Below are 56,009 nucleotides of genomic sequence, written 5' to 3'. Positions count from 1 at the left end.
TCCCGACCAGCGCCGCAGCAATGACAATCGCAACTGCAGTAAAGCGCCGGTTCAGCAATCCCATCGCGAAAAGAATGGTGCATCCGACATAGAACAGGAGCTCGATCGCCAACGTCCAGTAGAAGATCCAGAGGTTCGGGATGTTCACGAAAGTCTGCAGCATCGTCACGTTCGCGATGACCTGCGACAACGGGTAGGCATTGGCCTCCAGCACCTGCATCGTGACGAGCCCGATCACCATCGACGTCCAGTACGCCGGGTAGAGCCGAAAGAAGCGGCTGATCGTGAAATCGCGCACAGGAGTAGCACTGTCCGGAAAACTGAACGGGATGACGAATCCGCTGACGAAGAAGAACAGCACGACTCCGAACCGGCCGAAGTTCATGTAGTAGCCGATCGCATCGTGGAAGACCCAGTAATACGCGCCGGTGGGGTGCTTCTGGACGATCACCTCGAACACGTGCTGGAACAGCACCGCCAACACGGCAATGCCGCGCAGCGTATCGATGAATGCAAGCCGTCTATGCATCGTTTGTCTCATCTGCTCCCACGCGCTGCCGTCCCTGGCATATCTACGCCGAGACCCTCCAATGAGCGGATCGGCCGCGGCAATTCTATCGGAACGGTATCGGCTGCCCGTGCGGAGGTCGCCCGCCGGGAGAATACTTCGCTGAAGCTCAATGCGATGATCAGGAGCCCTGATGCTGGACCGTAGTTCAGGACGGTGATGGTAAACAGGTTGACCACGAAGAGCAGCGTCAGCTTGTAGACGTCGGTCGCTCCGAAGTTGGCGCGGAACACCATCACCATGAATGCGACGAACGGAAGCCCGAACATCAGGTATGTTCCGATGTAGAAGTTGTCGACCGGTACCCAGTACGCCGCGAGCGGCGAGAAAAGCTTCTGCGGATAGTTGAAGCAACCCGCGCCGCAGCCGGTTACCAGACCGATCGGCATCAGCTGGCTCATGTAGACGAACGGCAGCTGCCAGCTGTTATTGATGCGGTCGAGAATGCTGAACAAGGTCGAGTGCGGCACTGCTGCGGTGCCCGATGCGACCACGATCATGAAGAACGGAACGAGGATCGCAGCGAACGACCACAACGCGATCGCGCGGATCGCGGGGAAACGCGACTTCTCCGGCAGCATTCGCACGATCACCAGCAGCACCAGGTACAGCACGAGAACGATCATGGTCGTCTTGCTGGTGGTCAGACGAATGACGTAAACCGCCAGGGAGCCGTACAGAAGGCACCAGAGCGTGCTCTTGCGGATCGACGTGATCGCAAACGACACGAGGATGAAGAATGCGGCCATGGTATTGTCGGCGGCAAAGCCCATCAGGCGCTGATCGTCACCGCCATAGGCCCACCATAGCCGGCCCGCCTCACGCACGGCGCCAAAGGATTCATATTTGTAGCCGACCCAGGGCATGAGGTAGAACTTGGTCAACAACACGCCGATGACGGAGAGATAGAAGGTCACGGCGATGATCGACAGCAGCTTTCGGTAGGAACCCAGGCTCGAATCGCAGAAACAGAATCCGACAAACACCGGCAGCATCATCTTGAAAGCCGAGATCGCGGCGGTCGCAGTGCCCATCATGAAGTAGCCGAGCACCAGCGACAGCATGATCTGCGCGAACACCAGGAGCGCCAGGGTGCTGCGATTGCGCAAAATGCAATGCACGAAGAACTGGGCCAGACACAGCAGCGCGACGCCGTCGGGCAGGTACCAGAGCGTGTCCAGATGAAAGATGCTGGTGTAGTAGCGGATCACGCCGCCGAAGGCGTCTCGGACCAGATAAACCCCGAGCGCGATCGCCTCGATGTTGAGGCTGACCAGCGTGATCTGCGGGCGCTGCAGCGCAAGGGCCGTCATGCTCGCCTCAATTCGTCAGCCGCGCCGATGGCGCCGGAGATGGCGAAAAATCGGGCCGGCTTCCAAGGGCATTCCGAAGCAGCTTACCGCCAAGACTCTCGATGTAGAGATAGCTGAAGTTCGAAACTACCAGCACAGCGGCCAGGGAGATCACGAGATTCAGCGTCGCCGGCAGCCCCGTCCAGATCGAATCGAGCGCCGCGATCGGCCGTGGCCCAAGTGCCCGCACGAAGTACTCCGCGAAGAGCACCACGAGCGCATGCACCATATAGATGGAGTAGGATCTGCGCCCCAGCCACACCAGCGGCCGCGCCACCAGAATCTTCGGCACCAGCAACGCATCCGGAAACGCCAGCAGCGTGCCAAGGAAGGCTGCGAAAACAAGCGGCGCCAGGAAGGTGGTCGCCGGATTGGTCTCTGCGAGGCTGACCAGGACGATACTGGCAATCATGGCGATCAACTGCAGCCCTCCCTGCACGGCAGGGCTCGGCTTGCCTGGCAGCCGACGAACGATCCTGACGGTCAAGACACCGAGGAAGAAGCTCACAAAACAGCGAAGAATGCCGAAATCGGTCTGGAGTCCCAGACTCCTCTTGTCGAGCACGAAGACGATCACGACAAGACTTGCGACCGCGACGAGCCCGGAGACGGCGTAGAACCACGACAGCGAACGCATGCGCTGGGCCAGCAGGACGATCAGGCCGAACACCAGGTAGGTGTAGAATTCGACACTTATGCTCCAGCTCGGAGCGTTCCAGCTGAGATAGTCGATCAGTCCCATCGAATGCAGGAGAAAGACGTTGAGCAGGAAGGAATAGGCGTTGTTCACCTCGAAGGCGGCTGGCGCGGCAACCACGACGCCTGTGGCGACCAAGCCGATACGCAGGAGGCGGAACAGCAGGTTTGCGATCAGCATGACGATGTGAAGCGGATAGACCCGCGCCAAACGCCGCACCATGAATTCGCGCAGCGAGAAGCGTCCGAAGTCGCCCTCGACGTAGCTCAACGACATCACGATGCCACTGAGAACGAAGAACAAGTCGACCAATAGCCACGCGCTTCTGAAGAACGAGCAATTGATCCACGCATTGTGTGGGAATGCCGCGAGAAAGGTCGGCATCAGCAGGAGATGGTGGATCACCACAGATGTCGCGGCGATACCCCGGATGCTGTCGAGCGGCAGGACATGCGCTTTCTCACGATGAACCAACTCCGTCACATCGACATTCCGTAGCTGTTGCACCGCAGCAGTCTGTATCAGGTCTTTGCGTGCTTTCAATCGTCACGATTGAGGATTCGCGTATGACGCATGACGACCGGCGATAAATTCAACGCTCTCTGTCATTCGAACATGCGCGCGACAACTTTGCGCCATTTTTGCTGATCGAGGAGCATCGGGACGAACGAACTGACTCGCCGGGGCATGGTCGCGAGCATTTGCGAACAAAGTATGCGCGAAACCCGGCGGTGTTGCGATTTAGCCTGTACAGAAGATGTTTCTTGATCCAGGCGTATCCACGCGCTGCTCGCTGGAAAATTTTCGTGTGTCAATTTCGCGACAAGCTTTTTTGCGACCGCCTCATAAATCTTCAAACTGCAAAAATCGCAGGCGCCATTGTGCCGATCTCGCAGGCATTGCAAATCGTACTTGCACAACCGACGAAAGGTAAGGCACTGATGTAGCAATCGATGGCAAGCGCGACCGAATGAAACCCGCTTTTGCATCGCACAAAAATTGACACAGTTGGCTGCCACTCTTCGCGTGTACTGGTTTGCAGCAACGACGAAGGGACACGGATGAGCTGCGAAGTGACGCGTCGTACGAAGCCGAGATGGCAACCCATCATCTTGACGGGATTTGCTCTGATCGCATCGGGCGTCGGTCCGACCCGCGCTCAATGCGTCGGATTCTCGGACCGCGCCTCACAAACCGAACTCGACGCCTTCGTGAAGGCGCCGTCTTCGCTTCTGGAACGGCTACGCAACGACAAAGAGAAGCTGAGGGCTCGCCTTTCTTCATATATCGCGACCAATCCATCGGTGTTGCCGTCGGTGCAGACGCTCATTTCCGAATCGGCTTCCCCCGACCGCTCGACCATCGGCGCGGCGCTGCGGCTCGCAGAAGCGCTGTGCACGTCAACGAAACCGGACGCTGCGCGCAAGATTAGGGATTTCACGCAGCGAGTCGGTGACCTCGCCGTGCAGGCGGGCTATTCCGCGGCGGGAGAAGATGGCTCCAGCGCCCAATTGCAGCCGAGAGACAACAAGCCGACGCAGCCTCGGGGCGGAGCGCTGTTGGAAGGCGAATGGAAGACCAAACTGGCCAATCCATTCAAACCTGTTCCCCTCCCGAATTGATCCTGACCATTAAGGCAGCGAATTTCAGATGTATCAGCCTAGAGAACACTTCCAATCGGGACACCGGTTTGGCATCGAGTTTGGCGGCGCGGTCCTCAGCTTTGACCGTGTCACTGATGTCCTTCGTCGGCAATGGCCGCTGATCGCTGCGGCAGTTGGCGCTTCGCTGGCTCTGGTCGTCGTCTATCTGGTTCTGGCAAAGCCGATGTATACGGCAAACGCCCGTATCATGATGGACACCCGGCAAACCCAGGTTCTGGACAAGGACAGCGGGACCAACAGCGCTCTGATCGACACTGGCTATGTCGACAGCCAGGTCGAAGTCATCAATTCTGACGATCTTATCCTGTCAATCGTTCGCCGCCTGCGGCTCACCGAGGATCCGGAATTCAACGGATCCAATCCAGGACTTCTCGCCGTCGTTACCGGCAAGATCATGTCAGTGTTCGAATCCGGCGAACCGCCCACACAGGAGCGGATCGAACATGCCGTGGTCGAATCGATTCAAAAGAGTCTGAGGGTTGAGCGCGTCCTGACCACATACGTCTTGTCGCTCAATTATCGCGCACACAGCCCGGACAAGGCAGTCAAGATCGTAAATGCGATCGCCGATGCCTACATCGTGGGTGCACTGGAAGCAAAATACCAGTCCACTAAACGGGCGACCGAATGGCTCCAGCAGCGGAGCGTCGAGCTCAGCGAGCAGGCGACGGCCAGCGACCGCGCGGTGCAAACCTTCAAGGCAGAGCACAATATCGTCGGAACCAGCCGCGGCCTCATGTCCGAGCAGCAATTGTCGGACTTGAATACACAGCTGGTTCAGGCGCGGGCGGCCACGGCCGAAGCCAAGGCGCGCCTCGATCGGATCGAAGCGATTTCCGACCAAGACCTCGCCCAACCCACCGTGACGGACGCCCTTAACAACTCGGTCATTACGCGCCTGCGCGCCCAGTACCTCGATTTACAGGCCCAATATGCCGATTGGTCAAGGCGTTACGGCAAGACCCATCTTGCAGCGGTCAATTTGGCCAACAAGATGGAGGAACTGCGCAAGAATATCGCCGATGAGCTTCATCGGATTGGGGACGCTTATCGCAGCGACTACGAGATCGCAAAAAGCCGAGAGGCTTCTCTCGATAAGAACGTGAAAGAGCTGGTCGCCCAGGCGGGTCACACCGGCCAGGCAGAAGTCAAGCTGCGCGATCTCGAAAGCGCGGCCGACACCTATCGCAATCTCTACAACAACTTCCTGGAGAAGCTGCAAAGCGCCACCCAAAATCAGAGCTTCCCGCTCAGCGAGGCACGCCTGATCAGCACCGCGACCAAGCCTGATCGCAAAAGCTCGCCGCGGACGGTTTTGGCCCTGGTGGGAGGCTTGGTCGGCGGCCTCTGCCTCGGCTTCGGCGCCGCCTTTGCGCGCGAGCTCCTCAACGACGTCTTGCGGACCCCCGGAGAGGTCGAGGACGAACTCGGCGTGAAGTGTCTTGGCGTTCTCCCAGATATTCGCCCGCCGACAAAGACGCGCGCGTTGCTTTCGGCATCCGCGAAAGCCGACGAAGCGGGACTATCCCGCTATGTCGTCGATCATCCGTTCTCGCGGTTTGCGGAAACGTTGCGCAACATCAAGGTCTCAATCGACGTTGCGCGCATGACCCGAGAGATCAAGGTCATCGGCATTGTATCGTCGCTGCCAAAGGAAGGAAAAACGACAGTCGCGGCCAATTTCGCTCAGTTGATTGCCATGACAGGTCACCGCACCATCCTCATCGACGGCGACCTGCATACGCGCTCACTCACACGGGAACTCGCGCCGAACGCCAACAGCGGACTGGTCGAGGCCCTCAGTGATCCCACGGGCTTCAGCTATCACGTGCAACGAAGCAAGGAGACCGGTCTCGATTTCCTGCCGTCCATCGTTGCTTCGCGCATGGTCAATTCGGCCGACGTCATCGCATCGAGGCCAATGGCCGACCTGCTCGCGATGGTCCGGGAACACTACGAATATATCATTATCGATCTTGCGCCTGTGATGCCGGTGGCGGACTCAAAAGCGTTCAGCGTCCTCATCGATGCAATGGTCTATGTGATCGAATGGGGAGCAACCACGCGAGCTGCGCTTCAAGAATCAATTTCGGGGTCGGAGATCCTTCAGAAGAAGCTGCTGGGTGCTGTCCTCAATCGCGCCAACCCGAAGATGCTTGGACGCATCGAGGCGTATAAGGGTAAGCACCGCAACAGCTATTACGTCGAACATTCCTAGAGCGAGGGGGCAGTCCGCGGCTGCGCCCCTAGCGCAGGCCCCGACCTGCTGACGGCCGCCGCGGAGCCTTCCGAAGAGACTGCAGGGACCCACTTTTCGGTCCCATCGTCTGCAGGAGCCGACCGAAACGGGCCGTCGGAAGTTCGCAGCCGTGGGGCGGGACGCCAGGCGGGGCGAAGATGCGTCAGCGGGGCTCTATTTGAGTTCCGGGGCCGCGACGACGTCGGAACCAACCCGCCAAGTGACCCTATCGTCGGGCTCCGATACGCGCCCAATCCCCGTATTCATCCGGAATCCACAAATGCCGATCTCTGCCATAGCCCAAGGCATGGATTGACGACGGCGATCCGGACGAAAGATAGTAGATAGTGACGTGTTGCCTGCACAAACCTGCCCCCGGCACGAAGGGCTGTTGATCGTGACCGCAACCTGGACTGCCGAATCTTTGAGCACCTTTCCTTCCGAGGTTCAGGGGGCTAACGTGCGCTCATACTCTTCGCATTTTTTCGGCAGGTTCGGATGGTGATTGCTCTTATTGTCCTGAGCATCTGGGTGTTGCTCAATATTCTTTTCGTGTTGATCGTGGTTCCCCCGCGTAAGGCCCGCCGGGAATCCCGACCGCTGGCGACCACTCTCGCGCCTGCCCCGCTCGATCCGAATCGCCGAGAGCTCGAGCATGACGAGCCTTTTTCGCTTCGTCACGTCGTTGCCTCAGTCGCCATGGGAGCGTTCTTCGTCCTTGTGCCGCCAATGCTTGCGCTACGGGACGCCGTCCTTCGTCTCTTCAAGAAGACCCCCGGCAACGGAAGCTGACGGCCGATAAGTGCCGCCGCCCCCTAGGCGGCTCCTACTAATAGGCCTCCTGGAACAGCACCGTCGAGGCCGTACGCGCCATGATCTTCAGATCCAGCCAGATACTCCAATTGCTGACGTACCAGACGTCATATTCAACCCTTTTTTCCATCAGGTCGATCGTCGGGGTTTCCCCCCGGAAGCCGTTGACCTGAGCCCAGCCTGTCAGGCCCGGCTTCATGTGGTGGCGGTAGACGTATTTGCTGATGAGTTCATCGTAGTAATTGTCATGGGCGAGCGCATGCGGGCGCGGCCCGACCAGGGACATGTCGCCGCGCAAGACATTCCAAAGCTGCGGCAACTCGTCGATGCTTGTCATGCGAAGGAAACGCCCGATCTTGGTGACCCGAGCATCCCGTTTGGTGGCCTGGGTAATCGTCTGGCCGTCCTCGCAGACCGTCATGGTCCGAAATTTCCATATCTCGAACGGCTTGCCGTTGAACCCTCGGCGCGACTGGCGGAAGATGGCAGCTCCCGGCGATCCGAGCTTGATCAGAACGGCCACTGTCAGCAGCAGCGGTGCAAGTATGACGAGCGCCAACAAGGCCACCCCTACATCAAGACAGCGCTTTTGGAAACGCTCGAAAACACTGAGCGGCGGCCGCTGAATCTCGACCGCTACGGTCCCGCTGACTGGCAGGAATGGGCGCGACACGAGGTCGGCGATTGAATCATCCGGCAGAAGGCGTACCGGTTGGGGCACCGCGCGCAGGAAGGGCCCGATCTTTCGGAGCATCGGCAATTCGTTCCAATCGATCGCTAGAAGATATTCATCGACGTCCGCCTGGCGCGATTGCCGAATGACATCGCGAATCTGTCGCTCCCAATGGCCGTCGCCGCTGTCGATCCCAAGCACGAAATGACGCATGACGTCGAAACCGTTTCTGCGCAAATCCTTGAAGCGGCTTGAGGTGAAATCGAGCGGCTTCAGGCTCAACAGGATCACCTTGCGATCGACCAAGCGGCTTCTGGCATAGTTTGTCGCGAGTACGAACTGCCAGACAAAGCGCAGACTGATCAATCCGGCGCCTCCGATTGCAGCAAAAATGATCACTGTGCCGCGAGACAGATTGTCCGTGGATTTGAGCAGAAATGCCGCCATAGCGAGGATCGTCAGCGACGCCAACCAGATGAAGACGGCCTTGCGCAGCTGCCAGACCAGATTCAGCAAGCGGTGCGTGGCGTAGACGTCCTGGGAATATGCGACCGCGACGAACACAACGCCGACAATCAATCCTGCCCCCATCGACGCGCCGTCGCCAGTGGAGGCAAGCGCAACATTGTAGAGCGCCGCCCCTGCACCATAACTGAGCAGGATCAGCAGCAGGTCGGCAGCGATGATGACGATCTGAAAAGGCCGCTGAAGAGCCGTGCCGCGCGTTGACGACAGTGCACCAGCGCCTTCAGAACCATAAGTTGCAACAGCCATTCGAACCTCTGCTATCGAGAATGCTTGACGCTGATCCGTGATGCTGAAGATCCGTCACTTCCCCGAACGCAAACTGTGAAGTGATCACAGCGATATTGTGGCGCTGCACGCGAAACTTTTGCGATGCATGAATGCATCGCGTTTTGTTGAGAGGTCATGGGCGCGGAAGACCTGCGTCACAGTGCTGACACACGATCGAAACTCGCTGCCCTATTTTGAATCAGGTTCCGCGTCGAATTCGCTGGGGCGCCTGCGTGAAGCGATAGCAGCTCATCTTTGATGCGCCTGTTGCCCACATTGAGTGACTCCGCAACCGATGTGATTCGATTAGTAGAAGTCCGATGAATTACGATCCAGAGCTGTATCCGCCCAGCTGTCTTCAGCGAGGCAGGCATCTTCCCGCTGCCGGGCGCGATGCAGCCCACGGCAGAGTTGCCTGATTTGCTCAGCGCGCGCCGACAAGCTAAGCAAGCGAATACCCTCCTTTCCTTCGGCGCAATCGGGCTGTCTGAGAGGCGACACCCTTCAATAAGGTCCGGCCGCGGACCGACTTGGCGAAACTGTCCCCACCACCTCACCGAGTGTGCGCGCCATGACATCTTTTGCCCAATCACACCCGCCGATTCATAGGCCGCAACTGCCGGATGGCGTCCGAATTTACGCGATCTCGGATATTCATGGCTGCTCGCATTTGCTGCAGCCCATGCTGCGGGTCATCGACGCCGACTTGGCCCACAGTCGGCCACGCTATGCGATCGAGGTGTTCATGGGCGACTATGTCGATCGCGGCCCGGACACGCGCGCCACGCTTGACCTCTTGGTCGAACGAAGCCGGCGGGGAAACTCGATTTTTCTCAAGGGAAACCACGAGGCATTTTTAGTGAGGGTTTTCGAAGACCCTTCGTTGTTTGAAGATTGGCTTCGCATCGGTGGCGCCCAGACACTCATGTCCTATGGACTCGCGCCGCCAGACCTGAAGCGCGACGACCCAGCGTCGATCATGCGCGATTTGATCCGCGCAATGCCGGGTGAGCATCTGGAGTTCCTGGACGAACTACGGCTTAGCTTTACCTGTGGAGATTTTTTCTTCGTCCACGCCGGCGTTCGCCCGGGTGTCCCCTTGGCCGAGCAAAGCGAAAGCGACCTGCTTTGGATTCGCGAAGAGTTCCTTCAGAGTGAGGAGCAGTTCGGCAAATATATCGTTCATGGTCACACGCCGGTGCGCACCGCCGAAGTTCTGGCAAACCGGGTCAACATCGATACGGGCGCCTACGCGACGGGCAATCTAACTCTCATGAGCATACAAGGCAGCCGGATGCTCGCGGTATGACTGCCCAGGATATGACTAGCCTGGGAATGTCTCCCGATTCGTCGGGAAGATTGTTCCTGAAGCCAATGGAATGCCTCGGCGGTCACGAGCTAAGAGCATCACCTAGTTGAGCACGAGTGGCATTTCCCCTCCAGCCCGCGTGTCGGCCATCCAGTTGCGCCAGGCCCGCTCATGCTTGGCGTAGAGCTCCAGCCATCGTTGTCCCGGCTTGTTCTGATCGAAGCGAAGGCCAGGGCCGAGGGGCGCGTCGGGCTTGTCCAACGTCTCGAACTCGATGGTTTCCGCGATCGTCAAACCGAAAAGGACACGCTGTCCTGTACCGTCCACGATGTACCGTCGCGGTGCGTCCCTCATCGGCTGGGTCATGTTCTGTGTCGCCTATGGTCGTGAGAACAAAGGTGTCGCTCGCACGCTGGACGAGGCCTAAAAGGCACGTCGGACGCGCCCGAATGCCGAGCTGGGAGTCGATCGGGCTGTTCTGCGCGAGGTACCGGAGGGTTCGTTCGTCGTCGTTCGTTGCGACCGCCGGGGACGCAGCGCATAGACCGACATGACGCCGGCGCAGAAGATCAAGGCGAAGACAAATGCAGAAGCCATAGGAGTCGTCCCTGAATAGTGCAGTGCTCATCAAGAGTGAGCAGTGTGTCGACATCATGATTCCTGATGATCTTGGTGGCTCTCCTGCTGCCAAAAGATTGCCCACGCGTGATCGTGTCCTGAGCAGCAGCATCTGAGTTGTCTGATAGCGCGATCTTTTGGCCGGACGCACCGACACGGATGGTCACCTTCAAATCTGTTCTGTCCGAACAGTCCAGCTGGATTCGCGCACCTGAAGAGCTGGATTTCGCAGCCATTCTATGGAACGATGCGCTTGCAACCTTTTAGAGGCCGTCGCATTATTTCTCGCCCATTTCGAGAGGGATTGATCCAATGAACTTCCGCACCCTTGCTCCATCCATTGCTCTTTCTGTTCTTGGCCTTGCTTTGATAACGACCGCAGCTTCTGCCGCGGAGCTCGCGCTTGCTCCTGCGCATCATCGGTCGGCCCACCTCCGAACCGGTTACGTGTTTTGGGATGATGTCTACCCGCCTGCGATCTATGGCCCCAACCTTCGCTCTGTCGAGGAAGTCGCCGCGCTCAAGGCGGAGGCCCGACCTGTGTCGCAACGCTGGTGGGGGTATTGGTACGCTCGGTGAACGGCACAGCGTTTAGCGACCAGCCGCGTTCACCCATGAATCGCCGCAACACCGGGCAGCCGGTGGCGGCGATTTTGTTTGAGCTTGCCTGGCCGATCCAACCATGATCACCGCATGGGCGGCAGCATGAGGCCCAAAACAGCGGCGGCAAGCCTATGTTTTTTCGCGGGATACTGGCTGCAAGCGCATGCTGCGGCCGCAGGTGAATGCGCCTTGCGGCCCGAGCGCTTCGTACTGCTTTCCGACACCGTGTATTGGGTTGTTTCAATCCCAGCCGGCACGGAATGCCTGCAAGGCCTGCGCGGCAGAACTCAGCTTCTGGATGAAGTTAAACTGGCAGAGGCGCCCAGTGCCGGTCATGTGACGATCGTCGGCCCGTCATTTCGCTACCAAGCCCCCTCACGTCCAGGGACTGACCGGTTTTCGAATTGCGGTGTCAGGCGAAAAACCGCAGGCAGCGCGGATCCTCGATCATCGCTGTGGAAGTGACCGTCAGATAGGGCCGTGCCGACTGGCGAGGAAGCGGAGCCGGAGCGCTGTCGCTGCACTGGACGGCTCGATGGAGAAATTGAGGCAGCCCCAGCCCGTGCCGCCTAAACTCAGTTCCGTCGCGGAAGGATCCTCACGGAAGGCTGCTGCCGATTGCCGGCAAGCTTTCGAGGTCCCGTCGGGAACGCTGCTACTTCGCCTGCGCACCCCGGTCCCAGGGCCGCTTGCCATCCGCGCCCCTGTCCCACGGCCGCGCGGTCGGGGCGTCCTTCTCCTGCGTGGCGGCCTGCGCACGATCGGCCTGAACCCGTTCGCGATCGGTTAATGGGGCCTTCGGGGCTAGCGGTTCGGGCTGCGCCAAGGCCGGCGTCGCGATGAGCAGCATCGCCAAAATCAATTTTTTCATCCCCGGCCTTAACACACTGGCCGCAGGCTGTCCGATCTATTCGGAGCCATAGCTCGAAGGAAAAGGCCCACAACGGTGGGCCTTTCGGTGAGAGCTGATGAATAGATCGCCCTATTTCTGATCTTCGTTGCTGGTGCCTGATCCGGGGCTTCCGATCGGCAAACCATTAGCTGAATGACCAACCCCGGAGTTACGCTCGGCTTGCGCGGCGGCCGGCGTCTTTCCGTTCGCGGTTGGGGGTTGGACGTTCGGATTGTTCTGGCTGGGGTTGGGGCTGCTCGTGTTCACGTTAGCGCCGGTGGTGGTGCCTTGAGTCCCTATGCCGGAAGGAGCCGAGGGGCCCGAGGTCGCGCTGCTCGACGAGGTGCCTGTCCCAGCACCAGAGCTTGCCGCCGAACCCGCGCCGCCGCCGGCTCCCCCACCCGAGCCGCCACCGCCGCCTTGGGCGAACGCTGTCGACGAGAATGCTATGCAGGCAAGGACAACGAACAGAGGTTTGCGGATCATGGATGCGTCTCCCTGCGCTTGAACAGCAATCACGACAGACGCAGGAAGTTCCTTCGCTGCCGCGGTCCGAATTCCCTGCGAACAGGGAATTTTACAGGGAAGCGCGCCTGCGGTGAGGCCGCTATCCCATGAAAATGCGAACATTTGCCTCGAAATTCAGTGCATCCGGGGCGCGATCCGCCAAATCCGAACAGGGAATTTATCGCTAGCGAACAGGGAATTTGCGTGCATACGGCTGGACGAAACAGGCGATGTGCGGGCTACGGATCCGTGCCGCATGCCGTGGCGCGAATAGCGCAAGCATCGCCTGTGGATCACCGCCAGTGCAGGGGCGGCGTCTGCGCACGGCGAGGAATCCCGAACAGTCGCCGAATTTAACTGGCAGCAGGGCCCTCCTAGGCTGTGTACTCATTAAGCAGCTGGCCGCGTTATGTCCGCACTTTCGGCAGACCTAAGCGTGCTGGCCTGGGGCCTCCTGACGGACAACGCCCGCATGTCCGTTGAGGGCAAAAGCGTCGCTCTGGCGGACGGCGGCAAATTTCCGGCTTTCCCCCAATCGACCGACGGATAATTGCACCGTGTCAACGGAAGCGCCGGGCCAAAAGACGTGCACGCCCCACACCGCCGAAGACGTCAGCTAGGAAGCCAAGAGCAAGCGCTGCCGGAACCATCACCGGTTGATCATCCCGCAGGGCCCCGCTCGCCGAGTCGCACAACGGGCGTGAATAGTATGATGTATGCAAGATCCTGCTTGCGCGGCGAGACGCCGGCAGCGTCTCCGCAAATGTCCGTGCTTGATCTCGACTAATGGCTCTGTTTGGATAGTTGCCTTTCGGCAACTCATAATTCGGATAATCCTAGTGAATGAAATAGATGGACGCGGCCGTTCAGTGGGGGCTCTTTCACAAGAAAGCATCGGGACCGTCAACCGCACTGGCATCGGGAATCGGCTACTGGCAGCGCTGCCGCCAGCGGATCTCAGCTTGCTCACGCCCTACTTCCAGAAGATCTCGTTTGAGCCAGATGCGGTTCTGGTGCGCTCGGGCGATGAGATGGACCCGGTCTATTTTCCCCATAGCGGCGCAATCGCCTTCATGCTCGATATGCCGGACGGGCAAACGGTCGCAACCACCTTGATGGGACGGGAAGGCGCTTTGGCCTCTTTCTCCGTACTCGGCCCATCGCTTTCATCCGTGACCGCGATTGCACGCATCGCTGGCACAGCATCATTGATTTCCGCCGCCAAATTTCGGGATGCCTATGCGCAAAGCGCAGCCATCAGGAATGTCGTTCAGCTCCACGCCCGCGCGGTGTTATTGCAACTCCAGCACGTAGCCGCTTGCAACGCGCTGCACCGGGTGGATGGCCGCATGGCGCGGTGGCTTCTGCAGCTTCACGACCGCGTTCCCGATGACCTCCTTCCGGTGACGCAGGAGGCGCTTGCGCAATTGCTTGGGGTGCGGCGGACGACAGTGACTCTGACGATGAGCAAGCTGCGCGCGGCCGGCGCCGTCCCCTCCGACCGGCGCGGGTTTATCGAGATCGACCGGGTGCGGCTCGAGCGCGTTGTATGCGACTGCTATGCGCTCATGCAGCGCAAGATCGATCGGATGTATTGCCAGGAATTGTCGGCGCCCCAGCCTACCCGTGCGCCGTTCCGGGAAAGCGCCATCGTCTCGTCCGGCGGAGCGAGTGGTGAATCCAGAGCCGTTTCGCAGAAATAGAGACCATGCGATAGCCGCCTTCGGTCAGAAGCTGCCATTAGGTAGCAGGCCGGCGCAGGTCCGCAACGGCACATGAGCCGACTTCGCTCCAAGCAGCGATACTTGTCAGGCTCCTTAGCGGCCGTAGGGGAAGCAGCGGTGGCGATCGAGTGTGAGACCGAAATGCGCTCCTAGCGCAGCGATGGCCGCATCCTGCTCAGGATAAGGATCGGCATTGCATGCGGCAACGATGATGATCCGGAACCCGCCGCGATCCTTGCCACCCGGTGGCAGCATCGCTGTAGCCAGTGGATTACCCTCCGTGTCACGCAACGTGAGGAAAAGCGGCATCTCTCGCTGTACATGGGCCTCGAGGCCGATGTCGCGCTCGATCGCGTTGGGCTGCTCCGGACGCCAGGATTGGACTGCCTTCTCTCGCTCGCGGCAGAAATATTTCTCGACTGTGTGGCGCATCAGGCGCGACTCTTGCACCGCTTCACCTTCCGTTTCGATACGGAACCAGGTCTTACCCTTCGGCGTGTCGCAAACATACTGCATTTCGCCCATCCTGATCGCCGCAATTCTAGGGCGGCGGGCCCGCAAAGCCAGAATGTCATTCTCGTCGCGTTTCGATCTTTGCGTTTTTACACAGCCAGGGTCAATCGCGTCACTTTGGCCGCGTGCCGTTCTCTACCGGTCTACCCCTGTGAACGGATATCGTCAGACCGCTTCGGCATGTCTCAATGGGCCAACAGGCGACATGGTACCACCACAGCCGGCACTTGGCCGGGATCGATACTTCACGCCTTTTTGGTAAACCAAATCGTTGGAGCTTTCGCTACTCCCGCATTCTGCATGGCATTCTTCAATTCAGCACTCTCCGCGAAGGCTTGCGCAGCTTCAATCGTGGCAAACTCGTGAGTTACTGTGATGTCATTGGGATTTTCGACTGCTCGGTAGACAGCCTCGGCTGTTACGCCCTTCGTCTTCTGAACCGAAGCAAAATCGTCGTAAACTTTCCGCCAGGTCTTGTAGTCGGAAACCGTGTGTCTAACAAACATAGTCGTCATCAGATGTTCCTCCCAGACTGGTCGTAGCAATCTTTCCACGAACGCTTGAAACAGCACTTCCAGTAGCACCAGTATAATACCGGCCACCGCTTGGAGCTATTTCATTTCCGGGTTGCACTGATGGCATCGGACCCTTGCCCTTTGTCCGATAAAACTGAGGCGTGCTGCCACTTCGCTGATGGGCTAGCTCCGGGCGGTCTTGCGGGAGCAGCATCATCGCCTCCGCACTCGACGCCAATAGGTCGTGGCCGCACACTTACTGCGACCCGCCACAGGACCAGTCAGTGACACTGACTTGCGTATTCAGTTGGTCGCAGTGTGAAGTTGCTGACGCCGGGTCCGAACTTCAGGCCTAAGCAAACTGAGGCATTATGCCTTTTGGGCGAAACACCCATTTCTAGGGCGCGTCCGTTCTCGTAGAATGTGGTCGCCCTTGAAGCGGGATGTGCCGAAGTCACCGTTCGGGCCGAACGAGCAGTACTAGCGCTGTCGGCAGGTACGCTACCCTAAGAGACCGCCCCCCTTTTCGGTTTCACACCACGATTTCACATTCCACACGCGCGCAGCTTTTGCGGCGGCTTGTTGCAAGTAACCCAGGGAGAAAAGCGATGAGCAAGATCGATCGAAGGTCTGCATTGACATTCGGGTTGGCAGCGGCATCGGCGGCCATGATAAAGCCCGCCGCCGCTCAAACGACGGGCTACAAGGACACAACTCCGTGGCCAGGTGTGGTGGTGCGTGAGTATGATGGCGAGACACCATCGCTGATCCCGGGTTTTAAGACCGTCTCAATGCGCGACATCATCATGCAGCCGGGATCGAAGACCATGGGGCCCCCGATGATGAATGCCATGGTCTGCCATATCACCGAAGGAGAGCTTCGGCTTGAGCAGGACGAAAAGACCTTTACCGGCAAGAAGAATTTTGTCTGGACCTGCAACAAGGACACAAAGGAGCAGGCGTTCAATGATGGGAACGTGGTCGCGATTATGCGGATCACGGACCTAAAGGCTTAAGGTGCGTTTCTTCGCAAAAAAAACGATTGTAGTTGGGAATGGCGCACGCGACGGCGCACCGATCGGGTCGGTTTGCCCTCTGACGTGACTTCCTGGTTGCGCCGAACTCTAGATATGTCGCTGCGCCAACCGACGCGAGACAAACGTCTAAGGGCTAGTTGGCGGACGATATGAAATCGACGAGCGCCGCGACAATTGGTCGGGGCGTCTCAATTCAAGACTACTGCAACATGAAGAGAGAGAGAGAGAGAGAGAGAGAGAGAGAGAGAGAGAGAGAGAGGGAGAGGGAGGCCGATGTCTGAATTGGGGTCACAAGCGGTCCTCGACCGGCCTGCTCCCGACAGGTCGGCTTTGGGCCCAGGAAGAGACATTTATCTCGCGCTGCGCGTCATGCGATCTGAGTCCGTCTCGCGCGCCGTTGCCCTTCTATGCCTCAGCGGTTGTGTGAAACCTCCGCGCGTTCATAAATCGTGAGTTGTGTTTGCCGTTGATCAGATCATGCTCTTCCAGTCGACTAGGTAAACGTGTGCCCGAATCGGACATCTAGTGCGCTGCCAGGCTCGCCGCTCGGCACGCAGTGACACGCAAGGTTCGAGCCGAGCCGACGCGGCTTTAAACGGTATCAGTCAGCCCCACCTTGACATCTTTTTTTCGCGACAGGTCAGTGTCGCTGCTTGAACCCGCTGCCGCTGCTGCACTCCCCGCTGTGCCACTGCTCATCGAAAGGTAGGGCTCAGTTCCTGGGCGGTTGCAGCGATCAGCGCCGTTCACGACGTACCATATTTCGTTAGGTTTCTCGGGCCTCGCGACGCCGCGATGGCCGCAATGTCTCGATCTCTGGGAGGGAGAGACATGATGAAGCGATCGCCTATTCTCTCTCTGGTGGCTGTCGCGAGCTTCACCGTCCTATGGTTTGTTCTGGATGCCGATCTGCATTTTAGAAGGGCGGCTGCCACTGCAACAACAGCCATGCCACCCGAGGTCGTAGCTGCCGAGCCTTTCAGAATGGCCCACGCCGCTAACAAAAGGTCGATGAGGATACTTGCACTGGATCAGGCTAAGCATCTCGCTTTCTGGACGTCCGTTTTGAAGAATAGAAAGCAGGCCTGTGGAGCTGTTGTTCGGACCATGTATCAAGGCGGCACCGAATCTGGGGTCGATGCTTGGCGCATTGGCTGCCGGGACGGCAGCGAATATTCGATAACAATTAATCCGGACGCGCATGGCTCTGAGGCGGAGTTTCCGGTTTCGGTTTGCAGTGGAATCGCTTTCGCCCGAGGTGCTGAATAGCCCCGTCATTGAGCGTCAGCACCCGCGAGATCGCCTCTTTATGCCAGCTGTTATCCGCTGTCCCGGCGCGTCCTCGCCAACATGCGAGGATGATCATGACGATTACCCGATCACGACGTGAAACGGTGGAGTTCGAGCACCCATTTCGGATCACAAGCTTCGAGCGGATACTACCGGCTGGCTCCTATGAAGTGATTACCGACGAAGAATTAATGGAAGGAATGGAAGGATTATCATTTCCGTCCTTTCGGTCCGTCGCCACCATGATGATGGTGCCTGCGCCGCCGCCGCGCAGCTCTTTCGTCGAGATGGTGGCGATCAGTTCGATCGATCTGTCCGACGCCCGGGAGCCGATGCGATCGTATCCCGTTAGTGACGCGCCGGCCCATCTCGACAAGCATCGGACTGCGCTGAACATTGACATTCGCCGGACGCTGGCGGAGATCGAGCGAAACGCGTTGCGCGGACTGCATCCGCAGCCCGAACCCGAGTTGCTCGCGGCGCCTGCGATGCCATTGGCGGGCCAGCTGCCGGAGCCGAAAGGGCCAGGCCGCGACCTACGCATCGATGCTTGCCGCGGCCTCGCGCTCTGGTGCATCTTTTTGAATCATTTCCCCAACAACATCGGAAGCTGGCTGACGCTGCGGAACTACGGCTTCAGTGATAGCGCGGAAGTATTCATGTTCGTCTCGGGTGTGACCTGCGCACTGGCTTACGGCAGCGCACATTCGCGCGATGGCTGGCCCGGCGTCATCACCCGTACGCTGTGGCGAAGCTGGGACATTTATGCTGCATTTCTATTGCTCACTATAGCTTGCGCCATCATGGTCTACCTAACCGGCGGTGGCCGGATCGCCGACGAGAGCAACACGCGCCTTTTGCTGGAACATCCGGGTGCGGCGCTCGCGCATGCGGCGATCCTGCAATACCGTCCGGTCAATACCGACGTCTTGCCGATTTTCGTGGTTTATCATCTTTTGTTTGCACCACTATTGTGGTTGCTGTTGCGAGTGCCGAACGTGACACTCGGCGCGTCGTTCTTGCTTTATGCGCTGGTACACGTCTTCGGCTGGACCGTCCCGGCCTGGCCCAACAACGTGTGGTTCTTCAACCCGCTGGCTTGGCAGCTGCTGGTTGTGCTCGGCGCCTGGTGTGTCATTGCGGGCAAGGGAGTCTGGCCCTGGATGACCTGTCGCATCGCGCTTGTACTTGCAGTTCTCTATCTGACTTTTAGCCTGATCGTCGCATTGAGTTGGTGGCTCACGACCCTGGAAGATCTGGTCCCACAAGCGCTCGCCAGTGTGGTTTACCAAGTCGACAAATCGGATCTCGCTCCCTTGCGGTTGCTGCATTTTTTAGCGCTTGCGATTTTGGCGGTATGGCTCGTACCCCGCGATTGGCGAGGACTGCCGATGCCGCTGATGCGCGCAGCGATCCGCTGTGGGGAGAATTCGCTGGCAATCTATTGTCTCGGTGTTCTGCTGGCGCTCGCCAGCCAAATAGCGCTGGCCGACATCTGGAATGGTCTTGCGATGCAGATCGCGCTCAGCCTCGCCGGCATCCTGCTGATGATCGCCGCCGCAACGCTGCTGAACTCAATCAGGATCAAACCCAAGCAGCCACGATTGATTTGAAGACTTGAGGAAACTTGTTGGCCAGAGAGGCGAGCAGGCAAAATTCGGAGAAGGCTGCCAACGGCCAGCCTCCACGTCTTCTCATCCGGGAGGCGATCAAGCTGCGAACTTCACGCGGTGACACGATTTGCAGCGTGATGCGAACGTTGAGATGCTTCCTCCCAAAATCGCAACATGACCGCTTCGGGTCAAAACGCGAAGAACTGAACGTGAGTTGATCTGGTCTGCCATCCCTCAATCAGCGGACCTTGTGGAGGGGCTCGACTTTGTCGCCCAAAACGGCCGCCCGATCGCCTCTCAGCGCACGGGAGGAATTATGTCGACACATGAGCTTAAGGATGCTCAGAGTCGGCAGCACATCATTGGTGGTCAAGCCGCACCACGTCATTCGCCAATTTCGGCGAGCTGCGGCGCAGGAGGAAGCACACCCCGCAAAGTGTCTCCTTCCTCCACATGAGGCGGCAGGTGAAAGTTTCGGAATGTTCGTCGAACGATAGCGCAAATTCGCTGGCGAATATGTAGTACGGCGTGGAGATGCAGGTTCCCAGGGCGCTGATGTCGCGCACCACGCACGGATGGGTCCCACTCATACGACAGCCGCGCCGCCCGGTTGATCGGTATCCGCTCCATTGCTCGACGTTCGACCATGGCGAGATTCTCCAATGAAGAGGTAACTTCCAATCGAGCCATCGCAGCGATCGCGATTGCACCTCTACAGAGTCAGTTTTCCGATCCCGCCGAGCCCGGAAAACGGCAATATCTGCACGTTGATCTGCACCGCCTAGGCTAACAAGCAGTATTTTGTCTCATTAAAATTAAACCGGATCGCGTGGTTCATCCGCCGACGTTGGTACCCACCTCACAAGCAAATGAAACCGCTCAGGACACGTCTTTTCCACGATAATGAGGTATTTCACAGCACTTTCAGCGAACCTGAGCTACTATTAATTGAACTGAGTGATTTTACGTCCTCCGGCCTGACAATGGCGGTTTTTAAATAGTCATAGTAAGGCGCGCTGATGAGTAGGCCTGGTCAGGGGCACAACCGCATGACAGTTCTGCACGAACGCGTTTGGTTTCTAAGATCTCAACTGACAGAGCTTCAGAACCCTCGCAGCCGGGTTGAGCAAGCCGAGGAACGAAGTCGGCAAACGTTCAAAAGTCACAGGTGTCTCGGCGATGCGTCGCCGATTGCGGCGACAGCGGCGTTTTGTTTTCTAGCCACACACCGTGGCGACGAACGTGCCGTAGGCTCGCAGCCACGAAGCATCAGAGATCTCTGGCCGAAAAAAGCGCCCGCGTTGACTTGTTCGGCTTTGGGTCAAAGGCAGCCCTCGGCAGCTTGCATGATCGGGTCGGCTCATCTCCCGGAAGCGGCCCTCGCAGCGCTCTAACTGAGGTCGGTGACGGGCCATGTGTGGAAGTCGTTCGTACACTGGCTACTCGCAAGCCGAGCGAGACGGATCGCTCGGCTACAATTTAGTTATGGCAGCCCAGCAACGAGGCAAATGTCTATGAGGTCTTCCCATTCGACGAGATTTGCGATGTCCGTGATGTGCGTGTCGAGATTTATGTCTCTGCTGAGGAGATGCGAGCGTTCTGCCAATCCCGTAAGCGTAAGCGCATAGACTTTGTGGCCCTGCTTTTCGAGCCTCTCGGTGACGCCAACACCAAGCTTGGTAAAAGGCTCCGCCAATAAGAACAAACGTCTTTTGCGCGGATTGAGCACGTGCGCTGCTGATGCTTGATGAAGTTACCGAGACCGCGCTTACTCCGGCCGCGAGACTGCCGATCAATCTGCGGCGGGTGACGTCTGACAAGGTCCTGAAATCAAAAAAATTGGGTACCATACGAATGCAACAGTGTAATCGCCAAAACCGAACAAATGGAAGATGACTTCAGCGGCCTTCGAAGGAATATTTTTTTACCGGTCACTGACTTCCGCCATGGGTCACAAGCGGCGGTCGGCGACAGCTCCAGCCGTGTCCGGTCCACCTCAAACGGCCGACCTTGCGCCGCCTCGGGTGTAGTCTTCAGCTCGGGGCCGACGTTGTAGGCAATCAGGTTGAGGAGGAAGTCGGGGGTGACGCGAGTTGGGCCTCGATGTTGGGCCTTTGCTCGCCTCGTGTTAGACATCGCCTGACCGACCAGGGAGAACAGCCATGACCGCCGAGTTCGATGAAGACCGCTTCAATATGGCTATCCGTAAATTTCTGAAGCATGTCGGAGTTACATCGCAGCGTGAAATCGAAAACCTAGTGCGCAGCGGGGCGGTGAAAGGTGGCCAGCTCAAACTGCGAATGACCCTGTCGGCTGAGGGGACGGCGCTGAAACATGTAGTCGAGGAAACAATCGCACTCTGACGATGTCCCGGCTGCCCCGGCATTGCCGCCCTGTTGGTGGAGCATTCAATCCTGTTGATTTCCAGCAACGACTGCTTTGGGTCATTTTCGACAGTTTTGGCACAGAGTGCGGGATGGTTGATGTCCGTTCGTGTCCAAAAGCGCCGTACCAGTGTCTGGCCCATGAGCGTTGCGTTTGGCCGGATGGCCGTGATTCAAACTCCCGAACTGGAGCTCGAATCATGCGCTACGAACTCTCCGACGACGAATGGACCGTCATCAGGCCGATGCTACCAAACAAGTCGCGCGGCGTGCCACGGGTGAATGACCGCCGCGTCCTCAATGGCATCTACTGGGTTCTTCGATCCGGGGCGCCATGGCGTGATCTTCCGGCGGCATTCGGTCCTTACACGACTTGCTACAACCGCTTTGTTCGCTGGCGGCGGGCTGGTGTCTGGGGCTGCATCATAGACGCACTTGCCGTTGCCCACGATGCCGCTGTCCAAATGATCGACACCTCGATTGTCCGTGGGCATCAGCATGGAGCCTGCATCACAAGGAATGAGCGCCAATCGATGGGAAGATACGCGGCGGCTTGACGAGCAAAATCCAGGCGGTGGTCGATAGCAATGGCCTGCCTATACGGCTGTCAGCCCGGACAAGCCAAGTCAGAACTATCGACCACATCAAGGTCTTCTCCACGGTCGATGCCGCGGAAGCGTGGTTCGAGGAGAAGCATCTGCCCGACAGTTACCGTCGCTGCGACCCGCGCCTGATCGATTAACCCACCCCTAATTGCTCCCGAGGATTCGAGCGAGACTTTCCGCGACAAGTTTCAACAATTTCTCATCTGTGGCTCGTAGTCTCGCGGTCATGGAAAAACGCAACGTACGCCGGCGGCGCGTCTTGAAAGCCGCGATGATCGAATTTCCTGGGGGCGCCTTCAGCTGCGTCGTCCGTGACCTGTCTGACGGCGGGGCCAACTTGGATGTACCAAGTCAAATTGGTATACCGCACGAGTTCATGCTGAGCATCCCGACGGCGGAATTGCACCGGCCGTGCCGAACGGTGTGGCGCTCGGCCAAGCGGATCGGGATCGCCTTTGCTTCCGGAGAGACAGTAGGGTCGTAAGCATCAATCCGGGCTCTCGCAGATGCGCTCCATGCGCGCGAGCTCGTCGATGTCGTGCTGATGCTGCCCTATGCCGCCGATCGAACTCCGGCTGCCGCGGTGCCGTCAAGTCGCGCGCGAGTCAATGGAGGCGCGTAGCTTCCTGATGATCTCGCGCAGGTTCGCATATTCCTCGATGATGCGTCGAGCTTCCTCCATGCGCGAAGGCTCTGGGTCCGGCGCCTCTCTATTCGGGCCTGGCTCGTGCGAGGGGCTCATGGCCGAAGGCTCGTCGACAACCACTGCTGAGCATTGAGACGGATCAAAGGACGCCGGACGATCTGCTTTTCCACACCCACGACGCGCGGTGGCCATAGGAACGTCAGCTACATTGCCAAGTTTTCCCGGTAGCCCGGGTTCGTGATCCCGGGTCAGAAGGTGAACTTGCCCCAGCTCACTATCCTTTGTGAAGCTGGGGCTTTTTCGCTGACTTCTCCATACCCCCGACGCGCAGTAGCTCGACGGCCTTCTGCACCGCCAGGAATAGATGATTTGGCGCGGATTTTGCCGAGTGGCTTCAGGAACGTTTGGGTGGTGCCGCCATTTGGAGAGCGATGACGAGCACGACCGTAGTTCTCATTCCCGGCATGCTGAAAGCCCCTTCGTCTGGCGCGCATCTACGGCTTTAGAGTCGATCGCAGAGACGGCCTGTATTACCCCGGCGGCAACCTGCCGGCATGCTCGAAGGCTTTGGCAGAGAAGATGATCGAAGGCGGCTGGTTGGTGAAACAGGGGGAGCGTTATCAGCCTACAGAGAAGTGTTGGAAAGCAGGAAGAGCAGGTTCGGATGCTTGTGGAAAACAGGTTGGCTAGAGCTGCATGAGAGCGGGACCTACGTGCGGCTACTGGCTGCCGGGCAGGACATTAGGAACCGCGCCATGATTACCCGGTTTGCCGTCGCGCTAGCTGTCTTCCTTCGAGCTAGCGGAGCGGCCCCGGCATCATCCCCCAGGCGCCCAAGCCGGAGCAGTCTCTCCGCGGCCTGCGGAGGAGCCGCTGCGCAAATGAACACATATGATGCTCCAAGTTGCGCCTGAACGGAGACTCAGCTTTAAATGCGTTTATTGCGACCAAATTGCTTTCCCGAGGACCATCGTGAACAGCGAAGCCGGATGCACAGCTTGTAGTCAGCCCCGAGTACTCAAGGCCTTTTTCCCCACGACCAAAGGTTATGAGCTGAAGATCTACGAATGCGCCAGCTGCGGCAGCGATCTCAGGCTTGTGACCAAAGTGTCTAAATCATCTGGGCGCAAGGCGCCGAAGGGAAGACTTCCTTTGAGTACGCGGACGAAAACCATCGCGGCAGCGCTAAGGGGGGCCGCTCGTGCCGCAGCTACTCCAAAGCTGAAGGGCCGCCCGTCACCGTGAATCGCCGCAGCCTTCGCCTGCAAAAAAGCCAGCCTCGTAGGGCGGCCGGCAGAAGCACTGGGTCAAAGTCAAGAATTGCAGCCATCCCGCCATGGAGCGCGAGCTGTGAGACCGGTCTTGCTCGTATGGATTCGAGGCCTCCGCGGCCCTACCGCTGAGATTTGGCGGGACAACCTCGAAGTATACCGGAGCCGATCGGCTGAGCAGGTCCTCGCCTCCACGAACTTGCCGATGCCGAAGCACACGAACCACTTGATCGGCTGGCCAGAAAGTATCCTCTCGACCGGGAGCCCGACGATTGAGGCAGGTTGGCGTCCCGCTTCGAGGTTGAGCGGAGTGACCAGGAGTTCAACACGAGCAGATGCACTCGCCGGACGATTTTAGGAATCACTCCCGATCCTGGCCACACACCGATCTGTCATCGGACAAGACAAAAAGAAACCCCGCCAGCATGGGGCCGCCACGATGAGGCGGTCGCCAATCCGACAATGTCCCTGCCACAGAATCATCGCTCCGTCGGGCATATCTAGGGAATGCAGGTGCAGTGTCCGAAATGTCGGGTGATAGCTGCTGTCGGGACCACTAAGTGGTTCTTCGATGGTGGCACATGTCCAGAACTCGATGGATCAGCCGCTGGCGATGCCGGGGACTATCAACAGTGCAACGTTCTCGCCAAGGCGGTGGCGGAAACATTCGCTGCCCACGGGCTTCTAAAGCGCTAGTAGCGGCCGGCCAGCGTCCGGCGGGCTGCCCGCTTACCCTCGGCACGAAGCCATTTCGCACACCGGCGAAATTTTCTTGAAACATAGCAGGTCGAAGCTGATCGCATCAGCTACGGGGATGCCACATGCTAGTCCTGATGAACCTGATTTGGCGCCGCCTTGCCTACACAATGCTGATCGGTATGCGCTCTAAGCTCGTCCGGCAGTAAGGACTAGGCGGCTGTCCGTTAGGAGGCCACCACCATGCCCAAACAGATCGCGATAGCCCTTTGGTCCTTGGCCGCTGCGTGCGTTGTCGCATTCAGCTTGGCAGCGTTGGTTGCATCACACTAGAAGCGAAAAACCCGCCAGCTCCGGTAGCCGGCGGGTTCTCTATGCCCATGCGTACCGCGGTACTGCGGGCCTGAGCCGGCGCTTTAATTCCCTTCGTATCGCGGTAGTCGCCCAAAGTAGCGCGGTCTCAGCAACCGCCATCGACCCGGTGCGGTCCTGTCGGCGGCCGCAGAGACTGACGAGGGCCCTGCGGGATCGAGATATGGCTGTATGAGCGATCTCAGGCCGCTTGCACTGGTCCAGCCATTTTGCAGAAATTCGGAATAGACCTCTGCGACGATTTAATTTGATTTAATTGCGCCTTTAAGATAACGATCGTTTTAAATCGCATTTTCGATTTAATTCGACGGGCCCAAGATTTGATTGGCTTCCCAGATTCTCGCAGTAGGTGCCCGAGACAATCGATTTGCGCTCTGCGGGGCGAACCCTTAACTCGGAGGAAAACTATGGCGCAGAACAGTTCGCATTCGACACGCATCGTAAAGTCTGGCTCAATCAGCTTCGGCCGTTCAAAAGCAGATTGCTTGATCCGCAGCATCTCTGAATACGGTGCCGCCCTTGATGTTGCAGGAGATGAAAAGATTCCCGACGAATTCGCGCTGACTGTCATTCCGGACGGTGGCCCACGTCGCTGTTCAGTCGTCTGGCGTAAAGAAAAACGTATCGCTGTCGCATTCTATTGACACGCCACCAACTCATGCCGATGCAGATCGAAGATCTTAGGGCAAAGCGCTGACTCTGGAAGAGGTATCACCTGCGCGTCGAACGCCAAGACAAGGCGATCCGTCTATTCACGCGCAACGGCCACGACTGGACCTCCGCTTCCCCTGGATCGTCCAGGCCGCACTGGAGAACCGCGCGCAACACTTCGTCGTGGACGGCGAAGCCGTAGTTGCTCGGCGTCGTCGTCGCCATCTGAGCGAGCAGAATTACGCATGGAACGCCCCTACAATAATCATACACAAAAACTGCGAGGCCGCTAACGCGGTAAATGTGGCCCAGTACAACGTTTGCATTAACTGGCGTCAAGATGCTTCTACCGGATACAACGGGCGCCTTTCGCTGAAATGAAAAGCCCGCCCACCTGGGAGCCGGCGGGATGACTAGGATTGCGATCCGGACAGACTGCGAAATTACTTTAGCACAAAGGCACGCCAGCGAGAACCGGCGGATGGTGGGCAATCGAAAGCTTTCAAAATGCGCCCGCCTGCTACGTGCTGAGCAACCGCAGGACCGAGCCGCATCACAGATCAACAGGTGGCGTACCAACCATCCGGAAGCGGTAGCAGAGGCCAGGTGCCCGCGTTGTCATTCGCGACCTCGGGCATGACCTTGATGGTTCTCCGCCCACTCGCACCCTCAGTAGGAGTGGAAGAGAGGCAGGCAGCAGGCGCACGCCCGCGACCATGGGAGCGTTGCTCCGAAAGCTCTGTGCTGAAGTGGGTAGACTCGATGGAGGGCATAAAGTGCAGTCCGCGCGCTGGAAGCGCTGAAATTGAATGGAGGGAAAACGCCCGGCTCAGATCACGCCCACAATGATCAAAACTCCGACCTCCACCAGTAGGAGCGTACCCGTTGCTGCGGAGATGATAAACCAATCACCTAATGACAGGAACTGCATGATTCGCCTCCCAATTTGCCAAAGAAGCGGCCCCTACATCCATTGGACGGCGTGAGCAGGGGGCACGATAATGGGGCCGCTTCCAGGAGGTCCTTGACGCGTGCGTCCGGCGCCAAGCATTCGCATCCTAATCCAAATTTAAATCTCGTCTAGCATTTAATTAAGGTAATTCATTTTTATTGTTCCATATTTAATCGGGTGACATTTGAAAAGATTGCAAGCCGCCGATCTCCTGGTTGAGCGAGCCAGGGGTGCTTTTTTGGCGGGGAGCTATCTATCTGCTTGGTCGCGCCATTCGAGCGGCGAGCTCGGGCCCGACCTACATCGGGCCGCCGCCGCATGGGGTTTGTTGGTATCGACGCCCACAAAAGGAAGCGGTCAGCGACGATCCGGACGCACCTGGAGGGGCACGACTTTGCCCATGTCGCTGTGACCGGAGCGCCGGCTTTGCAGCTTCACCACCTGCTCGAGTTCGAGAGCCTCTATGGCGAGCTCATCTGCCAAGCGTTCGAAAAGTGCGCGCTTTTGCGGGTCGCTCGATCGCCTGCTCATAAGGACCAAATCCGCGGCATCAGCACGGAGTTTGTCCAATTTTTCCCTTAGGTCCGCCATGGTATTGGCCCCGTCCTAGACCCACCTCGTCATGCGGTGACGGGATGCAGGTCAACGGCGGAACACGCTATGGGTTCTTCGTTAACCGATTGTTAGGGCGTGGACTCATGGGCGCGAAGCCATAGCAAGTCTACTCGCCGCTTCGCTCGCAGCTACAAACCCCGCTTTGTGATGCCGGGAACGCGTTTGGGCGAAACGGTTGTTCGTCGCTCGACCTGCGCTTTGGCGTCCAGCACTTTATCGCCAGCTCGCGCGGCGCGCGGCCGGCTCACCTGGTCTGAAAGACTGGGGCCCTTTCCAAACGTTCCGACCGGGGGACCATTTGTCGCGTGACCACCACTGATGTTTCCTTTGGCCTGTGCTGCCGGGGCTGATGCGTTTCGGGAGGGTAATGAGCCGATGATGATCTGGTCCTCGTTGCTTGTACCCGTCCCAATCGCCCCGATCGGCAGGCCATTTTGCGCGTGACCAACCCCGACATTTCTTGCGGCCTGCGCGGCCGTCCGCGACTTTGTCGGCGTGGCGGGTTCAACGTTCGGATTGTTCAATTGATTGTTGGTGCTCGGATTTGCGCCGGTGGCGGTGTCTTTCGTCCCCATTCCGGCAGGCGCTGAGGGACCAGCGCCGGCGCTACCCGCATTCGTCCCCATTCCGGCAGGCGCCGACGGACCAGCGCTGGCGCTGCTCGCGCTTGTCCCCGTGCCCGCACCCGCCGACCCAGCATTTGCGGCGCCTCCTGGCGCGAGGACCAGCAGAGCTGAGCTGGCGACGATGGCGGCGAGCACCAAAGGGGTGGCATGGGGCATTGGACGATCTCCTTGCCAGACCGTTAACCATGATCCCCCGGCGCGGTTCCTCTGCGCCATGGCGGGTTCTGCCGCATAGTGCTGGACCGCACGCGCGCCCTCGATTGGTCGCACGCAAAGCGCAAAACCGCGCGAGCTACTATTGCCGATTCAAGGTGCCATTGCAGATTAGTCAGCAGCTCTGACGGAGGTGGCCGCTTTAATGTAACACTCGGGTTGCTTCTGCTAGCCGGACCTTCTCTCTCAGCTCCTCAAGATCCTCGAGCGCGTCGAGTAGTTGCATCAGATTGCGGGTAACATGTGCCAGATTGGGCTTTGGGCGTTTGAAGATTCGAATTTTTGGTCCCATTGCTAGACGTCTCCTCGCAACGAAAATCACTGGTCCGACTGATTGGCAAGGAGCGTGCCATCTGAGCGTCCGCGGAGAGCTCCGGTGATGGGAACGCCAGTCGCGCTCCCGCCCCAATCTAACAGGGAAGGAGAGCGCCAAAGGCTTCACCATCCCCCACATTGGGACGATTATCTCCCTCCCGGTTGCGAGTGAACTATGGGCTGCAAGCCGCGCGATGGCGGCAGCTGCGGAGCAAGCAACAGCCCTCGGCGCTCCGCACCGAGGTCTCGCAGCGATCGGACGCGTTGAAAACAGCTAATCCCTAGTCCTGCACGGCCTGGTCGGTCTGCAGCGGCGCGTGTGGCCGCCCCCTGTCTTGCGGCCGCGGAACGGTTGGCACAGGTTTGCGGATCGTGGCGGCAATTGGCCTGGGCAACGGCACTGGCGTCTTGGGGCGTAGGATCTGCTCGGAAGCGTTGGTGGTGATGCCGGCCAATTGTTCTTGGACCATCCTAAGCTGCTCGGCGGCATCCGCTCTGTCTCGCACCATTTGTGCCTGGACCGCCGTAAGCCGGTCGGAGAGCTGGCCAAGGTCGCGAACGATTTGATCTTGGCTGGCCTTGAGCTGCTCGATCGCTTGCGGCGGGTTCGTAAGGTCGCCCGCCAATCCCTGGAGCGCCAGCTCCGGCGAACTGGGGCCGGCTGCCTGGATCGCATCGTGCGGTGTAGTCAGCGGCCCCGGTTGCTGAAGTGCCACATAGGTTGCACTCGTCTGAGTGGTAGGCAGAGCCGAGGAGATCTCGGCTCTTTCTTGCGGCAACGAAGGTGAAACGGCACGCGCGGACCACCGATACATCATTGCTCTGACCGCATCGCCGTCGGATGACTGCGCTGCAAGAGCAGCTAAACAGATGCCGCTTGCCAACAGCAGACCGATCAGGCCGCGCAGTGCCGGCCTTCCGCGCAATGAGCTCGCCCCGCGGTCGGGTGGTCGAAACCATTTCGCGGAATTCTTCGGCTGAGAAGGGTGGCGCGTGCCATCCTGATCTAACTTGGAAAGCTGTTCGTTGACACGCGCCAGCTGTTCATCTGCACGTGCGATCTGATCATAGGCGTGGACGAGCCGTTCATCCGCGCGCGCAACAAGCTCGACGTCTTCTGGTGAGAGCGCGGGACCATGAATTTGTGAGCCGGGATATATCGGTTTAATCGGCGAATGCATCGGCGTTCCCCATCGCACCCAATGTCACCCGGACCGAGGCCGAGCATTAAATCGGGCAGGTCCACACTCCCCAATGCCGGTTTGACCAAAGCAAGGCCACAAGATGAAAACCGGAGGGCGGATTTTCGGCGACAGCGCACAGGGCTCTAATCCGTCGAGGGTCTTCGGGAACGACGGACGGCGGCGCATCGCCCGGAAATCCGACGGAGCTGGCCCTCGCGGTTCGCGGGCCCATTCAAAGCGGTCGTAGTCCCACCGACTGCACGCTTCTCCCCCAAGCCCGCCACCAGGGCATCTCGACCACTCTCGAAGACCTGACTTTGGTGGTTACAACCCTGGCGCTGCACGCCACGAACTCCGCCGCGCGCATCGAGCAGATGCCTGCCAGCGGATGCATCTTCGTTGCGGCGAATTCGTTTCCTTGTCGCGATCGTAAACCGTTTTGAGGCCGCGGCTTCGGCCTTTCTGACCCGCTCTCGTAGCTCGATGAGCTGACGGTACTCGGCTTCCAGCGGGTCGCGATAGGAGAACTGGTGCACGATAGTTCGAATCCATACGACGAATATCGAATCATGGAAATCGAACTCGTTTTCAGGCAACCCCCGCTAACTGGTGGTTCGGGAAAAAAAATGTCCGATCGACACGACGATATTCCGTCTCGGCAAGTTGGCAACGAATGTCACTCGTTAAGCTTGATGCTACCGAGGAGGCTGGATTGCGCCCGAGCTCGTGAACCGCCTACACGGAAGCTGTGGGATCGAGATGATCCTGATGCGCTGGAGCATCAGTTATCACCGCGCGCTAGCTTCGCGACGGCCCGACGGAGCTTGACTTCGATACACCGACCGCAGATCAACTCGCCGTCCCCGGCCGGTGGCGCAAGAACTATCAGCTCTTCTGGCGCGAACTCTTCTTCGCAGTGATCGCAGCGGGGGATTTCGAGCATCCGCGCATTTGCTCACGCAGTTGTGGCGGAATTCGATTGCCTCTTTACCCGACCGCTCGCAAGAGCTTGGTCAATACCCACGGCCGAGCTGCACCAAGTTCGTTCCCAATCGGGAACGTTGCTGAAGAAATCCCGGACGTTGCAGATTTACAACCCGCGCAGCCATTCGCGATACTAAGCTCGTCCATGGAGACGACCAGACATGCTTACTTCAACATGATCGCGGGGGGCGAAATGTATGATGTCTATCGCAATGACAGGCGCTTCTTGCTCGTTCTAAGTTCAGGCTCTCCCGTGCCCGTGCTTTACTCTGCACATAAGTGGCGGAAGAGCAGGAAACGAGTTCTCAAGGTCAGCGACGAAATCAAGTCAGCCGTTCAGGCACAAGGCTATTACGTCCGCAGCCTGCGGATCAAGGAGCGAATGATCGACGTCGAGTAGGTGGCGAGCGGGTGTTCTCGTTGGCGCGTTTGATCACCAGCAAGCCGCCATAAGCGCGCTGTTCCGCGTCGTCAACCGCCATGTCGGCAACTTCGCACCGATGCCGGGGTGTTTCCGAACCATTCGGATCGGGGCTTTTCGGAGGGTGCGAGATCCTCACGATTGCGGGTGGGCATGCCGCCTAGCACGGGCGGGCCGCCCTTACGTCTCAAACGGAACTCGATGAGCGGGCCGAGATTTTGGCTTTTTCATTGAACCTTTAATCGAACTGTCGGACGAACCTTCAATCGGAAACCGGAGGTTTCCCATGAAGCGTCTGATCTCATCTGCAATCGCCGCCGTTGCCCTCCTCATTGTTGCAACCACTATGCTGTGGTCTTACACACCTTCGGCTGAGCGCCATGTCACCCGTACAGCCATAGGTCATTGCAAGAATTTCCACAGCCTGGCCGGGACAAAAGCGTCCGAACTATTGCCTTACTAAGCGCCAGTAAAATGCGTCGAGACGATGCTGACCTGTAGCAGGTGGCTGGATGCCACGCCGACATGGGAGTAGGCGAAGGCGCTGCAATGGCCCGTTGCCGGATGATGTGCTCAAGATCGTTATGCGCGGGACCGAGAAAGAAGCTAATCGGGCGGTTTGAACCGGGAACTGGTTTGGCAGCTTAGCTCGCCGCCGCGCCATCCAACCGCGCCAGCCCAGCCTCAATCACGGCGATATCCTCCTCGATCTGCTGGATGGTTGGCCGGAAATCAAAACCCGTACGTGCCTTTAGATCCACCGCCAGTTTCCGGCGCTGCATGCGGAGATCATCCAGAGCCCTCCGATTGTTCAAGCGAACGTAACCGTCCACAATCAGCTCGATTGCGTTTGGCATCCCACCCCCTGTCGTGATCGACCGGCGCCGAACCGCTTACACACTTCAAAACGGCATCTCTTCGCAAATTGTGTGCAGCAGCCCAAGCCGACCTGACGCCAGGAGAGCAAGGGGGCTGCACAGTTTAATGGAAAGACCGGCTCCCAATATCGCGATTGCGCGTTGTTCATCCCTTTCGAGATCGCCCCATGAGATGCCGTCCATGACGGGTCTCCGTCGCAAAAGAACTATTTAAAATCCAAACGCGCGACCGATCTGCCGCAGCATAGCCATGGCCGCGTCGGTGTACCGACCGTGGGTCAGGTATTGATCCACTTGCGCTGTACTGATCAGCGCAACAACGAAGACCGTGAAGCCCTTAAGCATTGGGGCGTCTCCTGAAAGAGACCGCCAACCGGGCGTGTCGAATAGACTGTTCTCAGAATGCGCTGCCGCATAATGCGACTGTATGTAAATGGTGACAGTGACCGGTAACCAATCCCTTAACCGGCGTTAGGTGCGCGCGCCAAGGGACGAGGCGAAGGCGCTGCAAGAGCCGTTGCTCATGTGCTCAAGGTCGTGATGCGAGAGTTAGGAAAGGAAGATTAGCCGCTGCACAGAGGCGCGCGGTTCCTCGATAGCGCAAACAAGAAGCGGCGAGTGTTAGTCCCCACAAAATGGAAGTCACTTCTTCATGGCGTCTGCTGCATCGGGGGACCACGAACGGATTTCCGGTCTATTGTTTGACATCGCCCATCCATGCCAGCAAAAGAACCGCGAGTTCCATTGTAGGGCAGAGCTAACTGACTCTTCTCCGCCTAAAGATCCTCGAACGAGACCCCGATAAGATTTCCACTCAACCAGACTAGGCGGCAACTTCGGATGATGCGATCTTTCTCGAGCATTAGTTTGAATGTGGAGGCCACGTGCCGCTTCGACGGAAGCTCAACTGCTGCCCCTTCTTCCGACATGTTGACCACGCGGCAGCGTAAGCTGGCGCCGTCGCCTGAAATGTAGGCGACCTCGTCCACATCGATGCGCTCCAGCTTTCGACGTTCTATCATTTTATTATAGCCGCAACGAGATCATCTTCGCCTGATGTGCACCTTGTCTCTAGCAGCTTAAATTGTCGCGCAATCTGTGTTGCTAGGTCTGATCGTTCCTTAGCAAGAGCTTTTCTTTGCTCAAGCATGTCGTGTCCGTCACGCTCGAGCACCTGGATCAAGGTGGTTTGACTTTCGATATAAAGCTGTTTGGTTGCGATTGCTCGCGCGATAGCCGCTAGTTCATCATTGCAATCCGAAGTCATTAGCAATCTCATGGCTGGCCTGTCGGCGAGTAAAGCTACATCCTACCTGGCCTTACCTGCGAAAACGTTACACTTGTCCCAGCAGCCCGGCGCCTTCTTTTCCAACGGATTAGTCTGAAGGCGCACACGCGACACATTCTCCCGTTTGTGCGGCGCCAAACGGATTTGCCGCCTTGTCCGTACTCTTACGGACGTTGCGCATCCGCAAGCTTTGACGTCTACTTCTGATTGTTTTTATGACGATCTTTGTTTCCCGACGAGAGGGCCCATGAGCGTTAAAGCCATGATGGCGATGATCCTCCAGGACCAACTGGCCTTGCGAGGCGTGCATTCGCTGAAGGCGTCTGACTACGACCAGATCGTAGAACTTCTGATTGAGCAGCTCAGAGAGCTGGAGCTGAGCTTGGCTGTGCGAGAGATTACCGACAAGCCCCGGGAATAGCAGCAGCACCCGATTTTTTAAGGGAGGACGAAGACGAATGCGGAGATTATTGTTCAGACACCGGTGCCCAAAGCCGACAACCGCTACTGGCTGATCCGATAGAACAGTGGCGGATACCCGGCCAATCGGGTCCAGAGCCACGCGTTGGTGCGGCCTTCAGTCAGATTTTCCGTGCAGCAATCTCTTCGACCTTTATCAACGTTCGTTCGAATTCGGATTTGAGATATTGCTCGTGCGCCAGGTCTGTTGGCGTCAGCAGAAATGCGACTTTCACGAAAAAGCGGTTCAACAGCGAAGTAATTAAAAGATTGTCCGAGTGTTTCGACCGGAGCGCCGTAAGTCGGCGACGCATCTCGATGAGATCAAGCGTTTCGTGGTCCGGCTGCTCTCTCAAGTGAAGCTCGCGCGACTATCCAGCGTCGAAGTCGCTGCACCGACTATAATAGTGCGGCGACTTCGCTGGGGTGGAGCGGACAAGGACAATGTCCGTGTGCGCAAACTAGTCCTCTAGCGCGCGGCCGCAATCGCGGTCTGGAATTAAGCTTGATGTTCGTGTTGCAAGTTAATTCTGGAACTGAGCAGGGCGAACGATAGGAGGTGTTGAATTTCGGATGCACTGCCCGGGCTGTTCAATGTTGAGCGCAACGTGGACACTCCCCATCTGCTGCTTTGCCGAGCTGTCATGCGAATTCTTGTCTGAGGTCTTGCGTCTCCCAACGTGCACCATCGCTCCTGACGATCTTCTTGGCGCGTTCGAAGGCGTGGCTTTCCGCTGCATCGTCGCCGACGCGGACATCCTAAAGACGTTGGCCGTCTTCCGGCTCGGCCCCAGGGCGATCATCGGCGGCTCGTGCGTGACGCGCTTCGTCTCTCATCTGAGAGGCAAGCCGGCAATTGATTAGCTAATCCGGTGAGGGTCCTTGCGACGCTCTTCAACAAAATTGCTCGTTCGGTGTGGAAATAGCGGATGATTTAGCAAGGGCCTGTATTCAATCGCGAGTTCTTGACGTCGGGCAGCAACATACAACCAACGACCGGTCTGTCCGGTAGCGGGCACACCCACCTGACTGGAGGCCGGCTCGCGGCCTTGTAAATAATAAAAGGAACTTAATTTGTTTAATTGATTTAAATTTCGTTCGGCTTAATATCCGCACGCCACCAACCGGAGTCAAGCATGCCAAGCGCCACAGAAGACGAGGATCGCCGCGAGTTCTTAAAGACCTGCGGTAGGTTTGCCGTCGTGACGCCTCCAGCGATGACGCTACTGCTATCAACATCGCTGACGTCTAACGCCATTGCGCGGTCTGGCGGGGGCAGCTCGCATGAGCACCACCACCACCACCACCACCATCATGACGACTAAGGCAGTGGCATTTCGATAGGCGGTGCCTTGGGCAACGCCGTAGGCGATCATGCCGGCCTTACGCCGTCGCCGGCATGGAGTGGGCGGCCCTGGGGCGCTCCTGAAGCCCCCCTGCGCTCCAGGGCGCTTTCCACAGGCGCACGACCCCGATCCGGGCGAACATCACCGGCGCGCCTCGCTCCGCGACCAGTAGCAGCACTTTCATTCTGGCCGATCGCCGACCGGCATCCCACCTCGCTTGTTGGGCGCGAATCGGCGAACTGTATAGGCAGGCGTAGGCGTGCAACAGGCTGGGGGCCGCTGGTGAGAAGGTGGACGCCGGAAGATCATCAGCGGCTGATCGCTATGGCCGCCGCAGGAAATCGACCCGACGACATCGCTCGCGCGCTGGGGCATGGACAGAACCGGCTGTGCGAGGTCGCGCGCATCTCCACAACATCCCCTTGCGATTGGTGACGCAAAAGCGGAAGTGAACCGGAGTTGAGGCGGCCTCATTCTCGCGTAGGGGGGACCTGATTGAGGAGCTGCGAGATCGCCGTGACAAGTTGGGCCGGGGCAAATGGCTTCTGCAACAGGATGCTGTTCGGGACGCCCTGGGACGCCCAATCGTCGGCCGCAGCGCCGGGCATGTAGATCACGGGAAACGTCGGCTCTCATTCTCGAAACTGTCTGGCCAAGTCCCAGCCGCTGAGCGAGCCCATAACGTTCACGTCCGCAACAAGCGCCCGATACTCTTTCATTCCGCTCTTAGAGTCAGAGCTATCGGTTTAATCGGCGAATGCATCGGCGTTCCCCATCGCACCCGATGTCCCCCGGACCGAGGCCGAGCATTAAGTCCGGCAAGTCCACACTCCCCAACGCCGGTTTGACCAAAGCAAGGCCACAAGATGAAAACCGGAGGGCGGACTTTCGGCGACAGCTCCGCGCACAGGACTCTAATCCGTCGAGGATCTTCGGGAAAGACGGACAACGGCGCATCGCCCGGCAACCCGACGGAGCTGGCCCTCGCGGTTCGCGGGCCCATTCAAAGCGGTCGTAGTCCCACCGACTGCACGCTTCTCCCCCAAGCCCGCCACCAGGGCATCTCGACCACTCTCGACGACCTGACTTTGGTGGTTACAACCCTGGCGCTGCACGCCACGAACTCCGCCGCGCGCATCGAGCAGATGCCTGCCAGCGGATGCATCTTCGTTGCGGCGAATTCCCTTCCTTGTCGCGATCGTAAACCGCTTTGAGGCCGCGGCTTCGGCCTGTCTGACCCGCTCTCGTCCCTCGATGAGCTGACGGTACTCGGCTTCCAGCGGGTCGCGATAGGAGAACTGCGCGGCTGGTGCACGATAGTTCGAATTTCCATACGACGAATATCGAATCATGGAAATCGAACCCGTTTTCAGGCCACCCCCGCTAACTGATGGTTCGGGAACAAAAATGCCCGATCGACGCGACGATATTCCGTCTCGGCAAGTTGGCAACGAATGTCACTCGGTAAGCTTGATGCTACCGAGATACGTTAAACCTGGAACTGCTACCAGAAATGGATCTGCTTGAGCTGTGGAGAATAGTGAAAACCAGAAGAAATAAGAGCGCAGCTCGCATTTAATCCGACGCAGTGAGTCGGAGTGCCTGAAGTGCCGGACATTTGGTTTCCACTTCTCGCGACCGCCATCGTCGGCACACTCCTTTTCCTGGCGTTCCGACGATAGCGCGCCGTGTGGCAATAAATCCTCAGCGGCCGCTGAAATCGCGGTTCCCTACGTGATGCCTTTGACTGTGCATAAACAGGAAGGTTCACTTCCAAGACAGGAGGTGGACGTGAGTACCTGGTTGCTCATTTTTCTAGTTATTTTGAGCGTGGGCATTTTAATCGCACACGCTATCGACGCGATGCGCTCCTGAATCGCCGGACGTCACGTGCCATTTAATTGGATTTTCCTGAAGAAGACCAAAATCGCGCACTTGTCTAATCGTAAGCGCTGCTCCGGCTCGAAATAGAGCGGCTGAGGGCTGAGTCTTCCCGCATCGCTCGTCAAGGCGAGGCAGACTGGTGAGTCGGGAAGCAAGACAAAGGAATGCATGTTGGTTTTGGCACTAACAAGGCGAAGGCTGTCTTCGCGCAGCTATGCAAGTCGCAAAGCGTTCATTGTTCAGACGCCTAGCGGCTAAGTTTGCTCTCTCAAGAGAGAAGAAGCCCCGCGGATCACCACCCGGAGAGCGAGACCGACATCGGCTCGCGCCTTACTAATGCTAGCAGAAGGAGGGAGAACCACCGCATGAAAGCCGCGCAAATCGGGCGTTATTCGCAATGCTCAGCAGACGCCCTGAAACTAACCTCCTGCGAAACGATCCACCGCCCGATGGGAAAGAGCCGCGCGAGCCGATATTCGGCCCCGGAGACAGCCCCGTGTTGAGATCCACGCTCCTGCGCCTTCCGCGCCAGCGTTTCGCGGCGCTCGCTTGCAGCTGTCGAACTGCGGGACCTTTCGAGATTAGGTAGCCAAGGCCAAGCAGAGATCTCGTCGTCATCGGCCAAAACGCGCGATCTGCCGATTTTCCTTGGCGCGGGATACTACATCCGGCGGATCCAAGCTAACGCGCGCAGATCGCGGCGGTGCCGGGGCAGTAGACGGTGCTGGCGGTGTTTTGTGCGATTGCGAGATCCAAGGCGCGGCCTTGTCTGCGGGCGGCAGTCACCTGGAAGCCGTCCATTTTGCGAATTCGAAAACCGTGAGGCCCGAGCGGCAGGCCAGCAGCAATATCTTGCTTGCCGCTCGCAGCAATCGACGCGCGGCAATCCACCGAGGGAGAGCCTACAGCGAATGTGCGAAAGCGAACAGACCTGATGGGTCAATTTGACTAGTCTCGCGGTGGTCCCAATTGCGGGCCACGTCTTCTGGGGCAGTACCATAGAGGGGCGTGCAATGGACGCTCGTGCGCGACTGGATGGTTGTCATTTCGCTCTGCACCAACATTGTGAGGCACTCGCGTCTCAAGTATCCGAACTTGAGGCCCTTCGAGACCGAGTAGCCAAGGCCGAGCGCAGAATCGTCGGTGCGGCACGCGAAACTGGAGCTGGAAAGGCGGTTTATGAGCGCAGTGCGGTCGGCCCGGCCAGCAACGCGATCATCTGATCAGCGTAAGGGTCCGGGCTTTCAAGACTGACTTCGCTGCTACCCGCCCCAGCCGGGGGGCCGGACTGTGGACATTCGTGATTACCAACCGCAATTTGAGCAGATGTCCCTCGATGAGTTGTGGGCTCTCTACACGGACGTCGACCAGATTCTCGCCGCGAGGATCGTTGCCAAAAAACAAGAACTCGACAGGCGACTCCAACAACTCCACCAAACTTATGGACCGGGCGGTTCATCAGAGCTCAGTGTCCGCGCATCATCGTCGGGTCGCGACCGCCTCTGACAAGGGCGTCGCGCTTGCCGCAAACCCTGCGCGCGAGCGAGGCTCCCCGCCTACGGTGATCGGGCCATCGATCAATGTCTGCCGGCGGTGGCTTCAGCTTGTGGCTGCACCTGTCGTCCTGGCAACAGACCAAGAGACCGCGGCCGGGGAACCAGCTGATGTCATAGCCGGGAGCAATGAAAATGCAAAACCACAGCATCGCCGACGTCAGCTGCGTTATTCTTCAATGCCTGGATGCGTATCAAGTCGCCGAGGTTGAACCGCTCGTGTTGAAGTGTTTCCCGGATATTGACCGCCATACGCTGTGGCAGGCGTACAACGTCGCCTTGGTGGCATACACGTCAGGCACCGGCCTTCACCACCAACAAAAGGAAGCAGCAGCCGCTGCGATAGTGAATTTGGAAAATGCACGGGTTGATCGATCGCCTTAGTGAGTTTCGTTCGGAGACCAAGCTCGGCAGGTCGATCGACGCCAACACCGATGCGATTGTTGGTACACTCGAAACGACCGGCGGCCGCTCAAAGCGTTGGGGTCTGAGCGCGTCAACTTGCGAAGCTAAGTTGAATCGCTTCAACAAAATTGGGTTCGTTCTGCACATTCCGAGTCTCCCTTCATCCCGCGGGCGGAGCCGCGCGCGAACATTCCAGTCGCAGTGCGCCATCTCCGCTCGGGCTCGCCATGGGCTCAAAGCGGTGCTTGAGCAGCTGAAGGGTGTGGTCGGCTGCTTGTGCAAGCCGGCTAGGTGGTCCCCACAGCTTTCCGCCTCCTTGGCGCCCGCAGCAGCCTTTATCCGAGCGCGGCTATGTGCCTGCGCCAGAGAGGCAAAGTCGGACCAACTTATCGCGCCTTGCCTGCGAGCGACGAAGATACCGCTCGACCATCTTGAGGTTGTGGAGGGTACGGAGGCCCGCGCCCGGTCGCAATGGTCCCCACGGCACTCGGGCCAGCTCGCAGTCAGGCACAGTTCCGTACAACTCCGTCAGAAGCGCGCCAGCCACAGCGCGCGCCGCGGTGACATCGAGTTCAGCCTGCGCGATCGATCGCGCCTGCATCAGGTCGATCTGGCCAGGCATTGAGGCGATGATCGCGCGGGCGAGTTGATCGACGCGTTCGAGCCGATCAGAGCCGAACTGCGCTTGCGCGGCCAAACCATGGCGGCGGGCATTTTGGCTCGCCCGGGACTTTCCAGCCGCGGATGCTGGGCCGGTGCTTCGTTTCGCGTTGGCGCGATTGGCGGCGCGTTGACGTTCACTGCTCATCAGTTGGCGGCTTTCGCAAACTCAAAGCTTCCGGTGCAAGATTTTTCCTGCACTCCCGCGCAAGCAGTTGCTCCTGCGCTTGCATGCGCCGATAGAATGCGAGGCCGGCGAGCGCCTTGTCGCGACGCGTGCCCTTCGAGGATTGCAATTGCTCCAGCGCGATCAACGTCGGCAACGAAGTGATCATCGCGTCTGCCTCAATGTTGAGTTCGGTCAGGCCGGCTTCCTCAAGGAGGGCCGCCACCTCGGCCCTTGCATCGGGGTTGCCGCCCGACCAACGCTCGATCAGTGCCACGCGGTCGGCGTCGCTCATCACCGGTCGGTGGCGAACAAGGTGAGCGTGGAGCGCCTCAAGCCAACGCATTGCGATGAACTGAGAGGCGGCCCGGTGTATGGTTGCAGCTGAAGACCGCTATGCGCCAAATCTTCGGCGTACATCTCCTCAATGCGGTCGCGGGGCTTGATTGCGGTTCTGAGCTGACGATAGGTCTCGTCGAATTCGTCTGTTCGGGAACTAAGCCTGCGGCTTAATCTCACTCGTGGGTCGCCGTTTTGCTCTGTCATCTTTGCCTCCAGCGTGGCTTCCAAGATCTATTTTGCGGGATCGCGTGAGCCCTCGAGAGCACGATGAAAGCGGCGGCGGTCCTGCAGCGTGATGCTGCGTTTCGCAGCCTTCAATCTCGCCAGCCGATCCAGCGCCGCATCGAACATCGCATCCAATTTGCGTTCGAGTTCAAGCTCTCGGGCAACCACGTCGTCGGTGAGAACAGCCGCGGCGTAAAGCATCCGGATCTCGTCGCAAGGAGGCCCGAGCCGCATTACCGCCGGAAGAAACACGTTCAGCACTTCGGTCCGTACGGCTTTGATCCACGCCTTGGCAGACTTGTACTTGCTTCTCGGGCAATGTTCGTTGAGGTGATGCGCGAGATGCCTCGGCGCGCCGTGGAGTATCCGCTCGAGCTCATGAGCGTCTTTCATCTGTTGCAGCAACTTCATGAACGCCAGCAACGCGTAATGTTCGTCATAGGCCTCGTGCCGCGGATTGTATCGCGCGGACTTTGCGCGAACTGCCAGGAAGACCTGATGGCGCTGCTTGCGCCAGAGACACTTGGCCAGTGTCAGCACGGCGTCTTCTTCGTCCGGCCCCCAGGGCATGTGCTCCTTGGTCAATTCCGTAAGCAGACATTCAAACTCGGCTGGATCTTCGCCGTCCAAGATCAAGAAAGGCATGAACCCTCTCCTCGCTGGCTAACGTCTACAAACTGAAACGGCTTGCGTCTCGCCAGGCTCTGCAATGTGCTGCAGCAAATTCGCGCACGCCGCGCCGGTATGAGGTGGATCGAGGCATTCGACGACGTTAGTGCCGAATGAGGTCTGACGTCGCATGGATCAGCCGCGTCGACCGTGACCGCTTGGATCAGATCAACAGGGTGGGGTGCGCGGTCAGGGCCACCGCAAACAGTTCGAATCGCTCTTGTGATTCGGCCGTGCGCAGCCGTCCCAAAAAAAAACGTGGAACCAATTGGACTTTGAAATAGCGGCCATTTCCCCGGCTCTCGTAGAGAGAGAATGAGCTCGTCCGACCTGTTGTCCGACGTGCCGTTTCCCGGAAAACTCCGCCGCTGGGAAAAACACCATCCGAATCAAACGGAACTGGCGTCAGCGAAGGGGTGGCACGCCAGGAGTTAATAGCGCCCTAACGGCCGTTCGCCGTAGTTGGCCGACCGATAGAGTTCGGCGCAGACTTGGCCAATCTGCAGAAGACGATCCGAGGGGCGCGCGCGCCCTTCTCGATACCTCAAAGACTAGTTCCAACACTCGTTCTACAGGGTTATTTGCGAGGTTTTTCGCTAGCCGCTTTGCGAAGTCGGACGCCGCGGCCTCCACCGTTTTCGTCGATGAACTCGATACCGGCGGAAGTCAGGGCAAGCACGATGTTCTCGGCCGTTTGAGTCCGTCCGCCCAGAAGCCCGTCCAATGCCTCCAAACGCTTGATCGTTGGAATCGACACTTCAGCAGTTCTCGCCAGATCATCCTGCGACCACCCCAGCAGTGCACGCGCGGCTTTGATTTGCCGAATTGATACTTTTAGTATTGACTTAGCTTTCATTCAGATGATACTTTTAGTATCGTTAGGTTAAGAATCAGTGGCTGGAGGATTGCAATGTTGCCTGGTTTTGCCAATGCCCCTCGCGATCGCCGCTGCTACATCGGCGGCTCGGACGCCCGCGTCATCATGGGCAACGATCAGGACGGTCTCACGCGCCTGTGGCGTGAAAAGCGCGGCGAGATCGCGCCGCAAGATTTTGCAGACAACCTGAGCGTGCAGCTCGGCAGCGTCACCGAAGACCTCAACCGCAGCTGGTACCAGCGCGCGTCGGGGCAGACCATTGCCGACCTTCAGAGATGGGTGCGGCATCCGGTCCACCGCTGGATGGCGGCCACGCTCGATGGCATTGTCGCAGAAACGGGCGCGGTGTTCGAGGCCAAGTTCATGTTGCCATGGGCCTTCACAGAGGAAGCTGCGGCGGAAAAGCACGCGGCGCAATTGCAGCACAACATGTGGGTGGTGGCTGCGCGATCCGCGGTGCTGTCGATCATCACGGGCGGCGGCAAATGGGTGGAGATCAAGGTCCATGCCGACCCGCTTTACCAGCATCTGCTGCTGACCGCCGAGAAGAAGTTCTGGCGCTGCGTGCAGACCGGCGAGCCACCGCAACTGTTTGGGGTTGAGCCGCCGCGGCCGCGGCTTGAGGCGATCCGAGTGGTGGACATGACCGGCTCAAACTCATGGGCGGAATTCGCCGGGATCTATCGGCAAACGCGGGCGCCTGCGCTGGAGCATGAGCGAGTCAAGGGTGAACTGAAGGCGCTGGTGCCCGAAGACGCCAAGGAGGCAACCGGCCATGGACTGCGGGCGAAACGCTCAAAATCCGGTGCGATCAGTTTTGAGCTGACGGCACTCGACTAGTCCCATGCGCCCGACCCGCGGTGCCCTGCCGCCGGTTCAAAAGCTTCCGGAGTCTAGCGATGGCGCCGTTCTTCGACTTTGCCCCTCTCGATCCCGCCTGCAATCCGCCGGAGCGCTACCAGGCCGCCTTTGAGCTGCTGGCCGAGCTCTGGGGCCGGGTGCGCGGCTTCCGATCGCTCTGCGACGACGATCCGCTTCTCGCCGTCCTGATCGCCCGCCTGGAGCATGAGATCGTCGCGGCCGGCGTCGTGCTGGGCGTGCAGATCGAACTCGTCTCCCGCCGCTAATTTCTGTTTGGCCAGCCCACGGAGCCAGTGATGCAGCAATCCAGTCAATCCATCGGCCAAATCGCCGGCGCCTTGGCCCGGGCGCAGGCTGAACTGGAAAATCCCGAGAAGTCACTCAAGGCCACCATCGTCTCTCCCTCCCCCCGGGAGGAAGGCCGCAGCTTCCGCTATGCGTCACTGGCGAGCGGACTGGAGATCGTGCGCAAGTGCCTGAGCAAGCACGAGATCGCGACCGTTCAGGCGACTGCCCTCGAGAACGCGACAGGCCTGATCACGCTCACGACCACCCTGCTCCACAGCTCCGGCGAATGGATCGCCTCGGACTGGCCGGTGTGTCCGGTCGCCGAAACGGTGGCTCCGCACCGGATGGGCGCCGCGCTGAGCTATGCCCGCCGCTATGCGCTGTTCACGCTGGTCGGCATTGCCGGCGAGGACGACCTCGATGCGCCGGATCTGATCACCGATCAGCCGCCGCCCACCACGCCGCAAACGAGACCGAAGGTCAATCCCGCCAAGGGCGTCCTCAATCGCGCGCCGGTGCTCGGTCCGCAAGCCTCCGCAGACCTGCGGCAGCATCTGCTGAAGCAACTGGAAGCCTTGCATGGCAACGAGGACCTGCTGGGGTGGGCCAAGGCCAGCCTGCCGCTCAAGAACACGTTGTTGGAGGTGGACGCCCGGCTAGTTGAAGTCGCCTACCAGATGCGCGTCGAGAAAGCCGCCTCTTTCGTCGCCAATGGCCTGTCGCAGGACCTATCCCTGGAGGCGGGGCAAGACCATGCACCCGACTCGTCGCCGCCATCCGCATCAGACGTTGAGCGCAACGTCCAACAGGCGGGGCTTGCCTTCCCTAAGGAGCCGCCGCGCAAGCGCAGCAAGGACCACCGGCTGTTTGTGCGCGGACAGCCCTGCCTGGTCTGCCAGCAGTCTCCGTCCGATCCGCACCACCTGAAGTTCGCGCAACCGCGATCCCTGGGCCGCAAGGTCAGCGACGAGTTCATCGTGCCATTGTGCCGCGCCCATCACGAGGAGCTGCATCGACACGGCAACGAGCGGGCTTGGTGGGCCAACCTGCAGATCGCGCCGTTGCCGGTCGCGCAGGAGCTGTGGGCGGCGAGCCCGGTCCACGGTCCGGCCGACACCGCGATCGGCACCGCGCCGTTTCCGGTCAACCTTGGATCGGAGGCCTCAGTCCGATGAACGGCCTCGTCCAAACGGCGCGCGAGCTGTCCGCGACCGCGCTGCCGGCCGAGTTGGAGGCCTTGGCGCCGCCGCCCCTGCTGCTGCCGGGCGAACACCTCGACCAATACCACGCGCTGCGGCAGGCGATCTTCGCCGACCTTGCGCCGCAATCCGCCATCGAGTGGCTGCTTGCAATCGATGTCGCCGAGCTATCCTGGGGCATCCAGCGCTACCGCATGTTGCGGCACAAGCTGCTTGAGACTTATCGCCAAAAAGGCGATTGAAGCGGCGCTGCGTCGCATCGATCTGGTCGGGATCAATTCCGAGTTTGAAACGGAGGCCGAGTCCTACACCCGGCAGAACGCATTGAGCTGGCGACTTGATCCGGTCGCGGCGGCCGAGATCGACGCGCGGCTTGCGACCTTTGGCTTTGACCAACACGCCATCACCACCGAAGTCTACGTGCAGGCGCGCGAGGTCCTGGTCCTGTTCGAGGGGCTGCTCAACGCCGCACAAACCAGGCGCATGCTGCTCCTTCGCGAGATCAGGAATCAGCGCTTCGGAGGTGGACCGATGCGACAGCTACGTTGAAAGCCAGATCGAGCGTCCAATGCGAGCCTTCCATTCCGGCTCGCACTCAAGCTTTCAGTCTGATCGCCAAGGCTGAAACCGAGTTGCGAAGCAACACTGGAGCATTAGCTGAACACATGAACGCGAAGGCGCACAGCACTCGCGATCATGTGTCGAACACTTCGAAAAGTGGCCGGCGACCTCCCCCATTGGTTTAGGGACGTTCGCTCACTTCACCATTTGATCCATCGGGGTAGTCACACCCGCGAACCTTCCAATCCGCCTTATTAGTGATGTCGCGGCTTACGCAGAGCCGCCGCTTCCAGGGCATCTGCCAGCAATTCGAGCCAATGCGCCGCTTCCCGTATTCTGTCTGGTGCAGGTCGCTCACCTCGCTCGAAGGGCCGGTAAAGCGCGACGGTTTCCGTCGACAGCGATGAGGCCTCGATAAGTGCTTGCACAGCCCCGATAGCTTCAAGTGGCCGGGGTGTCTCGCCTGCTATAGGCTGCGGCATGCATTCTCGCTTGCTCGTGACCAATTTAAGCGGTGCAGCCAACGGTTTCGGCTCGGGTGTAACAACTTGGTATGGTGCATTGAGGCGAACGATTTCCTTGGTGACGTGTACAGTGACCGTTCTTGCCGGACTGACTACCGGTTTCGCAGGCTGCGAAACCGGCGCGAGCATCGACAAATGAGACGCGCACCCGCGCCATGACCACCGATCCTCGTTCTGCATGAAAAATCGGCGGGCCGCGGTGACGTGCCGACCAATGAGAATCAGTGCGCAGCGATCGTCCTTGCCGATCGACCGGAGACCAGCTTGTTCGATCCATGCATGGAATGCTTGATCGCTCGGCAATTTGCTGCGAGCCCTACAGAATGCGGCAGCCAACTCAAACGTGCCCGCAATAAATTCTGTTCGCCCTTCTTTGGTGCGCTCGTGTGCGCGCTTGGCGCTACGCGCGAGCGCCTGAAGTTGTGCTTTAGTCGTCATGACCATTTCCCTTCGTCGATCGGCCTCGCGACAGCCAACAGGCCGCCTGCAGACGCAGCTGTGATGTAAGGTGAAATGGTCGTGGCCTTCTTTGCGCTGGCTTTGGTGCTGGACGCTGGGCCGGTTCGGCCTGGTCTCGGACCTTATCGCTCGGGCTGGTGAGGGACACCGCTACGCACGACCGACGCACAGCTTGGCCTCAATGCGCGTTGTCGTCAAAACTGCGAGCGTAACTTGTGAATCCGATTGAGCAACCCTATGCCGACGACCGCTACACCACCGGGACGAGATTTAAGCACAAAGCGCAGGGCGTGCTTTCCCCCTTCCTTGCCGTAATTCTAACAACCGGCGGTGCACAAGTAGACCGCAAGATTGCAGCTCGAAGTGTTAGATGGGCACGTTCCGCGGCAAACATATGCTCGTTCGCCTCTTTGGAATCGTCGCCGAAAGTTCTTGGTCTCATTTTTCATCATTAATTCACCATTTAAATCGATTATTTAAATAGAATTAAATGCATGGAGCGGCACAAGTTGAGGAGGAAGCATGACGGTTCTCTCTCATGATCCTTGGAGGCCTAGTACTCGGATTCATCGTTCTGAAAAATGTTTCGAAGGTGTGTTGGTTCATGTTGTTGGTACTCCTCGAAAAGCAGTCGCAATCGAGTATTCCTGACGGACGACATCCGTACGTCCAGGGCGCGATCGCCCAACGCGACGGCGATCGGATCGACTGCAGCGGCAAGGGGGCACCCCACGCAACTGGCGGCGTTTACGAGTACTTTATGCCCGAGAACGCATCAGGTTCGATATTCACCAATACCTCGCCGGTCGTGATTTCGGGATCTCCAAGATCGAGGTCATGCAGACTTGCCTGAACAAACTCCAGTATCTTAGCGTTTGCTGCATTTGCGCTTTCGCGGTCCTCGAATATCATCACGGCGACACCAACGCCGTCGCCCCCATCCAGCAGGTAGTAAGATCTGAATCCTTGCGATTGCCTTAGGATCTGACCGATGCCGCTCTTGGCGCGGCGGGCAGCGTCCGCAACCGAACGAACCTTGGTGTACTTGCGAATGACTATGTACATGAGGCCACCACGCGTTACGGTTGCCGCCCGACGCATCAAAGCATAGCGGTCCCAGTTGGACTAGGCTCTGCTTCCAGGATGGATCACAAACGTCGATCGGCGGGGCGCGCGACGCGCCTTCCTCCAGTGAGCCGACCTCGCGCCGCAAGCGGGGCGAGGTGCTGAGGCTCAGGACTCGTCGAACTTGAACGACACGTTGAGCTTGGCGCGATAGGCCTCTACTTTTCCCTTCGCATCCAATTGCATATCGAGTTTGACGACCTCTGCAATGCGAAGATCTCGGAGAGATTTTGCAGCTTGCTCGACCGCATTAGCGGCCGCCTTCTCCCATGAGTCGCTGCTGGTACCGATCAGTTCAATGACCTTGTAGACGCTATCAGGCATGTCGTCCTCCTGTTCGGTATGAAGCAGGAAGCAGGTGCTCCCTGCCATTGTGAAATCTAGGAAGTCGGAAAAAGGCGCTCATAGCCCTCAGCGGAAGTATGGATGTGCCCTCGTTTCGTCCGCGGCCTAATAGCACGCCCTGTTCCCGCGAGTTCCGATTTCGCGGACTGGCCAGCAGTAGTATGATGAAGGTCACTAAGCCAATTCTGAGGGAGGGAATCATGACGAACCTGGCCTCCTCGACGAACTCCGACGTCAGAGCCGAAGTTACCGGAGCTTATGCCGCGTGGGATACGGCGTTCAACAAAGCTGACGCCAAAGGGGTCGCCACAGCGTACGTTTCAAACGCGAAAGTGTTACCACCAACGCATCAGGTTATATCGGGTCCGGAAGAAATCGAGAAATTCTTTGCTGGGCTGTTTTCAGGCGGATTCACTGATCACAAACTAACGATTATAGATGCGGGTGGAGACGAGAAGGTCGTCTACAGTACCGCAAAATGGACGGCCAACGGCAAGGGACCGGATGGGAGCCGCCAAAGTGCCGGCGGCATTGCCACCCATGTGTTCGAGCGTCAAGCGGATGGCTCACTGAAGCTGAGGTTACATACCTTCAACTGAACTCGCCGTCGTATCGCTTGGCGCCGCGCGAGGAGACGTCGCGTGGATATAGCCGAATGGCTTCGCAGTATTGGGCTGGAGCGCTACACTCGCGCTTTCCAGGAAGCCGAAGTCACGCCTGATGTCCTGCACGACCTGACTGAAGCCGATCTGCGAGAACTCGGCTTGCCGCTCGGGCCGCGCAAGACCGTATTGAAAGCGATTCAGGCGCGCATGTCATCGATCGCTTCCGTCGCCAGTGATGCTGGTGAGCCAACTGAACGGACAAGGCCGTCACTGCCCTCAGAGGCGGACCGTCGGCAGCTTACGGTCATGTTCGTCGACTTGGTCGGTTCCACCGCGCTCGCCTCAGGGCGCGACCCCGAGGAGCTGAGTGACCTCATGCAGGCCTACCACAACGCCGTGGCGGGCGAGATCGCCCGGTTCGAAGGCCACATAGCCAAGCTCCTGGGCGACGGCGTTCTCGCGTATTTCGGTTGGCCGCGGGCGCATGAAGATGAGGCGGAGCGTGCCGTCCGCGCCGGGCTTCGAGTGACCAAGGCGGTCGCCTCCCTTACCCAGCCGGGCGGTGTAGCGCTTGCCGCGCGCGTCGGCATTGCAACCGGTCTCGTCGTAGTCGGCGAACTGATAGGCGAGGGAGAGGCTCGCGAGCGCGCCGTGATCGGCGAAACCCCGAACCTGGCTGCCCGACTGCAGAGTCTGGCCGAGCCCGGTGATGTGGTGATCGCCGAGTCAACGCGCCGCCTGCTGGCCGAAGCCTTCATTTACCAGGACCTCGGCACAGTGCCGCTCAAAGGTTTCCCGGAGCCGGTGCAGGCCTGGCTTGTCAGTGGTGAGGGCGCAGCCGAGAGTCGGTTCGACGCCCAGCACGGCATGGCAACGACAGCGCTCGTCGGACGAGACCAAGAACTTGCATTGCTCCTGGAGCGCTGGGAGCAGGCGAAAGAGCGAGAGGGACAGATTGTCCTGCTCGGCGGCGAAGCAGGCATTGGCAAGTCCCGGCTCGTGCGGGCGCTGCGCGACCACCTCGCAGGTGCGCCGCACACGCCACTGAGCCATTTCTGTTCTCCGTTCCATACCAGCACCGCCTTGTATCCTGTCATTGGGCTCCTTGAGCGGGCAGCAGGAATACGACGGGAGGACGCTCCCGAACAACAGCTCGATAAACTCGAGGCCATGCTCGCTCTTGCCACAAACGACGTGCATGAGAGCGCGCCGGTTCTTGCGGACCTCCTGGCAATCCCGACGGGCGAGAGATACTCGCCACTTGCACTTAGCCCACACCAGAAGAAGGAGCGAACGTTCCAGGCTCTCCTGGAGCAGATACAAGGCCTGGCGGCAAGGCAGCCGCTGCTCGCCGTCTACGAGGATGTTCACTGGGCAGACCCTACCATGCTCGAACTCCTCGACCGGGCCGTTGACGAAGTGCAGCAACTCCCGATTCTGATCATCATCACCTTCCGGCCTGAGTTCGTTCCGCGCTGGGCAGGTCATGGACACGTGACGGCGCTCTCTTTAAGCCGACTAGGCCGCAGGCAAGGGGCGAGTGTCGTTGACCGGATCACTGGCGGCAAAATACTTCCACAAGAGGTGCTTGAGCAGATTCTGGCTAAAACTGATGGCGTGCCGCTGTTTGTCGAGGAACTCACCAAGGCCGTCCTCGAATCCGGGCTGCTCAAAGACCGGGGCAGCTACTATGAGTTGATTGGTCCTTTGCCGCCCCTAGCGATCCCGACGACGCTCCAGGACTCGTTGATGGCTCGCCTCGATCGATTGGCGCCGGTAAAGGAAGTCGCCCAGATCGCGGCATGCATTGGGCGCGAATTCGGACACGAGCTTCTAAGATCGGTAACGGCGCTCGACGAACACGCGCTGCAGCGTGCTCTCAATGATCTAATGACAGCGGAACTCATATTCCGCCGTGGAGCACCTCCGGATACTGGCTACAGCTTCAAACATGCGCTGGTCCAAGACATCGCGCATGAGAGCCTCTTAAAGAGCAAGCGGCAGCAGATCCATGCTCGCATCGCTGCAGCTCTCGAAGAACATTATCCTGCCCGTGCAGAAGCTGAGCCGGAGACGATCGCTTTGCACCTCACGCAGGGGGGACTGGCGGGAAAGGCGGTCGGCTATTGGCTGCGGGCGGGCCGGATTGCCGCGGGGCGTTCCGCCAATCTCGAGGCGATCGCTCATCTCACAAGAGGGCTGGATGCACTCAAGTCGAATCCAGAAGGGCCGGAGCGCGATCGCCAGGAACTCGCCCTGCAAACGGCGATCGGAGGTCCGCTGATTGCCATTCACGGATACACGGCTCCGCAGCTTGGCACGGCCTTCAGCAGGGCCCATGCACTCTGCTATGAACTCGATGACACGGATGCCTTGTTCGCCACCCTTAGCGGCAAGTTTGTTTTCCACTTCGTGCGAGGCGACTTTGGTGCCATGCAGAGCCTTGTCGCCGAGGCCCAGCGCGCTGCCGAGCGCACGGGGGACACGGCGCTCAAACTAGCTACGCATCGTTTGGCGGCGCTCACCGCCATGCACGCCGGCGACTTTCTTACCGCGCGCTTAGAGCTCGAAGCGATCGTGAGGCGCTATCAGCCGGATACGCATCGGCCGCCACCTGTCCACTATGTACATGACCCGAAGGCCTCGGCGTTACCCTACCTGGCGATCGTGCTTTGGATACTTGGCTATTCCGAACAGGCGCAGAGGGCCAGCCGCGCGGCGTTTGAATACGCTGCGGAGTTAAATCAAACGAACCTTACGGCGCACGTGCAGGTCTATGGCGGAGCGGGGCCTGCGGAGCTGATGGGTGACGTGGCGGGTGTGCATGCGCACGCTGAAGCCATCATCGATCTCGCTGATCAGCACAGTTTGAATTATTGGCGCTTGAGCGGTCTCATCCTGCGGGGTTGGGCAATGGCCCAAGAAGGTAACGCGGAGGGCGGCCTCGCCCTCATGCGCCTCAGTCTGAACGAGAGGGCCAGGCTCGGAGCCAGTTGGTACCAGGTCCGGTACTTGTGGATGCTCGCGGCGATGCACCACCAGTTAGGTGACGACGAAAACGGGCTGGCCACCCTGGCCGAAGCGAAGGCCATTGCTGCGCGCAACGAAGAACATATGTGGGAGGGGGAGCTTGCATGCATGGAGGGCGAACTGCATCGCACTCGTGGTGCTCCAGCTGAGGAGGTCGAGAACTACTTGCAAGCTGCGCTCAAGATTGCCCAAAGCCAAAGCGCGAAATCCTTTGAATTACGTGCGGCCATGAGTCTGGCTCGGCTTTGGCGCGACCAGGGCAGGAAGGCCGACGCGAGAGGCCTCCTTGGTCCCGTCTACGGCTGGTTTACGGAAGGGTTCGAAACATCAGACCTTCGTTCTGCCAAAGCACTCTTGGAGGAAATCGCTGAAGTTTAACGTCACGTGTTCAGCGGTGCACCATTCGCATGTTCCGGGGCTTCCGGTGGACCGAAGCTTCTGCTGAGGCTCGCGCAATCTGGAAAACTAAATTGGTTGTTGGTGGGCACCCGGGCCCGCACTCGTGATCGTACTAGCAAGACCCAAGAGGGTGCGGCAGCGCGAGAAGCGGTAAAAAGAGCAGGTACTTCGTTGAGGGCTGCTCTGCTGGGAAGGGCTTTAACGAGGCAGAGCGCGTCTTCAGATCGATGGAACAAGATCACTTGGATGCGCTGATGGTACCGGAGCCGACTCAATTGGCTTTGAACACGACGCCGATGCGAGTATCACTGGACCAAACGAGACGACAATCTCTGATGATACGGTCTCTTTCCAACATCATCTTGAATGTGGGAGCCATGTGCAGCTTCGTCGATAACTCGATCCCAGCACCGTCCTCCGAGATATTGAACACGCGGCAACGTCGGCTGCCGCCATCTCCAAAAATGTAGGCGGCTAAGTCGACCTCCGAACGATCGATCTTCCGGCGATCCGACATGATTATCCTTGAGTTGACGCGGCTGTCTCGGGTCGTTCATCGCCGAAGCTATTTCAAGCAGTCTAAACTGCCTCGCGATCCGTGTTGCCAAGCCCGACCGCTCTTTGGCCAGCTCTCTCTCATAGTCGGATACGTCGTGTCCGTCTCGCTGATGTCACGGCGATCTCCTTGGTCGGACTGATCACGCGCAGAAAAGCGCCATTTTGCATGCCCAATACTTACAGATCGTTACACGGGCACCCTGGACGCCGTATCTTGGGTCGACGTTACACGTGCCCCCCGGTTTGCAAGCGCGAGTCAGGCGACGTTCACGGCTCCTCCTGAACTTATCGTTTACGATCTTGACGTACGATGACGCTCCGCAGCGCTTTTGCTGGCATGATCGATGTCCAACAATCGACAAGAGATCCGCCCGTGGTCACCCGAAGAAGAAGCGCGACTGCTTGCGCTACACGATGAGGGCATGACTGCGACCGAGCTCGGCGAGCGCTTGGGTCGCAGTCGCCAGGCCGTCTACGGTCGGTTACAACGTTTCCGCAAGCAGCGAGGGCGAACAAGCCGAAGGAGCGGACACGCCTTCCCGCAATGGATCGGATAGCCGAGAGTCCTCCGCCGCCCTCCCCATCTTCGCGTCCTTGACTGCAGCCGCAACGCGAGGTGACGCCCCTCCTGCTGGACACAGGTGCTGCCATCCGGCGTGCGCCTGTACGACTGCCCAACTGTAAGCGGTGGTTTGGCGAGATGCCGGCTGCCATAATTTGCCTGACGCGGCGTCTTTTGCAGGATCGCAAAAATCGGCAGCAGGGTCGAAATGGTCCGATCCGAGGCTCCTAAAAGTTCGGCGATTTGGTCCGCAGAGGACGACGAGATGCTTTTCAGATGCGCGCGAGCGGAGCGTCACTCAGCGACATTGCAGCAAAACTCGGCCGTAGCCAGGCATCGGTCGAAGCTCGGTACTCCAAACTAAAGAAGCAGATCAAATTGCGTGGTCGTTCCTAAAACCTTACGCTCTGCCTCCGGCGTGAGCGCGGGCGAAAACTTCGGCTTCTGCAAGCGCGAGGCCGAACGTTCCGCTACGCCTCGTTGGCCGCCGGTTTGGACATTGTCCGTAAGACCCTAAGCCAGCAGGAGATCGCCACGATCCAGACCACCCGGATCGAACAACCAACCGGGCAGATTCACCTCACCACCCTGCTTGCCCAGGCTTCGGGGGAGTGGATCTCCTCGGACCTTCCGGTCTGCGCCTCTAAGGAGGTCGAAGCGCCGCATCGGATGGGGGCCGCGCCGACCTATGCCCTGTTTGCCCTTGTCGGAATCGCCGGCGAGGACGATTTGGATGCCCCCGACCTAATGACCAGGTCTCCCGCCGTCGAGCCACAGATCGCGCCAGCACCGAAAGGAAAGCCGCTCAAAGGCGTCCTGAACCGCTCTCCCGTCCTGCCGCCTGACCGTTCCGCCGAGCTATTGGATCGGCTCTTGCGTGAGCTTGCCGTGCGGGAAGGCGGCGACGACCTGCTCGCCTGGGCCAAGATCAGCCTCCCGTTCAAGAACACCCTCCTAGAGGCGGACGTCCGCGTTCTCGAGGCCGCCTACCAGAAGAGGGTCGAGGAAGCCGCCCTTCCAGGTCTCGATATAGCTGCAACCGTCGATGGTAGCGGTCAGACAGCGCGAGGTTGAGCGGCCCGCCAACGCCTCGTCCGAAGCAGAGGGCCTCGCCTTCCCGAAGGAGCCGCCTCGGAGACGAAGCAAGGATCACCTCGGCTTCATTAGCAGCCGGGGTTGTCTGGTCTGCCAGAAGACTGCCCCTGATGCGCACCACTTGAAGTTTGCTCAACCGCGGACCTTGGGGCGCAAAGTCGGCGACGAGTTCACCGTCCCGCTGTACCGATCCCATCACCTATCCCTGCACCGGCACGGAGACGAAAGAGCCTGGTGGACCAATCTGCAAATTTCACCATTGCCCATTGTGAAAGAACTTTGGGATGCCAGTCCCGTCCACCTGATGAACGGAGCAAACGTCACAGCAGCGACGGGGTCGGAGGCGCGAGGTCAATGAATGGTCCTGTCAGCCTACCTCCGGGTCAGTCGACGAGCGTCTTGCAGTCTGAGTTCGAGACCCTGTGTCCACTGCATCAGCTTTTGCCCGGAGAGAACATCGACCAGTATCACGCTCTTCAAGCCGCCATCTTCCGCGATCTCGGTCCGCAATCTGCCATCGAATGGCTGCTCGCCATCGACACCGCAGAACTCTCCTGGGAGATGCAACGCTACCGGATTCTGCGGCATAGGCTCCTGAACACCTACCGCCACAAGACGATCGAGATGACGCTTCGCCGCATCGACGTGGTGGGCATCGCCCCGGAATTCCAGGATACAGCCGAAGCTTACACCATCTATAACGCGCTGGATTGGCAACTGAATGCTTCTGCTGCGACCGATATCGAAGCCCGTCTTCGATCGTACGGCTTTGATCAACATGCCATCAGCATGGAGGTTTATTTCAGGCGCGCGAGATCCTCGTTTTGTTTGAATCGCTTCTAAATGGAGCCCAGCTTCGACGGCTAATGCTGCTGAAGGAGATTAACAATCTTAGACGCTCGACAAACGGTGGATCTTAGTCACTTTGCTAGCGGCAACGGCGAGCCAAGGCCGTCAAAATCCCCTGGCAACCAGATGAGCTTCGCGCCAAGGCTATTAGTATCCACCGCAAGCCGACGCGACGGCACCTGGGCAAACGGCTGAAGCCACCCGGGGCTTGTGCCGAGGCGGCAAGCACTATCCAGCTATTGATGACCAAGTCGTCTTTGACATCAGACGCCTGCAGGACGCTGTTACAATCCTCCAGCGGCTAGCGAACCATCTATCTCTTGTCACCAGCAGTGACGCTCATTGAGCGGTCTCGCCAGCGACGCTGGCCAGCGCGTGCGATTGATCAGAGCGCTCGATAGTTCCGGTACACGGAGGGCGCGTCACAGGCCCAACTGGCCGCGCAAAGTGTCACGCTCCTCGAGCAGTTCTTGGAGTCGTTGAGCAATGTCAGATTGCGTCTCCTGCCACTCGATACGATCCTCAGCAGTCCACAGGTAAACCTCGCGATTGAAGCGGTCTTTCTCGGCCCTATCAAATTCCACATACAGTTTGATGTCCCGCTCAACTTGTTCCAGTTTTTCCCGGAGAGTTCTTGGCATCAGCCGTTCCTTCGGCTTCGCCCTCTAGCCCGATTCGATCTTCGCCATACTCGACGCGATCATCAATGGTGTTCTTTCGCTCAGGAGCACGGAGTGAGCGCACCGCTCGTAAAGGTTATTGCGTAAGATTTTCGTCATCCGCGATCTGCTTGACCGCGGCGGCCTCAGACTTAGGCACACCATCTGCCTTCGCGCAGGGGACTGGAAATGCGATAAGCCGCGGAGATTCATCATAAACTCCGCGTCCGCTGGCGCATCCAATCCTCGCTGGGGATCCTTGCCAACGCAAACAGCGCGAATGCGCTGCGGAGCCACCGCCAGCGTCTACCAAGCCCTGCCCCATAAAGCCAGCCGCCGCTCAGGAACACACTTGCATAAAAGCGACGCCTGATCGATCGCGGCCTACCAGCGAAGAAGACTGGGGCAAACGGCTCGCCCTTCCCGATCCCAATCCAGGAAGAGCCGCTATCGCTGCACGCAGCCCGAAGCGGGCTCGGAGCCGATCGAAGAGCGAGGGTTTGGCCCGCGCGACCCGCGGCACGGGAGAGGGCACTAGGGGTCCCGAGGATGGTCGCGAACTCTCCGTTCTTGAGGTATGCTGCCCCTAAATATCGTAAGCAAAATTGAACCCGCCGGCTGAAGCGTTCAGTTGCGGCAATCTCTTTCACTCAAGACCTTTGATAGTCGTCTTCAATCCGGATGATGTCGTCTTCCCCGAGATAGCTTCCCGTCTGGACCTCGATCAGCTCCAGCATGATTTTACCGGGATTCTCCATCCGGTGTACCGCGCCCATCGGGA

At 58.9% G+C, this 56,009-nt stretch carries 54 protein-coding genes and 2 pseudogenes (1 of these 56 running past the window's edge); 29 read left to right on the top strand and 27 right to left on the bottom strand.

Annotated elements, in window-relative coordinates:
* The 3 genes in view from ACIPUD_RS24395 to ACIPUD_RS24385 are tightly spaced (at most 8 nt apart) and all read right to left on the bottom strand, a layout consistent with a single transcriptional unit that may run on beyond the window.
* Positions 1-529, bottom strand: partial view of an acyltransferase family protein gene (locus ACIPUD_RS24395; protein WP_085349972.1) — the 5' portion only. It extends 578 nt beyond the left edge of the window; the window shows 529 of its 1,107 coding nt (coding positions 1-529); its start codon is at positions 527-529; the stop codon falls past the left edge of the window.
* 8 nt (positions 530-537) lie between these two features.
* Positions 538-1,881, bottom strand: a complete 1,344-nt coding sequence (locus ACIPUD_RS24390) for a hypothetical protein (RefSeq protein ID WP_018458856.1) — start codon at positions 1,879-1,881, stop codon at positions 538-540.
* A gap of 7 nt (positions 1,882-1,888) precedes the next feature.
* A complete protein-coding gene (locus ACIPUD_RS24385; protein ID WP_240543140.1) occupies positions 1,889-3,100 on the bottom strand; it encodes an acyltransferase family protein in 1,212 nt (403 codons plus the stop codon).
* Between the two features lie 281 nt (positions 3,101-3,381).
* On the opposite strand from ACIPUD_RS24385, the gene ACIPUD_RS24380 reads away from it, so the two are divergent.
* The 4 genes from ACIPUD_RS24380 to ACIPUD_RS24365 all read left to right on the top strand — a co-directional run bounded on the left by ACIPUD_RS24380 (position 3,382) and on the right by ACIPUD_RS24365 (position 7,312).
* Positions 3,382-3,564 carry a hypothetical protein gene (locus ACIPUD_RS24380; protein WP_446481698.1) on the top strand — a complete coding sequence of 61 codons (183 nt, stop codon included), beginning with the start codon at positions 3,382-3,384 and terminating at the stop codon, positions 3,562-3,564.
* A 114-nt stretch (positions 3,565-3,678) separates the two neighbouring features.
* Positions 3,679-4,239, top strand: coding sequence for a hypothetical protein (locus ACIPUD_RS24375; RefSeq protein WP_231188831.1), 561 nt, complete (start codon positions 3,679-3,681; stop codon positions 4,237-4,239).
* 28 nt (positions 4,240-4,267) lie between these two features.
* Positions 4,268-6,499: an AAA family ATPase gene (locus tag ACIPUD_RS24370; RefSeq protein ID WP_446481697.1), complete on the top strand. Its 2,232-nt coding sequence runs from the start codon at positions 4,268-4,270 to the stop codon at positions 6,497-6,499.
* 519 nt (positions 6,500-7,018) lie between these two features.
* Positions 7,019-7,312: a hypothetical protein gene (locus tag ACIPUD_RS24365; RefSeq protein ID WP_204513783.1), complete on the top strand. Its 294-nt coding sequence runs from the start codon at positions 7,019-7,021 to the stop codon at positions 7,310-7,312.
* Positions 7,313-7,349: 37 nt separating this feature from the next.
* Here ACIPUD_RS24365 and ACIPUD_RS24360 read toward each other — a convergent pair whose 3' ends face one another.
* Positions 7,350-8,780 carry an undecaprenyl-phosphate glucose phosphotransferase gene (locus ACIPUD_RS24360; protein WP_018458862.1) on the bottom strand — a complete coding sequence of 477 codons (1,431 nt, stop codon included), beginning with the start codon at positions 8,778-8,780 and terminating at the stop codon, positions 7,350-7,352.
* 592 nt (positions 8,781-9,372) lie between these two features.
* Between ACIPUD_RS24360 and ACIPUD_RS24355 the strand changes: the two genes are divergently transcribed.
* Positions 9,373-10,110, top strand: a complete 738-nt coding sequence (locus tag ACIPUD_RS24355) for a metallophosphoesterase family protein (protein WP_026233678.1) — start codon at positions 9,373-9,375, stop codon at positions 10,108-10,110.
* Positions 10,111-10,212: 102 nt separating this feature from the next.
* On the opposite strand, the gene ACIPUD_RS24350 is transcribed toward ACIPUD_RS24355, so the two are convergent.
* Complete coding sequence (locus ACIPUD_RS24350) at positions 10,213-10,476, bottom strand: hypothetical protein (protein WP_018458864.1); 264 nt, start codon at positions 10,474-10,476, stop codon at positions 10,213-10,215.
* Between the two features lie 945 nt (positions 10,477-11,421).
* Between ACIPUD_RS24350 and ACIPUD_RS24345 the strand changes: the two genes are divergently transcribed.
* Positions 11,422-11,796 (top strand): hypothetical protein, encoded by a 375-nt coding sequence (locus ACIPUD_RS24345; RefSeq protein WP_446481696.1) that lies wholly within the window; start codon positions 11,422-11,424, stop codon positions 11,794-11,796.
* 190 nt (positions 11,797-11,986) lie between these two features.
* Here the strand turns inward: ACIPUD_RS24345 and ACIPUD_RS24340 are convergent, their stop codons facing one another.
* Entirely contained in the window at positions 11,987-12,202 is a 216-nt protein-coding gene (locus ACIPUD_RS24340; protein ID WP_018458866.1) for a hypothetical protein, read from the bottom strand.
* A 1,397-nt stretch (positions 12,203-13,599) separates the two neighbouring features.
* On the opposite strand from ACIPUD_RS24340, the gene ACIPUD_RS24335 reads away from it, so the two are divergent.
* On the top strand, positions 13,600-14,433 hold the full coding sequence (locus tag ACIPUD_RS24335; RefSeq protein WP_204514099.1) for a Crp/Fnr family transcriptional regulator: 834 nt from the start codon (positions 13,600-13,602) through the stop codon (positions 14,431-14,433).
* A 114-nt stretch (positions 14,434-14,547) separates the two neighbouring features.
* On the opposite strand, the gene ACIPUD_RS24330 is transcribed toward ACIPUD_RS24335, so the two are convergent.
* Both ACIPUD_RS24330 and ACIPUD_RS24325 read right to left on the bottom strand, forming a co-directional pair.
* Positions 14,548-14,979, bottom strand: a complete 432-nt coding sequence (locus tag ACIPUD_RS24330; RefSeq protein WP_446481695.1) for a hypothetical protein — start codon at positions 14,977-14,979, stop codon at positions 14,548-14,550.
* 233 nt (positions 14,980-15,212) lie between these two features.
* Positions 15,213-15,482, bottom strand: a complete 270-nt coding sequence (locus tag ACIPUD_RS24325) for a cyclase (protein WP_026233982.1) — start codon at positions 15,480-15,482, stop codon at positions 15,213-15,215.
* A gap of 608 nt (positions 15,483-16,090) precedes the next feature.
* Between ACIPUD_RS24325 and ACIPUD_RS24320 the strand changes: the two genes are divergently transcribed.
* The 7 genes and pseudogenes from ACIPUD_RS24320 (at position 16,091) to ACIPUD_RS24290 (ending at position 26,040) form a co-directional block, all read left to right on the top strand.
* On the top strand, positions 16,091-16,498 hold the full coding sequence (locus ACIPUD_RS24320; RefSeq protein ID WP_085349974.1) for a hypothetical protein: 408 nt from the start codon (positions 16,091-16,093) through the stop codon (positions 16,496-16,498).
* Positions 16,499-17,350: 852 nt separating this feature from the next.
* Positions 17,351-17,788 carry a hypothetical protein gene (locus ACIPUD_RS24315; RefSeq protein ID WP_085383470.1) on the top strand — a complete coding sequence of 146 codons (438 nt, stop codon included), beginning with the start codon at positions 17,351-17,353 and terminating at the stop codon, positions 17,786-17,788.
* A gap of 509 nt (positions 17,789-18,297) precedes the next feature.
* Positions 18,298-19,422, top strand: coding sequence for an OpgC domain-containing protein (locus tag ACIPUD_RS24310; RefSeq protein WP_446481765.1), 1,125 nt, complete (start codon positions 18,298-18,300; stop codon positions 19,420-19,422).
* Between the two features lie 2,162 nt (positions 19,423-21,584).
* Positions 21,585-21,785, top strand: a complete 201-nt coding sequence (locus ACIPUD_RS24305; protein ID WP_085349977.1) for a DUF6494 family protein — start codon at positions 21,585-21,587, stop codon at positions 21,783-21,785.
* Between the two features lie 221 nt (positions 21,786-22,006).
* Positions 22,007-22,443: pseudogene (locus tag ACIPUD_RS24300) on the top strand (IS5 family transposase); the annotation flags it as partial.
* A 194-nt stretch (positions 22,444-22,637) separates the two neighbouring features.
* Positions 22,638-22,895 carry a PilZ domain-containing protein gene (locus ACIPUD_RS24295; RefSeq protein ID WP_085383468.1) on the top strand — a complete coding sequence of 86 codons (258 nt, stop codon included), beginning with the start codon at positions 22,638-22,640 and terminating at the stop codon, positions 22,893-22,895.
* 2,908 nt (positions 22,896-25,803) lie between these two features.
* Complete coding sequence (locus tag ACIPUD_RS24290) at positions 25,804-26,040, top strand: hypothetical protein (protein ID WP_085383467.1); 237 nt, start codon at positions 25,804-25,806, stop codon at positions 26,038-26,040.
* A 1,316-nt stretch (positions 26,041-27,356) separates the two neighbouring features.
* Here ACIPUD_RS24290 and ACIPUD_RS24285 read toward each other — a convergent pair.
* The 3 genes from ACIPUD_RS24285 to ACIPUD_RS24275 form a co-directional block, all read right to left on the bottom strand.
* Complete coding sequence (locus ACIPUD_RS24285) at positions 27,357-27,530, bottom strand: hypothetical protein (RefSeq protein ID WP_446481694.1); 174 nt, start codon at positions 27,528-27,530, stop codon at positions 27,357-27,359.
* Positions 27,531-27,742: 212 nt separating this feature from the next.
* On the bottom strand, positions 27,743-28,189 hold the full coding sequence (locus tag ACIPUD_RS24280; protein ID WP_240543094.1) for a hypothetical protein: 447 nt from the start codon (positions 28,187-28,189) through the stop codon (positions 27,743-27,745).
* An 860-nt stretch (positions 28,190-29,049) separates the two neighbouring features.
* On the bottom strand, positions 29,050-29,949 hold the full coding sequence (locus ACIPUD_RS24275; protein ID WP_085349980.1) for a hypothetical protein: 900 nt from the start codon (positions 29,947-29,949) through the stop codon (positions 29,050-29,052).
* A 1,180-nt stretch (positions 29,950-31,129) separates the two neighbouring features.
* On the opposite strand from ACIPUD_RS24275, the gene ACIPUD_RS24270 reads away from it, so the two are divergent.
* Both ACIPUD_RS24270 and ACIPUD_RS24265 read left to right on the top strand, forming a co-directional pair.
* Positions 31,130-31,336 (top strand): hypothetical protein, encoded by a 207-nt coding sequence (locus tag ACIPUD_RS24270; protein ID WP_446481764.1) that lies wholly within the window; start codon positions 31,130-31,132, stop codon positions 31,334-31,336.
* A gap of 307 nt (positions 31,337-31,643) precedes the next feature.
* Complete coding sequence (locus tag ACIPUD_RS24265; protein ID WP_161494789.1) at positions 31,644-31,820, top strand: hypothetical protein; 177 nt, start codon at positions 31,644-31,646, stop codon at positions 31,818-31,820.
* Between the two features lie 181 nt (positions 31,821-32,001).
* Here the strand turns inward: ACIPUD_RS24265 and ACIPUD_RS24260 are convergent, their stop codons facing one another.
* The 4 genes from ACIPUD_RS24260 to ACIPUD_RS24245 form a co-directional block, all read right to left on the bottom strand.
* A complete protein-coding gene (locus ACIPUD_RS24260) occupies positions 32,002-32,214 on the bottom strand; it encodes a hypothetical protein (RefSeq protein WP_085359882.1) in 213 nt (70 codons plus the stop codon).
* A 45-nt stretch (positions 32,215-32,259) separates the two neighbouring features.
* A complete protein-coding gene (locus tag ACIPUD_RS24255) occupies positions 32,260-32,418 on the bottom strand; it encodes a hypothetical protein (RefSeq protein ID WP_446481693.1) in 159 nt (52 codons plus the stop codon).
* A 27-nt stretch (positions 32,419-32,445) separates the two neighbouring features.
* Positions 32,446-32,580 (bottom strand): hypothetical protein, encoded by a 135-nt coding sequence (locus tag ACIPUD_RS24250; RefSeq protein ID WP_007595432.1) that lies wholly within the window; start codon positions 32,578-32,580, stop codon positions 32,446-32,448.
* Positions 32,581-33,011: 431 nt separating this feature from the next.
* Positions 33,012-33,257: a PilZ domain-containing protein gene (locus ACIPUD_RS24245; RefSeq protein ID WP_018459961.1), complete on the bottom strand. Its 246-nt coding sequence runs from the start codon at positions 33,255-33,257 to the stop codon at positions 33,012-33,014.
* A gap of 513 nt (positions 33,258-33,770) precedes the next feature.
* On the opposite strand from ACIPUD_RS24245, the gene ACIPUD_RS24240 reads away from it, so the two are divergent.
* On the top strand, positions 33,771-33,944 hold the full coding sequence (locus ACIPUD_RS24240; protein ID WP_166517574.1) for a hypothetical protein: 174 nt from the start codon (positions 33,771-33,773) through the stop codon (positions 33,942-33,944).
* Between the two features lie 160 nt (positions 33,945-34,104).
* Here ACIPUD_RS24240 and ACIPUD_RS24235 read toward each other — a convergent pair whose 3' ends face one another.
* Positions 34,105-34,338, bottom strand: coding sequence for a hypothetical protein (locus tag ACIPUD_RS24235; RefSeq protein WP_446481692.1), 234 nt, complete (start codon positions 34,336-34,338; stop codon positions 34,105-34,107).
* Between the two features lie 1,460 nt (positions 34,339-35,798).
* A pseudogene (locus tag ACIPUD_RS24230) lies at positions 35,799-36,056 on the bottom strand (response regulator); the annotation flags it as partial.
* Positions 36,057-38,900: 2,844 nt separating this feature from the next.
* Between ACIPUD_RS24230 and ACIPUD_RS24225 the strand changes: the two are divergent.
* On the top strand, positions 38,901-39,149 hold the full coding sequence (locus tag ACIPUD_RS24225) for a hypothetical protein (protein ID WP_446481691.1): 249 nt from the start codon (positions 38,901-38,903) through the stop codon (positions 39,147-39,149).
* A 370-nt stretch (positions 39,150-39,519) separates the two neighbouring features.
* Here the strand turns inward: ACIPUD_RS24225 and ACIPUD_RS24220 are convergent, their stop codons facing one another.
* From ACIPUD_RS24220 to ACIPUD_RS24205, 4 genes are all read right to left on the bottom strand, one after another.
* Positions 39,520-39,978, bottom strand: a complete 459-nt coding sequence (locus ACIPUD_RS24220; RefSeq protein WP_446481690.1) for a hypothetical protein — start codon at positions 39,976-39,978, stop codon at positions 39,520-39,522.
* Positions 39,968-40,291 carry a hypothetical protein gene (locus ACIPUD_RS24215; RefSeq protein ID WP_446481689.1) on the bottom strand — a complete coding sequence of 108 codons (324 nt, stop codon included), beginning with the start codon at positions 40,289-40,291 and terminating at the stop codon, positions 39,968-39,970. Before ACIPUD_RS24215 ends, ACIPUD_RS24220 begins: the two co-directional genes overlap by 11 nt.
* Before the next feature lie 278 nt (positions 40,292-40,569).
* A complete protein-coding gene (locus ACIPUD_RS24210) occupies positions 40,570-41,208 on the bottom strand; it encodes a hypothetical protein (RefSeq protein ID WP_446481688.1) in 639 nt (212 codons plus the stop codon).
* Between the two features lie 601 nt (positions 41,209-41,809).
* A complete protein-coding gene (locus ACIPUD_RS24205) occupies positions 41,810-42,088 on the bottom strand; it encodes a helix-turn-helix domain-containing protein (protein ID WP_446481687.1) in 279 nt (92 codons plus the stop codon).
* Between the two features lie 54 nt (positions 42,089-42,142).
* On the opposite strand from ACIPUD_RS24205, the gene ACIPUD_RS24200 reads away from it, so the two are divergent.
* From ACIPUD_RS24200 to ACIPUD_RS24180, 5 genes are read left to right on the top strand one after another with little or no spacing between them, the layout of a single operon-like run.
* Positions 42,143-42,949 (top strand): YqaJ viral recombinase family protein, encoded by an 807-nt coding sequence (locus tag ACIPUD_RS24200; RefSeq protein ID WP_446481686.1) that lies wholly within the window; start codon positions 42,143-42,145, stop codon positions 42,947-42,949.
* Positions 42,950-43,008: 59 nt separating this feature from the next.
* A complete protein-coding gene (locus ACIPUD_RS24195) occupies positions 43,009-43,236 on the top strand; it encodes a hypothetical protein (protein WP_446481685.1) in 228 nt (75 codons plus the stop codon).
* Positions 43,237-43,266: 30 nt separating this feature from the next.
* Positions 43,267-44,433, top strand: a complete 1,167-nt coding sequence (locus ACIPUD_RS24190; protein ID WP_446481684.1) for an ERF family protein — start codon at positions 43,267-43,269, stop codon at positions 44,431-44,433.
* Positions 44,430-44,699, top strand: coding sequence for a hypothetical protein (locus ACIPUD_RS24185; RefSeq protein ID WP_446481683.1), 270 nt, complete (start codon positions 44,430-44,432; stop codon positions 44,697-44,699). The genes ACIPUD_RS24190 and ACIPUD_RS24185 overlap by 4 nt, the downstream gene beginning before the upstream one ends.
* Positions 44,671-45,006, top strand: coding sequence for a hypothetical protein (locus ACIPUD_RS24180; RefSeq protein WP_446481682.1), 336 nt, complete (start codon positions 44,671-44,673; stop codon positions 45,004-45,006). The genes ACIPUD_RS24185 and ACIPUD_RS24180 overlap by 29 nt, the downstream gene beginning before the upstream one ends.
* Before the next feature lie 266 nt (positions 45,007-45,272).
* Here ACIPUD_RS24180 and ACIPUD_RS24175 read toward each other — a convergent pair whose 3' ends face one another.
* The 3 genes from ACIPUD_RS24175 to ACIPUD_RS24165 all read right to left on the bottom strand — a co-directional run bounded on the left by ACIPUD_RS24175 (position 45,273) and on the right by ACIPUD_RS24165 (position 47,450).
* On the bottom strand, positions 45,273-45,980 hold the full coding sequence (locus ACIPUD_RS24175; protein ID WP_446481681.1) for a hypothetical protein: 708 nt from the start codon (positions 45,978-45,980) through the stop codon (positions 45,273-45,275).
* A 768-nt stretch (positions 45,981-46,748) separates the two neighbouring features.
* Positions 46,749-47,066 (bottom strand): hypothetical protein, encoded by a 318-nt coding sequence (locus tag ACIPUD_RS24170; RefSeq protein WP_446481680.1) that lies wholly within the window; start codon positions 47,064-47,066, stop codon positions 46,749-46,751.
* A gap of 168 nt (positions 47,067-47,234) precedes the next feature.
* The gene (locus ACIPUD_RS24165; RefSeq protein WP_368508503.1) at positions 47,235-47,450 is read right to left on the bottom strand and encodes a dodecin family protein; all 216 of its coding nucleotides are present in this window, start codon (positions 47,448-47,450) and stop codon (positions 47,235-47,237) included.
* Positions 47,451-47,671: 221 nt separating this feature from the next.
* Here ACIPUD_RS24165 and ACIPUD_RS24160 point away from each other — a divergent pair, with 221 nt between their 5' ends.
* Together ACIPUD_RS24160 and ACIPUD_RS24155 are read left to right on the top strand one after the other, a co-directional pair.
* Positions 47,672-48,070 (top strand): YybH family protein, encoded by a 399-nt coding sequence (locus ACIPUD_RS24160; RefSeq protein ID WP_368508504.1) that lies wholly within the window; start codon positions 47,672-47,674, stop codon positions 48,068-48,070.
* Positions 48,071-48,112: 42 nt separating this feature from the next.
* Positions 48,113-51,484 (top strand): AAA family ATPase, encoded by a 3,372-nt coding sequence (locus tag ACIPUD_RS24155; protein WP_446481679.1) that lies wholly within the window; start codon positions 48,113-48,115, stop codon positions 51,482-51,484.
* 292 nt (positions 51,485-51,776) lie between these two features.
* Here the strand turns inward: ACIPUD_RS24155 and ACIPUD_RS24150 are convergent, their stop codons facing one another.
* Positions 51,777-52,022, bottom strand: coding sequence for a PilZ domain-containing protein (locus tag ACIPUD_RS24150; RefSeq protein ID WP_446481678.1), 246 nt, complete (start codon positions 52,020-52,022; stop codon positions 51,777-51,779).
* A gap of 385 nt (positions 52,023-52,407) precedes the next feature.
* On the opposite strand from ACIPUD_RS24150, the gene ACIPUD_RS24145 reads away from it, so the two are divergent.
* From ACIPUD_RS24145 to ACIPUD_RS24130, 4 genes are all read left to right on the top strand, one after another.
* Positions 52,408-52,620: a helix-turn-helix domain-containing protein gene (locus ACIPUD_RS24145; protein WP_446481677.1), complete on the top strand. Its 213-nt coding sequence runs from the start codon at positions 52,408-52,410 to the stop codon at positions 52,618-52,620.
* Positions 52,621-53,105: 485 nt separating this feature from the next.
* The gene (locus ACIPUD_RS24140) at positions 53,106-53,699 is read left to right on the top strand and encodes a hypothetical protein (RefSeq protein WP_446481676.1); all 594 of its coding nucleotides are present in this window, start codon (positions 53,106-53,108) and stop codon (positions 53,697-53,699) included.
* Positions 53,671-54,078, top strand: coding sequence for a DUF968 domain-containing protein (locus ACIPUD_RS24135; protein ID WP_446481675.1), 408 nt, complete (start codon positions 53,671-53,673; stop codon positions 54,076-54,078). Before ACIPUD_RS24140 ends, ACIPUD_RS24135 begins: the two co-directional genes overlap by 29 nt.
* A 41-nt stretch (positions 54,079-54,119) precedes the next feature.
* On the top strand, positions 54,120-54,563 hold the full coding sequence (locus ACIPUD_RS24130) for a hypothetical protein (protein WP_446481674.1): 444 nt from the start codon (positions 54,120-54,122) through the stop codon (positions 54,561-54,563).
* 428 nt (positions 54,564-54,991) lie between these two features.
* Here the strand turns inward: ACIPUD_RS24130 and ACIPUD_RS24125 are convergent, their stop codons facing one another.
* Both ACIPUD_RS24125 and ACIPUD_RS24120 read right to left on the bottom strand, forming a co-directional pair.
* On the bottom strand, positions 54,992-55,210 hold the full coding sequence (locus tag ACIPUD_RS24125) for a hypothetical protein (RefSeq protein WP_446481673.1): 219 nt from the start codon (positions 55,208-55,210) through the stop codon (positions 54,992-54,994).
* Positions 55,211-55,878: 668 nt separating this feature from the next.
* Positions 55,879-56,009, bottom strand: a 131-nt coding sequence (locus tag ACIPUD_RS24120; RefSeq protein WP_446481763.1) for a hypothetical protein, incomplete at its 5' end; no start/stop codon positions are given.

The organism is Bradyrhizobium sp. CAR08 (assembly GCF_052871955.1).
The sequence above is the reverse complement of the archived record's forward strand: the minus strand, read 5'-3'. Positions and strand labels throughout refer to the sequence as shown.

What these genes read in the sequence shown, in the direction of transcription:
- ACIPUD_RS24390 (WP_018458856.1), bottom strand. Translation starts at nt 1,881, where the DNA reads ATGACGGCCCTTGCGCTGCAGCGCCCGCAGATCACGCTGGTCAGCCTC.
- ACIPUD_RS24375 (WP_231188831.1), top strand. Translation starts at nt 3,679, where the DNA reads ATGAGCTGCGAAGTGACGCGTCGTACGAAGCCGAGATGGCAACCCATC.
- ACIPUD_RS24370 (WP_446481697.1), top strand. Translation starts at nt 4,268, where the DNA reads ATGTATCAGCCTAGAGAACACTTCCAATCGGGACACCGGTTTGGCATC.
- ACIPUD_RS24365 (WP_204513783.1), top strand. Translation starts at nt 7,019, where the DNA reads ATGGTGATTGCTCTTATTGTCCTGAGCATCTGGGTGTTGCTCAATATT.
- ACIPUD_RS24360 (WP_018458862.1), bottom strand. Translation starts at nt 8,780, where the DNA reads ATGGCTGTTGCAACTTATGGTTCTGAAGGCGCTGGTGCACTGTCGTCA.
- ACIPUD_RS24355 (WP_026233678.1), top strand. Translation starts at nt 9,373, where the DNA reads ATGACATCTTTTGCCCAATCACACCCGCCGATTCATAGGCCGCAACTG.
- ACIPUD_RS24350 (WP_018458864.1), bottom strand. Translation starts at nt 10,476, where the DNA reads ATGACCCAGCCGATGAGGGACGCACCGCGACGGTACATCGTGGACGGT.
- ACIPUD_RS24345 (WP_446481696.1), top strand. Translation starts at nt 11,422, where the DNA reads ATGGGCGGCAGCATGAGGCCCAAAACAGCGGCGGCAAGCCTATGTTTT.
- ACIPUD_RS24340 (WP_018458866.1), bottom strand. Translation starts at nt 12,202, where the DNA reads ATGAAAAAATTGATTTTGGCGATGCTGCTCATCGCGACGCCGGCCTTG.
- ACIPUD_RS24330 (WP_446481695.1), bottom strand. Translation starts at nt 14,979, where the DNA reads ATGGGCGAAATGCAGTATGTTTGCGACACGCCGAAGGGTAAGACCTGG.
- ACIPUD_RS24325 (WP_026233982.1), bottom strand. Translation starts at nt 15,482, where the DNA reads ATGACGACTATGTTTGTTAGACACACGGTTTCCGACTACAAGACCTGG.
- ACIPUD_RS24320 (WP_085349974.1), top strand. Translation starts at nt 16,091, where the DNA reads ATGAGCAAGATCGATCGAAGGTCTGCATTGACATTCGGGTTGGCAGCG.
- ACIPUD_RS24315 (WP_085383470.1), top strand. Translation starts at nt 17,351, where the DNA reads ATGATGAAGCGATCGCCTATTCTCTCTCTGGTGGCTGTCGCGAGCTTC.
- ACIPUD_RS24310 (WP_446481765.1), top strand. Translation starts at nt 18,298, where the DNA reads ATGCCATTGGCGGGCCAGCTGCCGGAGCCGAAAGGGCCAGGCCGCGAC.
- ACIPUD_RS24305 (WP_085349977.1), top strand. Translation starts at nt 21,585, where the DNA reads ATGACCGCCGAGTTCGATGAAGACCGCTTCAATATGGCTATCCGTAAA.
- ACIPUD_RS24295 (WP_085383468.1), top strand. Translation starts at nt 22,638, where the DNA reads ATGGAAAAACGCAACGTACGCCGGCGGCGCGTCTTGAAAGCCGCGATG.
- ACIPUD_RS24290 (WP_085383467.1), top strand. Translation starts at nt 25,804, where the DNA reads ATGGCGCAGAACAGTTCGCATTCGACACGCATCGTAAAGTCTGGCTCA.
- ACIPUD_RS24285 (WP_446481694.1), bottom strand. Translation starts at nt 27,530, where the DNA reads ATGAGCAGGCGATCGAGCGACCCGCAAAAGCGCGCACTTTTCGAACGC.
- ACIPUD_RS24280 (WP_240543094.1), bottom strand. Translation starts at nt 28,189, where the DNA reads ATGGGGACGAAAGACACCGCCACCGGCGCAAATCCGAGCACCAACAAT.
- ACIPUD_RS24275 (WP_085349980.1), bottom strand. Translation starts at nt 29,949, where the DNA reads ATGCATTCGCCGATTAAACCGATATATCCCGGCTCACAAATTCATGGT.
- ACIPUD_RS24270 (WP_446481764.1), top strand. Translation starts at nt 31,130, where the DNA reads ATGTATGATGTCTATCGCAATGACAGGCGCTTCTTGCTCGTTCTAAGT.
- ACIPUD_RS24265 (WP_161494789.1), top strand. Translation starts at nt 31,644, where the DNA reads ATGAAGCGTCTGATCTCATCTGCAATCGCCGCCGTTGCCCTCCTCATT.
- ACIPUD_RS24260 (WP_085359882.1), bottom strand. Translation starts at nt 32,214, where the DNA reads ATGCCAAACGCAATCGAGCTGATTGTGGACGGTTACGTTCGCTTGAAC.
- ACIPUD_RS24255 (WP_446481693.1), bottom strand. Translation starts at nt 32,418, where the DNA reads ATGGACGGCATCTCATGGGGCGATCTCGAAAGGGATGAACAACGCGCA.
- ACIPUD_RS24250 (WP_007595432.1), bottom strand. Translation starts at nt 32,580, where the DNA reads ATGCTTAAGGGCTTCACGGTCTTCGTTGTTGCGCTGATCAGTACAGCG.
- ACIPUD_RS24245 (WP_018459961.1), bottom strand. Translation starts at nt 33,257, where the DNA reads ATGATAGAACGTCGAAAGCTGGAGCGCATCGATGTGGACGAGGTCGCC.
- ACIPUD_RS24240 (WP_166517574.1), top strand. Translation starts at nt 33,771, where the DNA reads ATGAGCGTTAAAGCCATGATGGCGATGATCCTCCAGGACCAACTGGCC.
- ACIPUD_RS24225 (WP_446481691.1), top strand. Translation starts at nt 38,901, where the DNA reads ATGCAAAACCACAGCATCGCCGACGTCAGCTGCGTTATTCTTCAATGC.
- ACIPUD_RS24220 (WP_446481690.1), bottom strand. Translation starts at nt 39,978, where the DNA reads ATGAGCAGTGAACGTCAACGCGCCGCCAATCGCGCCAACGCGAAACGA.
- ACIPUD_RS24215 (WP_446481689.1), bottom strand. Translation starts at nt 40,291, where the DNA reads ATGAGCGACGCCGACCGCGTGGCACTGATCGAGCGTTGGTCGGGCGGC.
- ACIPUD_RS24210 (WP_446481688.1), bottom strand. Translation starts at nt 41,208, where the DNA reads ATGCCTTTCTTGATCTTGGACGGCGAAGATCCAGCCGAGTTTGAATGT.
- ACIPUD_RS24205 (WP_446481687.1), bottom strand. Translation starts at nt 42,088, where the DNA reads ATGAAAGCTAAGTCAATACTAAAAGTATCAATTCGGCAAATCAAAGCC.
- ACIPUD_RS24200 (WP_446481686.1), top strand. Translation starts at nt 42,143, where the DNA reads ATGTTGCCTGGTTTTGCCAATGCCCCTCGCGATCGCCGCTGCTACATC.
- ACIPUD_RS24195 (WP_446481685.1), top strand. Translation starts at nt 43,009, where the DNA reads ATGGCGCCGTTCTTCGACTTTGCCCCTCTCGATCCCGCCTGCAATCCG.
- ACIPUD_RS24190 (WP_446481684.1), top strand. Translation starts at nt 43,267, where the DNA reads ATGCAGCAATCCAGTCAATCCATCGGCCAAATCGCCGGCGCCTTGGCC.
- ACIPUD_RS24185 (WP_446481683.1), top strand. Translation starts at nt 44,430, where the DNA reads ATGAACGGCCTCGTCCAAACGGCGCGCGAGCTGTCCGCGACCGCGCTG.
- ACIPUD_RS24175 (WP_446481681.1), bottom strand. Translation starts at nt 45,980, where the DNA reads ATGACGACTAAAGCACAACTTCAGGCGCTCGCGCGTAGCGCCAAGCGC.
- ACIPUD_RS24170 (WP_446481680.1), bottom strand. Translation starts at nt 47,066, where the DNA reads ATGTACATAGTCATTCGCAAGTACACCAAGGTTCGTTCGGTTGCGGAC.
- ACIPUD_RS24165 (WP_368508503.1), bottom strand. Translation starts at nt 47,450, where the DNA reads ATGCCTGATAGCGTCTACAAGGTCATTGAACTGATCGGTACCAGCAGC.
- ACIPUD_RS24160 (WP_368508504.1), top strand. Translation starts at nt 47,672, where the DNA reads ATGACGAACCTGGCCTCCTCGACGAACTCCGACGTCAGAGCCGAAGTT.
- ACIPUD_RS24150 (WP_446481678.1), bottom strand. Translation starts at nt 52,022, where the DNA reads ATGTCGGATCGCCGGAAGATCGATCGTTCGGAGGTCGACTTAGCCGCC.
- ACIPUD_RS24145 (WP_446481677.1), top strand. Translation starts at nt 52,408, where the DNA reads ATGTCCAACAATCGACAAGAGATCCGCCCGTGGTCACCCGAAGAAGAA.
- ACIPUD_RS24135 (WP_446481675.1), top strand. Translation starts at nt 53,671, where the DNA reads ATGGTAGCGGTCAGACAGCGCGAGGTTGAGCGGCCCGCCAACGCCTCG.
- ACIPUD_RS24125 (WP_446481673.1), bottom strand. Translation starts at nt 55,210, where the DNA reads ATGCCAAGAACTCTCCGGGAAAAACTGGAACAAGTTGAGCGGGACATC.